Origin of the sequence: Bordetella sputigena (assembly GCF_965137885.1) — a bacterium.
Lineage (GTDB): Bacteria > Pseudomonadota > Gammaproteobacteria > Burkholderiales > Burkholderiaceae_B > Bordetella_C > Bordetella_C sputigena.
The window spans coordinates 211,256-268,926 of record NZ_CBCSCA010000005.1 but is presented as its reverse complement, the minus strand read 5'-3'; the positions used below and the strand labels follow the sequence as shown (position 1 = coordinate 268,926).

26 protein-coding genes and 3 pseudogenes (2 of these 29 running past the window's edge) are annotated in these 57,671 nt (G+C 67.8%); 16 read left to right on the top strand and 13 right to left on the bottom strand.

Annotated features, from left to right (window positions below; all coding sequences use genetic code 11):
- The 6 genes and pseudogenes from ACNA0R_RS12105 to ACNA0R_RS12080 all read left to right on the top strand — a co-directional run.
- On the top strand, positions 1–3,400 hold the 3' portion of the coding sequence (locus ACNA0R_RS12105) for an amino acid adenylation domain-containing protein (RefSeq protein WP_415826403.1). It extends 1,217 nt beyond the left edge of the window; only the last 3,400 of its 4,617 coding nucleotides appear in the window; its start codon lies beyond the left edge, outside the window; the stop codon is at positions 3,398–3,400.
- The gene (locus tag ACNA0R_RS12100; RefSeq protein ID WP_415826249.1) at positions 3,400–11,643 is read left to right on the top strand and encodes an amino acid adenylation domain-containing protein; all 8,244 of its coding nucleotides are present in this window, start codon (positions 3,400–3,402) and stop codon (positions 11,641–11,643) included. Before ACNA0R_RS12105 ends, ACNA0R_RS12100 begins: the two co-directional genes overlap by 1 nt.
- A 4-nt stretch (positions 11,644–11,647) precedes the next feature.
- A pseudogene (locus ACNA0R_RS12095) lies at positions 11,648–13,090 on the top strand (condensation domain-containing protein); the annotation flags it as partial.
- A pseudogene (locus tag ACNA0R_RS12090) lies at positions 13,073–15,097 on the top strand (amino acid adenylation domain-containing protein); the annotation flags it as partial. The pseudogenes ACNA0R_RS12095 and ACNA0R_RS12090, both read left to right, overlap by 18 nt.
- Positions 15,098–15,133: 36 nt before the next feature.
- Positions 15,134–20,836 (top strand): annotated as a pseudogene (locus ACNA0R_RS12085) (amino acid adenylation domain-containing protein); the annotation flags it as partial.
- Positions 20,837–20,842: 6 nt separating this feature from the next.
- Positions 20,843–27,232, top strand: a 6,390-nt coding sequence (locus tag ACNA0R_RS12080; RefSeq protein WP_415826248.1) for an amino acid adenylation domain-containing protein, incomplete at its 5' end; no start/stop codon positions are given.
- Between the two features lie 7 nt (positions 27,233–27,239).
- Here the strand turns inward: ACNA0R_RS12080 and ACNA0R_RS12075 are convergent.
- The 6 genes from ACNA0R_RS12075 to fhuF all read right to left on the bottom strand — a co-directional run bounded on the left by ACNA0R_RS12075 (position 27,240) and on the right by fhuF (position 35,297).
- Entirely contained in the window at positions 27,240–28,283 is a 1,044-nt protein-coding gene (locus tag ACNA0R_RS12075) for an alpha/beta hydrolase (RefSeq protein ID WP_415826247.1), read from the bottom strand.
- An 8-nt stretch (positions 28,284–28,291) separates the two neighbouring features.
- Entirely contained in the window at positions 28,292–30,523 is a 2,232-nt protein-coding gene (locus ACNA0R_RS12070) for a TonB-dependent siderophore receptor (RefSeq protein ID WP_415826246.1), read from the bottom strand.
- A 45-nt stretch (positions 30,524–30,568) separates the two neighbouring features.
- Positions 30,569–32,098 carry a diaminobutyrate--2-oxoglutarate transaminase gene (locus ACNA0R_RS12065; protein ID WP_415826245.1) on the bottom strand — a complete coding sequence of 510 codons (1,530 nt, stop codon included), beginning with the start codon at positions 32,096–32,098 and terminating at the stop codon, positions 30,569–30,571.
- Positions 32,099–32,120: 22 nt separating this feature from the next.
- Positions 32,121–33,449, bottom strand: a complete 1,329-nt coding sequence (locus ACNA0R_RS12060; RefSeq protein WP_415826244.1) for a SidA/IucD/PvdA family monooxygenase — start codon at positions 33,447–33,449, stop codon at positions 32,121–32,123.
- 10 nt (positions 33,450–33,459) lie between these two features.
- Entirely contained in the window at positions 33,460–34,440 is a 981-nt protein-coding gene (locus tag ACNA0R_RS12055) for a GNAT family N-acetyltransferase (RefSeq protein ID WP_415826243.1), read from the bottom strand.
- A gap of 80 nt (positions 34,441–34,520) precedes the next feature.
- Positions 34,521–35,297 carry a siderophore-iron reductase FhuF gene (fhuF, locus tag ACNA0R_RS12050; protein WP_415826242.1) on the bottom strand — a complete coding sequence of 259 codons (777 nt, stop codon included), beginning with the start codon at positions 35,295–35,297 and terminating at the stop codon, positions 34,521–34,523.
- Between the two features lie 177 nt (positions 35,298–35,474).
- Between fhuF and ACNA0R_RS12045 the strand changes: the two genes are divergently transcribed.
- Positions 35,475–37,136: a cyclic peptide export ABC transporter gene (locus ACNA0R_RS12045; protein ID WP_415826241.1), complete on the top strand. Its 1,662-nt coding sequence runs from the start codon at positions 35,475–35,477 to the stop codon at positions 37,134–37,136.
- On the opposite strand, the gene ACNA0R_RS12040 is transcribed toward ACNA0R_RS12045, so the two are convergent.
- The 5 genes from ACNA0R_RS12040 to ACNA0R_RS12020 all read right to left on the bottom strand — a co-directional run bounded on the left by ACNA0R_RS12040 (position 37,082) and on the right by ACNA0R_RS12020 (position 43,042).
- Positions 37,082–37,882, bottom strand: a complete 801-nt coding sequence (locus ACNA0R_RS12040) for a 4'-phosphopantetheinyl transferase family protein (RefSeq protein ID WP_415826240.1) — start codon at positions 37,880–37,882, stop codon at positions 37,082–37,084. The genes ACNA0R_RS12045 and ACNA0R_RS12040 overlap by 55 nt on opposite strands.
- 12 nt (positions 37,883–37,894) lie before the next feature.
- Entirely contained in the window at positions 37,895–39,166 is a 1,272-nt protein-coding gene (gene oxlT, locus ACNA0R_RS12035; RefSeq protein ID WP_415826239.1) for an oxalate/formate MFS antiporter, read from the bottom strand.
- Positions 39,167–39,332: 166 nt separating this feature from the next.
- Positions 39,333–40,502 (bottom strand): DSD1 family PLP-dependent enzyme, encoded by a 1,170-nt coding sequence (locus ACNA0R_RS12030; protein ID WP_415826402.1) that lies wholly within the window; start codon positions 40,500–40,502, stop codon positions 39,333–39,335.
- Positions 40,502–42,049 (bottom strand): M81 family metallopeptidase, encoded by a 1,548-nt coding sequence (locus tag ACNA0R_RS12025; RefSeq protein ID WP_415826238.1) that lies wholly within the window; start codon positions 42,047–42,049, stop codon positions 40,502–40,504. The genes ACNA0R_RS12030 and ACNA0R_RS12025 overlap by 1 nt, the downstream gene beginning before the upstream one ends.
- A gap of 6 nt (positions 42,050–42,055) precedes the next feature.
- Positions 42,056–43,042: a Bug family tripartite tricarboxylate transporter substrate binding protein gene (locus ACNA0R_RS12020; RefSeq protein ID WP_415826237.1), complete on the bottom strand. Its 987-nt coding sequence runs from the start codon at positions 43,040–43,042 to the stop codon at positions 42,056–42,058.
- Between the two features lie 194 nt (positions 43,043–43,236).
- On the opposite strand from ACNA0R_RS12020, the gene ACNA0R_RS12015 reads away from it, so the two are divergent.
- The 5 genes from ACNA0R_RS12015 to ppc all read left to right on the top strand — a co-directional run bounded on the left by ACNA0R_RS12015 (position 43,237) and on the right by ppc (position 50,791).
- The gene (locus tag ACNA0R_RS12015) at positions 43,237–44,148 is read left to right on the top strand and encodes a LysR family transcriptional regulator (protein WP_415826236.1); all 912 of its coding nucleotides are present in this window, start codon (positions 43,237–43,239) and stop codon (positions 44,146–44,148) included.
- A 91-nt stretch (positions 44,149–44,239) separates the two neighbouring features.
- Positions 44,240–46,138 (top strand): PhoX family protein, encoded by a 1,899-nt coding sequence (locus ACNA0R_RS12010; RefSeq protein WP_415826235.1) that lies wholly within the window; start codon positions 44,240–44,242, stop codon positions 46,136–46,138.
- Between the two features lie 163 nt (positions 46,139–46,301).
- A complete protein-coding gene (locus ACNA0R_RS12005; RefSeq protein WP_415826234.1) occupies positions 46,302–47,267 on the top strand; it encodes a Bug family tripartite tricarboxylate transporter substrate binding protein in 966 nt (321 codons plus the stop codon).
- Positions 47,268–47,468: 201 nt separating this feature from the next.
- Positions 47,469–47,849, top strand: a complete 381-nt coding sequence (locus ACNA0R_RS12000; RefSeq protein ID WP_415826233.1) for a VOC family protein — start codon at positions 47,469–47,471, stop codon at positions 47,847–47,849.
- The gene (gene ppc, locus ACNA0R_RS11995; protein ID WP_415826232.1) at positions 47,846–50,791 is read left to right on the top strand and encodes a phosphoenolpyruvate carboxylase; all 2,946 of its coding nucleotides are present in this window, start codon (positions 47,846–47,848) and stop codon (positions 50,789–50,791) included. The genes ACNA0R_RS12000 and ppc overlap by 4 nt, the downstream gene beginning before the upstream one ends.
- On the opposite strand, the gene ACNA0R_RS11990 is transcribed toward ppc, so the two are convergent.
- A complete protein-coding gene (locus ACNA0R_RS11990) occupies positions 50,754–51,557 on the bottom strand; it encodes an IclR family transcriptional regulator (protein WP_415826231.1) in 804 nt (267 codons plus the stop codon). The genes ppc and ACNA0R_RS11990 overlap by 38 nt on opposite strands.
- 427 nt (positions 51,558–51,984) lie before the next feature.
- On the opposite strand from ACNA0R_RS11990, the gene ACNA0R_RS11985 reads away from it, so the two are divergent.
- The 3 genes from ACNA0R_RS11985 to ACNA0R_RS11975 are packed head-to-tail and all read left to right on the top strand — an operon-like array spanning position 51,985 to position 55,358.
- Positions 51,985–52,959 carry a Bug family tripartite tricarboxylate transporter substrate binding protein gene (locus ACNA0R_RS11985; RefSeq protein WP_415826230.1) on the top strand — a complete coding sequence of 325 codons (975 nt, stop codon included), beginning with the start codon at positions 51,985–51,987 and terminating at the stop codon, positions 52,957–52,959.
- A 50-nt stretch (positions 52,960–53,009) separates the two neighbouring features.
- Positions 53,010–54,203, top strand: coding sequence for an alpha/beta hydrolase family protein (locus ACNA0R_RS11980; protein ID WP_415826229.1), 1,194 nt, complete (start codon positions 53,010–53,012; stop codon positions 54,201–54,203).
- A gap of 12 nt (positions 54,204–54,215) precedes the next feature.
- On the top strand, positions 54,216–55,358 hold the full coding sequence (locus ACNA0R_RS11975; RefSeq protein WP_415826228.1) for an alpha/beta hydrolase family protein: 1,143 nt from the start codon (positions 54,216–54,218) through the stop codon (positions 55,356–55,358).
- 27 nt (positions 55,359–55,385) lie between these two features.
- On the opposite strand, the gene ACNA0R_RS11970 is transcribed toward ACNA0R_RS11975, so the two are convergent.
- On the bottom strand, positions 55,386–57,029 hold the full coding sequence (locus ACNA0R_RS11970; RefSeq protein WP_415826227.1) for a methyl-accepting chemotaxis protein: 1,644 nt from the start codon (positions 57,027–57,029) through the stop codon (positions 55,386–55,388).
- Between the two features lie 103 nt (positions 57,030–57,132).
- Between ACNA0R_RS11970 and ACNA0R_RS11965 the strand changes: the two genes are divergently transcribed.
- A protein-coding gene (locus ACNA0R_RS11965) for a 3-deoxy-D-arabino-heptulosonate 7-phosphate synthase (protein WP_415826226.1) crosses the window boundary here: on the top strand, positions 57,133–57,671 show its beginning. Its footprint extends 904 nt past the window's final position; the window shows 539 of its 1,443 coding nt (coding positions 1–539); the start codon lies at positions 57,133–57,135; its stop codon lies beyond the right edge, outside the window.

Below are 57,671 nucleotides of genomic sequence, written 5' to 3'. Positions count from 1 at the left end.
CGCCATCGAGGCCCTGGCGCGGCGCTATATGGCGCAGCTGCGCGAGCTGGCGGCGGCGTGCGGCGCGTCCGCGGCGACGTTGCAGGCAGCCGATTTCCCGTTGGCGGGCCTGGATCAAGCGCAGCTGGACAGCCTGGCGGCGGATCCCGCCGTGGTGGCGGACATCTACCCGACTACCCCGCTGCAGCAAGGCCTGTTGCTGCATACGCTGATGATGCCGGGATCGGGAATCTACCTGATGCAGGACCGTTATCGCTTCGACCGCCGTATCGAGCCCGCGGCGATGGAACGGGCCTGGCGCTACGTGGGGCAGCGGCACGAGGCGCTGCGGGCGGCTTTCGTGTGGCGCGGCGGCCAGGCTCCCATGCAGATCATCCATCACGACATCGGTGCGCCGGTGGATGTCCATGACTGGCGCGGGCAGGACACCGCGGCGGCGGCGGCCGGAATGGAAGCCATGCTGCGCGACGAACTGGCGACGGGCTACGACATGAGCCGCGCGCCGCTATGGCGGGCGCGGCTGTTCCGCATGGCGGATGCGGATCGCATGGTGCTCAGTTATCACCACATCCTGATGGACGCGTGGTGCCGGTCGCTATTGCTGGCGGATTTCTTTCATGCGTACAAGGCATTCCGCGACGGCGGCGAGCCGCGGCCGGGGCGGACGCGGCCCTACCGTGATTTCATCGCCTGGCTCGGCCGCCAGGACATGCGGGCCGCGCGCGATTACTGGCGCGGCGTTCTGGCGGGATACAGCACGGTGACGCCGCTGCCATTGCCGCCGAATGCGGCCAATGCCGCCAATGCGGCCAATTCAGCCGATGCGATCGTGCGCTTGTCCGCCTCCCTGACCATGGCCTTGCAGAAAGCCGCGCAGTCCGCGCGGCTGACCGTCAATACCTATGTGCAAGGCGCCTGGGCCTTGCTGCTGGCGCGCTGCGCCGGCGTGGATGACGTCCTGTATGGCGTTACCGTCGCCGGCAGGCCGGCCGACCTGGACGGCGTGCACGATACGGTCGGGCTGTTCATCAACACCCTGCCGTTGCGGGTGGCGGTTCCGGCCGCGGCCCGCGTCCGTCCCTGGCTGCGCGACATACAGGCCGCCAATGCCGCCATGCGCGAGCATGAGCATTTATCGCTGGCGGAAATCCAGGCGCTGGCGGCCGATCTGCCACGCGGCCTGAACCTGTTCGACACGTTGTTCGTCTTCGAGAATGCGCCGCTGGACAGCGCCATGCTCGCCGAAGCGGCGGACCTGGGCCTGTCGGCCGATGGCGCCCGCACGCATACCAACTATGCGTTTACCGTGGTGGCGAAGCCGGGCACGGAGCTCGGCTTGCAGATCACCTACGACACGGCGCGCTACAGCGCACCCGCCGTGGAGCGCCTGCTGCGGACGCTGGAGCATATCGTGGAGGAGCTTGTGCGCCGGCCCGACGCCATGCTGGGCGACATCGGCCTGCTGCCGAGCCGTGAACAGGCCCGTCTGTTGGCGCAGGGCCGGGGCGCGGCGCCCGCGTATCCGCTGGATGCCGGCTACGCCAGGCTCTTCGAGGAAGCGGCCGCGCGCCACGGGGAACGGATCGCCGTGCGGTCGCACGATGGCGCGCTGACCTACGAGGCATTGAACCAAAGAGCGGAGCGCCACGCGCACGTGCTGGCCGCGCATGGCGTGCGGCGCGATGATGTCGTCGCCATCCTCGCTGAACGTGGCCTGGATATGCTGGCCGGCGTACTGGGAGCCTTCAAGCTCAACGCGGCCTATCTGGCGCTCGATCCCGCGCTGCCGCCACAGCGCATCGCGCAGGTACTGGCGCTGGCGGCGGTGCGCACGCTGGTGGTCTCCGACCGGGCCGCCGCCGCGCTGGGCGACGGGATGGCGCTGCTGCCGCCATCCATACGGGTGCTGCGTGGCTCGGCCTTCGCCGGCGACGCGCCGCGCGATTATCCGCGTGCTCCCTCGCATCCGGACCAGGCAGCCTACGTTATCTTCACTTCGGGATCGACAGGCGAGCCCAAGGGCGTGATGGTGACCTCGCGCGGCATGCTCAACAATCAGTTGAGCAAAATCCCTTATCTGGCGTTGGGGCCGGACGATGTGATCGCGCAGACGGCATCGCAGAGCTTCGATATTTCCGTATGGCAGCTGCTGGCCGGACTGCTGTGCGGCGCCTGCGTGCATATCATCGCGGACGAGGCCGCGCGCGACCCCGCCGCCCTGCTCCAGCAGGTGAGCGCGGCCGGCGTCACCGTGCTGGAATGCGTGCCGACGCTGATACAAGGCATGTTGATGCGCGAGCCGGTGGCGCTGCCGCGCCTGCGCTGGCTGCTGCCCACGGGCGAGGCTACTTCGATGGCGCTGGCCCGGGCGTGGCAGCAGCGTTATCCGGACATCCCTCTGGTGAACGCCTACGGTCCGGCGGAGTGCGCGGACGACGTCGCGCTGTATCGCATGCCGGCGCTGGCCGACGATGTGTCCTCGGGCTCGGTGCTGGCCATAGGCAGCGCCACCGACCATACCCGCTTGTACGTGCTCGACGAGCAGCTGACGCCGCTGCCCGCCGGAGCGGTGGGCGAACTCTGCGTGGCGGGCGTCGGCGTGGCGCGCGGCTATCTGCATCGTCCGGCCATCAGCGCGGAGCGCTTCGTGGCCGATCCGCTGGCCGATGTGCCTGGATCGCGCATGTACCGCACGGGCGATCTGGCGCGTTTCCGCGAAGACGGCGTGCTGGAATACGTCGGGCGCGCGGATCACCAGGTCAAGGTGCACGGCTTTCGTATCGAGCTGGGGGAGATCGATGCGCAGCTGGCGCGGATTCCGTCCGTGCGACAGGCCGTGGTCGTGGCGCGCGATGACGGCCAGGGTGGACGCCGTTTGGTTGCCTACGTCGTGCCGGGCGATTCCGGCCCGGTGGATAACGATGAAGTCCGCGACCGCTGGCTGAGCCAGGTCAGAAGCAATCTGGCGCTGGCCCTGCCGGGCTATATGGTGCCCGGCCTGTGGGTCGTACTGGACCGCCTGCCGCTGAGCCCGAACGGAAAGATCGACCGCAAGGCGCTGCCGGCGCCCGAACTCGGGGACGCGCGCCGATCGTATGTCGCGCCTGCCGACGACGGCGAACGGCGCCTGGCCGAAATCTGGGCGCAGGTGCTGGGCGTCGAGCGGGTAGGGCGGCATGACGGCTTCTTCGAGCTGGGCGGCCATTCATTGATGGTGATGCAGGTGGTCGCGCGCATCCAGCGCGAACTGCATGTGGAGGTGCCGCTGACCGCCTTGTTCGAGACACAGACGCTGGCCGCGTTCGCCGAGCGCGTCGCGCGCGCCGGGGCCGCCGCGGCCGGACAGGACGAGGCGCTGCGACGCATGGATGACTTCCTGGATACGCTGGAGGCGATGTAATGGACCCGAACCTGGCGCGCCGCGTCGCCGCGAAGTTCATGGCCTTGGGGCCGGCGCAGCGGCGCGCGGCCTATCGGCAGATGCGGGAAACGGGCATGGATCCGGCGCAGCTGCCGATACTGCCGCGGGATACGGCACCGGTCATGTCGCATGCCCAGCGGCGCCTGTGGTTTCTGTGGCGCATGGATCCGACGGATGCCACCTATCATCTGCCGGGGGCATTGCGTCTGAAGGGAGACTTGGACGAAGCCGCCGTCCATGCCGCCTTGCAGGCGGTGCGCGGGCGCCATGCCGCCTTGCGCATGCGCTTCGCCGCCGACGCCGATGGGTTGGCGGCGCCGGTGGTGGACGATGACGCCGCGATCGCTATCGATCGCGAGGATCTACGGGCCGTGCCCCAAGCCGACAGGGAAGCGCGGGCGGCGGACGTCGCGCGAGCCTGGCTGCGGCGGCCCTTCGACCTGACGACGGGGCCGCTGTTGCGCGCGGGACTGCTCAGGCTGGACGATGACGAACATCTGTTGGTGATCGTCATGCATCACATCGTGTCCGACGGTTGGTCAGTGCGCCTGGTGATGACGGACTTCGCGGCGGCGTATGCGGCGTCGCTGGAGCAAGGCGCGGCGCGGCTGCCGGCGGCCCCGGCCGTTGCCTATACCGATTACGCGGCCTGGCAGGCTGATCTGCTGGATGCCGGCGAACAGGAGCGGCAGTTGGCGTACTGGCGCGAGGCCTTGGGCGATGAGCACGGGGCCCTGCAACTGCCGCATGACCATGCGCCGCAAGCCGGCGCGCGTGTGGCGACGGCGGTCGATGTCGATCTGGACGGCGCGCTCGCCGCGAGTCTGCGGGCGCTGGCTCGCGAGCGCGGCGACACGATATTCATGCTGCTGCTGGCGGGATTCCAGGCGCTGCTGCATCGCTACACCGGGCGGGACGATATCCGGGTGGGCGTGCCGGCGGCGGGGCGCCACCGCGGGGAAACACAGGACGTGGTGGGGCTGTTCGTCAACACGCAAGTGTTGGCTGCGCGTTTCGACGCCGCGTCGACGTTCGAGGACGCCATCGGCCGGGCGCGCGCCGCGGTGCTGGGGGCTCAGGCGCATCCGGATCTTCCTTTCGATAGTCTGGTGGATGCATTGCGGCCGGAGCGCGGCGTGGACCAGAATCCCTTGTTCCAGGTGCTGTTCAATCATCAGCAGTCACGAGGGACGGCGGACATGGTCTTGCCCGGGCTGGCTTGCGCGACCTACCCCTTGGGGGTGGCCGCGCTGCCGGTGGATTTGCAATGCGATACGGTGGAATACAGCGATGGCCGCATCGCGTTCACGCTGCGGTATGCCGGAGACCGTTATGCCGAAGCAAGCATGCGGCGGCTCGCGGCCCATTATGTCGCGGCGCTGACGGCGCTGTCGCGCACGCCGCGGATGCGGTTGGTCGATGCGCCGCTGTTGTCGGCGGAGGAGCGCGATGGGTTGCGGGCCTGGAGCTGGGCGGCTGGGTGGGGCGATGCGTCGGGATCGTCGGCGTCGTCGGCGCGCCCGTTGTCCGGCGCGTGGGCCGAGGTGGGGCGGGATCAGCCCGTGCATGCGGTCATCGCGGCACAGGCTAGGCGCACGCCGGATGCGGTGGCGGTATGCATGGCGGTGGATGGCGCCGGCAGCGGGAGCGTCGATGGCGTCGATGACAGCGGCATCAGTCAGGTGAGCGGTCGCGGCGCCGGTCTGCTGACGCTGACCTACGCAGAACTGGAGCGGCAGTCGAACCGATTGGCGCATCGCCTGCTGTCGCTGGGCGTGGGCCCGGAGCGACGCGTAGCGATCGCCGCGTACCGTCATCCGTCGCTGGTGGTGAGCCTGCTCGCGGTGCTCAAGACAGGCGCGGCCTACGTGCCGCTGGATCCGGAGTATCCGGATGACCGTCTGGCGTACATGATGCGCGACAGCGCGCCGGCGCTGCTGCTGACGCAATCGTGGCTGTCGGATCGCATGCGGGCCTGGACCGGTGCGGTCCTGGAAGTCGACACGCTGGATCTGGCCGGCGAGCCGGATCATGCGCCGGAGATCCCGGTGCACGCCGAGCAGGCGTGCTATGTGATCTATACATCCGGCTCCACAGGCAAGCCTAAGGGCGCCACCAACCGCCACGCCGGGCTGGGCAATCGCATAGCCTGGATGCAGCAAGCCTATGGCCTGGGTAGTGACGACGTGGTGCTGCAGAAGACTCCTTTCAGCTTCGATGTCTCGGTGTGGGAGTTTTTCTGGCCGCTGATGGCGGGCGCGCGGCTGGCGCTGGCCGGCGTGGGCGAGCATCGCGACGCCGAACGGCTGCTGTCGCGCATCGTCGATCACGGCGTGACCACGATGCACTTCGTGCCCTCGATGCTGCACGCCTTCGTGTCGCACTGCGAGTCGCTGGGAGGCGGCGCTCCGATGCTGGCCTTGGCCCGGCAAGCGCTACGCCGCATCTACTGCAGCGGCGAAGCGCTGCCCGCCGAACTGTGCGTCCGCTTCCATGCCGTGTTCCCGGCCGTGGAGCTGCACAACCTGTACGGCCCGACCGAAGCGGCCATCGACGTCACGTCCTGGGATTGCGCGAACACCAGCGGCACCGGCGTGCCGATCGGCCGCCCGATCGCCGGCCTGCGCACGCACGTGCTGGACGCCAACCTGAACGAAGTACCGCCCGGCGTGGCCGGAGAGCTGTATCTGGGCGGCATAGGCCTGGGCCGCGGTTACCTGAACCGGCCGGCCCTGACCGCGGACCGCTTCATCGCCGACCCCTTCGGCACGGGCCAACGGCTGTACCGCACCGGCGACCTGGCCCGCTGGAATCACGAAGGCCAGCTTGAATACCTGGGCCGCCTGGATCACCAGATCAAGCTGCGCGGCCAGCGCATCGAGCTGGGTGAAATCGAGGCGCAGCTGCTGGCCCAGCCCGGCGTGAAGCAGGCCGTGGTCCTGGCGCAGGTCGAGACGGCAGCCGGCACGCCGACGCAGGCGGGCGCGGCCATGCGCCTGGTCGCCTACCTCACGCCCGCGCAGCTCGACACAACGGCATTGCGGCGCGCATTGGAAGCATCCCTGCCTGCCTACATGATCCCGTCGGCCTTCGTCATGCTCGATGCCTTGCCGGTGACGGCCAACGGCAAGCTGGACCGCAAGGCGCTGCCCCAGGCCGAGTTCGCGTCCACGCAAAACTACGAAGCCCCGCAAGGCCAGGCGGAAGCAACCCTGGCCGCGATCTGGCGGGAAGTCCTGGGCGCCGCCCGGATCGGCCGCCACGACAACTTCTTCGAACTGGGCGGCGATTCGATCTTGAGCCTGCAGATCGTCGCGCGGCTGCGACAGGCGGGCTGGCGCGTCAGTCCGCGCCAGATGTTCGAACGCCAAAGCATCGCCGCCCTGGCGGAAGTGGCCATGTTGGAGGACGGCGCATCCACGGATAGCGGCCACCAGGACGATGCCGCCGCGGATCATGAGCTGCCCTTGCTGCCCATCCAGGCCCAGTTCCTGGCGCAGCCGCTGCCCACGCATAACCATTGGAACCAGGCGGTGCTGCTGCACAGCGATGCCGAGATCGATATCGCCGCGCTTCGTACCGCGCTGGCGGCCGTGCTGGCGCATCACGATGCACCGCGCCTGCGATTCCACCGCGGCGACGATGGACAGTGGATCCAGACGTATGCGGACATGGACGTGATCCATGGGCAAGACATAGTCTGGGACGTGACGGCGCGGGACGTCGCGGAAATCGAAGCGCATTGCGCGCGGGCGCAAGCCAGCCTGGACATTGCGAACGGTCCGCTGCTGCGCGCAGTGCGCCTGCGCGTGGCCGACGGCAGCTGGCGTTTGCTGCTGGTGGTGCATCATCTGGCGATTGACGGGGTGTCATGGCGCATTCTGCTGGAGGATCTGCGTCAGGCCTACGGCCAAGTCGGCGTGCCGCTGCCCGCGCGCACGGCAAGCTACGGCGCCTGGGCGCGCCATCTGCGCGGGCAAGCGCCCGTGCACGCGGCCGAGGCGCAATACTGGCTGGACCAGGCCGCCGGCGACTTCCCCGCGCCGGACCACCCGGACGGCACCGCGCGCGTGTGCGATCAGCGGCATATCGAAGTCAGCCTGACGCGCGTACAGACGCAGTCCCTGCTGCGCCAGGCGCCGGCCGCCTACCGCACGCAGGTCAACGACCTGTTGCTGGCATCCCTGGCCTCGGCCTTGAAGCAATGGCGCGGCCTGCGCACGGTACGCATCGACCTGGAAGGCCATGGCCGCGAGACCGGCTCGGATGATCATCACCCGCACGGCATCGCGGCGAGCGCCGCCGCTCCGGACATTACTCGCACCGTGGGCTGGTTCACCGCCATCTATCCTGTCGTGCTGGATACCGAAGGCGGGCTGGATCAACTGATCCGCCGCACCAAGGAACAACTCCGCGCGACGCCGTGCAAGGGCCTGGGGCATGGCATATTGAGCCTGTGGGGCGATACGTCCATTCGCGAGGCATTGGCCAAGGCACCGCAAGCGCCCATCCTGTTCAACTACCTGGGCCAGTTCGATGCGGACGACGGCTCGTCCACCCGCGCGCGATACTCCGATGGCTTCGTGGCGGAGGACGATTGGCGTATCGCTGCCGAGAGCGCCGGCCCGGGCCAATACGGCCTGGCGCCGCTGTCGCATGCTTTGACCATCAATGGCCGCGTATACGGTCCCGCCGGCCAGGGCCGGCTGTCACTGGACCTGGGCTATAGCGGCGAGCAATGGACCGAAGAGACGATGCGCGACCTGGCCGCTTGCTGGACGAGCACGCTGTCCGCCATGATCGCGCATTGCAGCAGCGGCGCCCAAGGTGTCACGCCATCCGACTTCCCGCTGGCGCGCCTGACGCAGGCCGGCCTTGACGGCCTGCCCATCCCTGGCCCGGTGGGCCTGTGGCAGGACATCTATCCGGTTACGCCCATGCAGGCCGGGATGCTGTTCCATTCGGCCTACGGCAGTGACGCCACCCAGGCCTACGTCAACCAACTGCGCGTCGACGTGCATGGGCTCGATCCGGCGCGCTTTCGCGCCGCCTGGGAATCGGCCGTGGCGCGCCATGACGTGCTGCGTACGGGTTTTGTGGCCAGCGGTGGCGAGCCTTTGCAATGGGTGGCCCGCCAGGTCCGGCTTCCCTTTGAGCAGATTTCGCTGCAAGGCAGTGGGGATGCCGTCGCGGCGAAGCTTGATGCCCTGGCCGCTGAACAGCGTGCAGCCGGCTTCGACATGGCGGTGCCTCCATTGATGCGCTGCACGCTGGTGCGGGTCAATGGCGACTACGATCATTTCATCTGGACGCATCATCATTTGTTGCTGGACGGATGGAGCCTGTCGCAACTGCTGGGCGAGATACTCAGCGAGTACGCGGGCGCGGCGGTGTCGCGTCCGGCGGGGAAATACCGGGATTACCTGAGGTGGCTGGCGCTGCGCGACGTTCAGGCGTCGCAGGCGTACTGGACGCAGCAGCTGCGGATGCTGGAAACGCCTACGCTGTTGGCGGACGCGATGTCCGGCTCCCGGAACGGCGGCGGCCAGTACGGCGTGTGGACGCGGCGCCTGGATGATCACCAGGTCCAGGCGCTGACGGAGTATGCCGGCCGCGAACGCGTGACCATGAATACCCTCGCGCAAGCGGCATGGTCCTTGGTGCTGAGCCTGCACACGGGGCAGGATACGGTGGCCTTTGGCTCGACAACTTCCGGCCGTCCGGACGACCTGCCGGGCGTGCAGCGCGTGCTCGGCTTGTACATCAACACGCTGCCGGTGCTCGTCCAACTGCCAGCGCGATCGGATGTGGGCAGTTGGCTGCGTAGCTTGCAGGAGTTCAACGTCGCCGCCCGCGAACATGAGCATACGCCCTTGTATGAGATACAGCGCCGCGCTGGCCACGGCGGCCAGGCGCTGTTCGATACGCTGGTGGTGTTCGAGAACTATCCGGTGGATCAGGCCCTGAGCCAGCCTTTGCCCGATGGCGCGCGATTCAGCGGCTTGGTCAATACGGAGCAGACCAGCTACCCGCTGACGCTGGTCGTCACGCGGCAGGGCGGCCTGACCTTGAGTTTCAGCTATGACCGCGCGCGTTATGACGATACGGCCATCGAAGCCCTGGGCCTGCGCTTGATTCAGGGTTTGCGACAGCTGGCATCCGGGGCCGCGGATAGGCTCGGCACGTTGACTTTGCTGACGCGTGAGGATGCCGGCATGCTGCGGACATGGCGTGCCGGCGAGTGCCTGCGTGGCGCCTTGGCGAGCTGGCGGGATCAGCCCGTGCATGCGGTCATCGCGGCACAGGCCGCGCGCACGCCGGATGCGGTGGCGGTGTGCATGGCGGTGGATGGCGCCGGCAGCGGGAGCGTCGATGGCGTCGATGGCAGCGGCATCAGTCTGGTGAGCGGTCGCGGCGCCGGTCTGCTGACGTTGACCTACGCGGAACTGGAGCGGCAATCGAACCGATTGGCGCATCGCCTGCTGTCGCTGGGCGTGGGTCCGGAGCGACGCGTGGCGATCGCCGCGCACCGTCATCCGTCGCTGGTGGTGAGCCTGCTGGCGGTGCTCAAGACAGGCGCGGCCTACGTGCCGCTGGATCCGGAGTATCCGGATGACCGTCTGGCGTACATGATGCGCGACAGCGCGCCGGCGCTGCTGCTGACGCAATCGTGGCTGTCGGATCGCATGCGGGCCTGGACCGGTGCGGTCCTGGAAGTCGACACGCTGGATCTGTCCGGCGAGCCGGATCGTGCGCCGGAGATCCCGGTGCACGCCGAGCAGGCGTGCTATGTGATCTATACATCCGGCTCCACAGGTAAACCGAAGGGCGCGACGAATCGCCACGTCGGGCTGGGCAATCGCATTGCCTGGATGCAGCAAGCCTATGGCCTGGGTAGTGACGACGTGGTGCTGCAGAAGACTCCTTTCAGCTTCGACGTCTCGGTGTGGGAGTTTTTCTGGCCGCTGATGGCGGGCGCGCGGCTGGCGCTGGCCGGCGTGGGCGAGCATCGCGACGCCGAACGGCTGCTATCGCGCATCGTCGATCACGGCGTGACCACGATGCACTTCGTGCCCTCGATGCTGCACGCCTTCGTGTCGCACTGCGAGTCGTTGGGAGGCGGCGCGAACCCAGGCGGCGAGGCGCCGATGCTGGCCTTGGCCAGACAGGCGCTACGCCGCATCTACTGCAGCGGCGAAGCGCTACCCGCCGAACTGTGCACACGCTTGCAGGCCGTGTTCCCGGCCGTGGAACTGCACAACCTATACGGCCCGACCGAAGCGGCCATCGACGTCACGTCCTGGGATTGCGCGAACACCAGCGGCACCGGGGTTCCGATCGGCCGCCCGATCGCCGGCCTGCGCACGCACGTACTGGACGCCAACCTGAACGAAGTGCCACCAGGGGTTGCGGGAGAGCTGTATCTGGGCGGCATAGGCCTGGGCCGCGGTTACCTGAACCGGCCGGCCCTGACCGCGGACCGCTTTATCGCCGACCCCTTCGGCACGGGCCAACGGCTGTACCGCACCGGCGATTTGGCCCGCTGGAACCACGAAGGCCAGCTTGAATACCTGGGCCGCCTGGATCACCAGATCAAGCTGCGCGGCCAGCGCATCGAGCTGGGTGAAATCGAGGCGCAGCTGCTGGCCCAGCCCGGCGTGAAGCAGGCCGTGGTCCTGGCGCAAGTCGAGACGGCAGCCGGCACGCCGACGCAGGCGGGCGCGGCCCTGCGCCTGGTCGCCTACGTCACGCCCGCGGAGCTCGACACAACGGCATTGCGGCGCGCATTGGAAGCATCCCTGCCTGCCTACATGATCCCGTCTGCCTTCGTCATGCTCGATGCCTTGCCGGTGACGGCCAACGGCAAGCTGGACCGCAAGGCGCTGCCCCAGGCCGAGTTCGCGTCCACGCAGTGCTACGAAGCCCCGCAAGGCCAGGCGGAAGCAACCCTGGCCGCGATCTGGCGGGAAGTCCTGGGCGCGACCCGCATCGGACGCCACGACAACTTCTTCGAACTGGGCGGCGATTCGATCTCCGTGATGCAGGTCTTCGCGCTGCTCCGCCAGCGGCACGGCGTGGAAGCCGGCGCACGCGTCCTGTTCGACGCGCCCAGCATCGCCGCCCTGGCGCGCTCGCCCCAGCTCAAGGTCCTGCAGGGGCAACCCGCCGCGCGCGGCGACCTGGCGGCAATCGACTCCCTATTGAACGAACTGGAGATGTAGACACATGGCATACGATCCGCGCGAACTCGCCCAGCGCATCGCCAGGCTGGAGACCCAGCCGCGCGCCGAATTGCTGAGGCGCCTGGCGGAGCAGGGCGTCGACGTCGCCATGTTGCCCATCGTGCCGTTTCCCACGGTGGACCGCTATCCCTTGTCGTATGCGCAGCAAGGGCTGTGGCTGACCTGGCGCATGGATCCGCGATCGCCGGCCTACAACATGGCGGGCCTGCTGTCGCTGGAAGGACCGCTGGACCAGCCGGCGCTGTTCCAGGCGCTGACGGATCTGGCCGAACGTCATGCGGTGCTGCGGACCGTGTTCATCGAAGAGCAGGACCAGCCCAGGCAGCTGGTGCTGCCAGCCTTGCCGGCGCCATTCATGACGGAGCTCGCCGCATCGTCGTTCGATGTGTCCACGCTGCGCGCGGATCAGCGCGAGGCACGGGCGCGCGACATCGCCACCGAGCTATCCAACCGTCCCTTCGAGCTGGACGCCGCGCCGGCGTGGCGGATAGGCCTTATCCGCCTGGACGAGCATACCCATTGGCTATCCATCGTCATCCATCACATCCTGGCCGATGGATGGTCGCAGGACGTGTTGTTGAAGGATCTGGCGGCATGCTATGCCGCGCGTAGCACCGGTGCGCTAGCCGAAGCCGCGCCGCTGCCCATCCAGTTCGGCGATTATGCGCTGTGGCAGCGCGAATGGTATGCCGCCAGCCGCTTGCCGGCGCGGCTGGCCTACTGGAAGTCGGTGCTGGAGCCGATCCCCGAGATGCTGCGCCTGCCGCTGGACAGGCCGCGTCCGCGGCATCGCGATGGCGCGGCTTCCACCTGCCATTTTGTCCTGGCCCCGGAGGTTGTCGCCGGATTGCGCCGCCATGCACGCGACGTCGGAGCTTCCGTCTATATGTGCATGCTGGCCTTGCTGAAGCTGACCCTATCGCGCTATTGCGGCCAGGACGATATCGCGGTGGGCTCGCCGGTGGCTGACCGCACGCGGGCCGAAACGCACGGCCTGGTCGGTTACCTGACCAATATGACGGTATTGCGCACGCGCGTGGACACGCGGCATGACTTCCACGCCCTGCTGGCCGCGGTGCGGACCACGGTGCTGGATGCGCAGGCCAACCAGGATTGCCCGTATGACCTGCTGGTGTCCGAGCTGGGCGTGCCGCGCAGCCCGGGCGTCAATCCCTTGTTCCAGGTCAAGTGCACCGAACAGGCATCCTTGTCCGCGATGACGGATGGCCGTCTCGGCGACCTGGTGCTGCGCGGTGTGCCCGCAGCCACCGAACATGCGCATTTCGACTTGAGCCTGGACTATACGGTCGACGGCGGGCGCATCGAATGCTCGCTGATCTATGCCACCGACGTCTGGGATGCCGCCACGATGGAGGGCTTCGCGGAGACGCTGTCGACGTATGCGGCTATGGTGGCGGCGGATGCCGGCCAGCCGCTGCATCTGCTGATGCGGACCGGTTCCGGGGCCGCTATCGCCGGTGAACGAGCCGTTTACGCCGATAGCGATGTACTGGCGCTGTGGGCCCGCCAGGTGGCCATGCATGGCGAACGCATTGCCGTGCGGGCGGAGGACCGGGGCATCAGCTATCGCGATCTGGATGGCGCGGCGCGCCGCCTGGGCGATCGCCTGGCAGCGGCCGGCGCGGGGCCGGAGTCGCGCGTGGGCCTGCACGCCGGGCGCGGCTGCGAATTCGTGGTCGGCCTGCTCGCCATCCTGAAGGCGGGCGCCGCGTGCGTCCCGATGGATCCAGACCTGCCGAAGGAACGGCTGGCGCATCTCGTACGCGACAGCGGCGCATGCGTCGTGTTGAGCGACGCCGGCGGCGCGGACGCGATGGGCTGGCTGGGCGATGTTCCGCGGCTCGGCCTGCAGGCCGGCGCGGCGCCCGATACGGAACACGGCGCAGCTTCCGGCGGGCGGCCCCGGGGGCAATTCAGCGCACAGCCGGACTCGCAGCCGGACGCGCAATCCGGCTCCCCCTCAGGCGCGCAAGGCGCCACGCAACCGGCCGCTCCCGCGCCGGTTCACCCGGCGCAGGCCGCCTACCTGATCTATACCTCCGGCTCCACCGGCGCCCCCAAGGGCGTGGTCGTCAGCCGAGGCGCGCTCAACAACTACGTGCAAGGGGTGCTCGCGCGCCTGGCTTTGCCGGACGACGCGGACAGCATGGCCATGGTGTCCACGGTCGGCGCCGACCTGGGCCATACGGTGCTGTTCGGCGCGCTCTGCGCCGGCCGCACGCTCCACATGATCTCGGCCGCGCGCGCTTTCGATCCCGACGGCTTCGCCGCCTACATGGCGGAACACCGCATCGGCGTGCTGAAGATCGTGCCCGGCCATCTGCAGGCGCTGCTGCAGTCCGCCCGCGCCGCCGACGTTCTGCCCCGTCACGCCCTGGTGCTGGGCGGCGAGGCCACGAGCTGGCCGTTGTACGACCGCATCGCCGGCCTGGCGCCGGCCTGCAGGGTCTTCAACCATTACGGCCCCACCGAGACCACGGTCGGTGCGCTGACGCTGGCCGTGGCGCCCTATGCGGAGCGGTTGGGGGACACCGTGCCCGTGGGCCGGCCCCTGCCCAATATGTCCGTGTGCGTGCTGGACGGCAATCTCGACCCTGTGCCGCCGGGCGCCGAAGGGGAGCTGTATATCTCCGGCCCAGCGGTCGCGCGCGGCTACCGCGACCGGCCGGGACAGACAGCGGAGCGCTTCGTGGCAAGCCTGCGCGATCCCGCGCAGCGCATGTATCGAACAGGAGACCGCGTCAGGATCCTGCGCGACGGCAGCATTGCGTTCCTCGGCCGTGTCGACGATCAGGTGAAGGTGCGCGGATATCGCGTCGAGCCGGCGGAGATCGCCGCGGTATTGAAAGCGATGGAAGAGGTGGACGACGCCGCGGTGGTGCCGCGCGCGGAGCCCGATGGCCGCTTGCAGCTGCATGCCTATGTGACGCCCGCCGGCTTGTCGGCGGAGCCTGCCCCGGACGTGGCGATGCTGCGCGACCGCGTCGCGGCGCGGCTGCCCGACTACATGGTGCCGTCCACCTTTACCGTGATGCCGGCGCTGCCGCGTACCGCCAATGGCAAGCTGGATCGCCGCGCCTTGCCGGAACCCCGGCGCGCCGATGCCGCGTCGGACAACGCGCCGGTCGGCCCCGTGGAGGAAGCGCTGGCGGAGATATGGGCCGAGGTATTGGGCGTGCCGCGTGTCGGGCGCGGGGATAACTTCTTCGAGCTGGGCGGCGATTCCATCCTTAGCCTGAAAGTGATGGCGCGCGCCAGGCGCAAGAACCTGCGTATCGCGCCCAGGTTGATCTTCGATCACCAGACATTGCGGGCCCTGGCGGCGGCGGTCGCCGCCGCCGGCTCGCGCGACGCCGCGACCCCCGGCGCAGGCGCCTCGATCACGCCGTCCGATGATCGTCCCGCGGCCGCCGCCACCGGGCCAGGGCAGCCGCCGCGGCAACCGGCGATGTCCTACGCGCAGCAGAGGCAATGGTTCCTCTGGCGCATGGACCCGAACAGCTCCGCATACCACGTCAGCGGCGCCATGCAACTGCGCGGCATGCTGGACCTGCAAGCGGTTTCCCGCGGCTTCGACACGCTGGTGGCGCGCCATGCCGGCCTGCGGACGCGCTTTGTTCCGACGGCCGACGGCCTGGCCCTGCCGGAAGTCCTTGCCGCCGCGCCGGTCATCATCCGCGAGTGCGATCTGCGGCTCGCGCCGCCGGATAAGCGCGATGCGCAGGCACGTGACGCGGCGCGCGCATGGGTGGCCGAGCCCTTCGACCTGGAGACAGGACCGTTGCTGCGCGTCGGCTTGATCCGGCTGGACGAACAGAGCCACGTCCTGGTGCTCGCGATGCACCACATCGTCTCCGACGGCTGGTCCATGCAGATCCTCGTGGAGGAATTCTCCTCGCTGTATCGCGCCTATGCCCAAGCGCAAACGCCGGCCTTGCGGGAGCTCCCCGGCGACTATGCCGGCTACGCCGCACGGCAACGCGCCTGGCTGGAGCAGGGCGAGGGCCGCCGGCAACTGGCCTACTGGACGGACAGGCTGGGCGGCGAACAGCCGGTGTTGCATCTCCCCGTGGACGCCCCGCGCCGCGGCGATGGCGTCTATCGCGCGGACAGCCATGGCTTCGATGTTCCGCCGCGGCTGGCGCAAGCGCTGCGGCAGGCGGCACGCGCGCAGGAGGCCACGGTCTACGTGCTGTTGCTTTCCGCCTTCCAGGCCTTGTTGCATCGCTATTGCCGCGAGGCGGACATCCGCGTGGGGGTGCCGATCGCCAACCGCCATCGAGAAGGCACGGAAGCGATCATCGGTTTCTTCGTCAATACCCAGGTCATGCGGGCGACGATCACGCCGGCCACCACGCTGGGCCAGCTGATCGCGCAGACGCGCGACGCGGCCCGGCAGGCGCAGGCCCATCAGGACTTGCCTTTCGAACATCTGGTCGAGGCTTTGCAGCCGGACCGCGCCGTCGGCCGGACGCCGCTGTTCCAGGCGATGTTCAATCACCAGCGGCCGGACTACGGGGCGCTGCGCGCGCTGCCGGGGCTGGAGATTGCCGATTTTCCGATCGGCGGACAGGCGGCGCAGTTCGAGCTGACCTGCAATACCGCGGAGCTGCCGGATGGGCGGATCGCGGTGAATCTGGTCTATGCCGGCGAGCTGTTCGAGCCGCGCACTATGGAGCAGCTGGGGCGGCATTATCTGGCTTTGCTGGAGCAGATCACGCAGGATGCGAGGGTCCGCGTGGCGCGGGCGCGTTTGAATTCCGACAGCGAGCTCCAGCGGCTGGCCAGCTGGGGAGACCGGCGTGTCCTGGGTGAAGAATCGCGGGGTACGGGGCAAGCCGGTATTCATCGCCGGTTCGAAGAGGCCGTCCGTCGCCATCCGCGCGCGCCGGCGCTGGCCTGCGGGGATTGCGTGCTCGATTATTCGGAGCTGAACGCGCGTGCCAACCGCTTAGCACACCGCTTGATCGCGGAAGGCGTCGGTCCGGAAGTACGCGTCGGGCTGGCCGCGCAGCGCTCCGCCGGGATGGTGGTGGCGATGCTTGCCATCTTAAAGGCGGGCGGTGCGTATGTGCCGCTGGATCCCGATTATCCGGAAGAGCGCCTGCGTTATACCGCGCGCGACAGCGGCATGACGCATCTGATGCTGCAGACGGAATTGGCGAGCGGCATGGCCTGGCTGAAGGACGCCATGCCGGCCAACGCCCGGGTAGTGGAGTTTGACGCGGCCGGCATGGGCGCCGCTGACCCCGGCGCAACCGGCGCCGTGGCGCCGGACGACGCCTGCGCCCGCAACCCCGACGTCCCCATCGGCGACGCCAACCTTGCCTACGTCATCTACACGTCCGGTTCAACCGGACGCCCCAAAGGCGCGCAACTATGCCACGGCCAAGTGCGCCGCCTGCTATCCGCCACCGACCCATGGTTCGGCTTCGGCCCGCACGACGTCTGGACGCTATTCCACTCCTACGCCTTCGACTTCTCCGTATGGGAAATATTCGGCGCGCTCTGCACCGGCGGCAAGCTGGTCGTCGTTCCCTACGCCGTCAGCCGCTCGCCCGATGAATTCCTGGATCTGCTGCGCGAACAGCGCGTGACCGTCCTCAACCAGACGCCTTCGGCCTTCCAGCAATTGATGCAGGTCCCCGCGTTGTACCGGCAGGCCGATGGCCACGGCCTCGCGCTGCGCGTCGTCATCTTCGGCGGCGAAGCGCTGGAGCCGCGCGCCTTGCTGCCATGGATGTCCGCCTTCGGCGACCGGGCGCCGCGTCTGGTCAATATGTACGGCATCACCGAGACCACCGTCCACGTCACGTATCGGCCCATCACCCTGGCCGACGTGGACACCGGCAGCAGTCCCATCGGCATGGCCATTCCCGACCTCGGCCTGGCCGTACTGGATGAGGAAATGTCGCCCGCGCCCATAGGCGTGCCGGGGGAATTGCACGTCAGCGGCGCCGGCCTGGCGCGCGGTTATCTGAACCGCCCGGGCCTGACGGCCGAGCGCTTCGTCGCCCATCCCGACGGCAAGGGGGAGCGGCTATACCGCACCGGCGACCTGGCGCGCTGGACCCAGGACGGCCAGCTGGAATACCTGGGCCGGCTGGACCAGCAAGTAAAAATCCGCGGTTTTCGCATAGAGCTGGGTGAAATCGAAGCGCAACTGCTTGTCCAGCCTGGCGTGAAGCAGGCCGCGGTGCTGGCGCAGTCAGCTGCGGAAGGCGAGGGCAAGGGGAATGCCCGGCTGGTCGCCTACGTCACGCCGGCAAGCCTGGACACGGCCGCGCTTCGCCAGGCGCTGGAGCGCGTCTTGCCGGCATACATGGTGCCGGCGGCGATCGTTGCGCTGCAAGCATTGCCGATCACCGGCAACGGCAAGCTGGACCGCAAGGCGCTGCCCCAGGCCGAGTTCGCGTCCACGCAAAACTACGAAGCCCCGCAAAGCCAGGCGGAAGAAGCCCTGGCCGCGATCTGGCGCGAAGTCCTGGGCGCCGCCCGGATCGGCCGCCACGACAACTTCTTCGAACTGGGCGGCGATTCGATCTTGAGCCTGCAGATCGTCGCGCGGCTGCGACAGGCGGGCTGGCGCGTCAGTCCGCGCCAGATGTTCGAACGCCAAAGCATCGCCGCCCTGGCGGAAGTGGCCATGTTGGAGGACGGCGCATCCACGCATAGCGCCCACCAGGACGATGCCGCCGCGGATCGTGAGCTGCCCTTGCTGCCCATCCAGGCCCAGTTCCTGGCGCAGCCGCTCCCGACGCATGATCACTGGAACCAGGCGGTGCTGCTGCACAGCGATGCCGAGATCGATATGGCCGCGCTGCGTAGCGCGCTGGCGGCGGTGCTGGCGCATCACGATGCACTGCGCCTGCGATTCCACCGCGGCGATGATGGACAGTGGATCCAGACGTATGCGGACATGGACGCGATCCATGGGCAAGACATAGTCTGGGACCTGACGGCGCGGGACGCCGCGGAAATCGAAGCGCATTGCGCGCGGGCACAGGCCAGCCTGGACATTGCGAACGGCCCGCTGCTGCGCGCGGTGCGCCTGCGCGTGGCCGACGGCAGCTGGCGTTTGCTGCTGGTGGTGCACCATCTGGCGATTGACGGGGTGTCATGGCGCATTCTGCTGGAGGATCTGCGTCAGGCCTACGGCCAAGTCGGCGTGCCGCTGCCCGCGCGCACGGCCGGCTACGGCGCCTGGGCGCGCCATCTGCGCGGGCAAGCGTCCGTGCACGCGGCCGAGGCGCAATACTGGCTGGACCAGGCCGCCGGCGACTTTCCCGCGCCGGACCACCCGGACGGCACCGCGCGCGTGTGCGATCAGCGGCATATCGAAGTCAGCCTGACGCGCGTACAGACGCAGTCCCTGCTGCGCCAGGCGCCCGCCGCCTACCGCACGCAGGTCAACGACCTGTTGCTGGCATCCCTGGCCTCGGCCTTGAAGCAATGGCGCGGCCTGCGCACGGTACGCATCGACCTGGAAGGCCATGGCCGCGAGACCGGCTCGGATGATCATCACCCGCACGGCATCGCGGCGAGCGCCGCCGCTCCGGACATCACTCGCACCGTGGGCTGGTTCACCACCATCTATCCTGTCGTGCTGGATACCGAAGGCGGGCTGGATCAACTGATTCCATGCACCAAAGAACAGCTGCGCGCCATCCCGCGTAGCGGCCTGGGCCACGGCTTGCTGAAACTCTGGGGCGAACCGTCGATCCGGGACGCCTTGGCCAAGGCGCCGCAGGCTCCCATCCTGTTCAACTACCTGGGCCAGTTCGATGCCACCGTAGGCGCCGGCCAGGACTGGCGTATTGCTGCCGAGGACGTTGGATCCGGCCAACTGGACAGCGCCCCGCTAAGCCACGCACTCACGGTCAATGGCCGCGTATACGACGGCCGCCTGACTTTGGCCTTGAGCTTCAGCCGCGCTCAATGGCGCGGCGAGACGATGCGCGCCCTGGCCGATTGCTGGACGAGCGCGCTATCCACCCTGATCGGGCATTGCGCCAGCGGCGCGCGCGGCGTGACGCCCTCCGACTTTCCGCTGGCCCGGCTGACTCAGGCCGAACTCGATGGCCTGCCCATTCCCGCCCCCGTGAGCCAGTGGCAGGACATCTACCCGGTTACGCCCATGCAGGCGGGCATGCTGTTCCATTCGATTTACGAGCGGGACGCCGCCATGGCGGCGACGACCCGGCCTTACCCCAATCAACCGGCCGCCGGCCAGCCCTATATCAACCAGCTGCGCGTCGACGTGCGCGCGCTCGATCCAGTGCGCTTCCGCGCCGCCTGGGAATCGGCCGTCGTACGCCACGACGTGCTGCGCACGGGCTTTATCGCGAGAGCGGGGGCGCCATTGCAATGGGTCGCCCGCCAGGTCCAGCTGCCTTTCGAATTGCAGGCCGTTCGTGGCGATGCCGACGAAGTGGCCGCGCGGCTTGACGCCCTGGCCGCTGAACAGCGTGCAGCCGGCTTCGACCTTGCGGCGCCGCCGTTGATGCGTTGCCTGCTGGTCCGGGTGAACGACGACTACGACCACTTCATCTGGACGCATCACCATTTGCTGCTGGACGGATGGAGCACCTCCCAACTGCTCGGTGAAGTGCTGGGCGAATACGCGGGCAAGGCGGTGACGCGTCCCGGCGGACGCTACAGGGATTATCTGCAATGGCTTTCCACGCGCGACATGCACGCCACGCGGTCCTACTGGATGCAGCAGCTGCATGAACTGGAAGCGCCGACCTTGCTGGCGGAGGCGATCTCCGCGCGGGCCGGGCAGGCGGACGCACAGCGCGAAGACCGGTATGGCAGCTGGACACTGGAACTGGATGAAGAGGACACGCAGGCGCTGGCGGCTTATGCGAGGCGCGAACGTATCACGCTCAATACGCTGGTGCAGGCGGCCTGGTCCCTGGTGCTGAGCCTGCATACGGGGCAGGACGCGGTCGTGTTCGGCGCAACCACGTCCGGCCGTCCCGACGAACTGCCGGGCTTGCAACGCGTACCCGGCTTGTACATCAACACGCTGCCCGTCGTGGCACAGTTGAACGCCACGCAGACCGTGGGAGACTGGTTGCGGCAGCTCCAGGCTCGCAACGTGGCTGCGCGCGAACATGAGCATTCGCCCTTGTATGAGATACAGCGCNGNGCNGGNCAGGGTGGGCGAGCGCTGTTCGATACGCTGGTGGTGTTCGAGAACTATCCCGTGGACGAGGCCTTGGCACAACCCTTGCCCGACGGCCTGCGGTTCAGCGGGCTGACCAATACGGAGCACACCGGTTATCCCTTTACATTGATCGTGTCCCAGCGGGGCAAGCTGTATCTGCGGCTCAGCCATGATGCGCTTGCCTGCGACGCGCAGGATGCCGAGATGCTGGGCCGTCGGCTGCTGCAAGCCTTGTCGCGCTTGGCTTCGGATGGCGAAGCGGTGCTGGGTACCCTGGGGGTGTTAGCGCCACATGAAGGCGACGCTTTGCGGTCATGGGCGGCAGGCGGACCGCTGACCAATGCCTTGGCGGGTTGGCGGGATCAGCCCGTGCATGCGGTCATCGCGGCGCAGGCCGGGCGCACGCCGGATGCGGTGGCGGTGTGCATGGCGGTGGATGGCGCCGGCAGCGCCGGTCTGCTGACGTTGACCTATGCGGAACTGGAGCGGCAGTCGAACCGATTGGCGCATCGCCTGCTGTCGCTGGGCGTGGGCCCGGAGCGACGCGTAGCGATCGCCGCGTACCGTCATCCGTCGCTGGTGGTGAGCCTGCTCGCGGTGCTCAAGACAGGCGCGGCCTACGTGCCGCTGGATCCGGAGTATCCGGATGACCGTCTGGCGTACATGATGCGCGACAGCGCGCCGGCGCTGCTGCTGACGCAATCGTGGCTGTCGGATCGCATGCGGGCCTGGACCGGTGCGGTCCTGGAAGTCGACACGCTGGATCTGGCCGGCGAGCCGGATCATGCGCCGGAGATCCCGGTGCACGCCGAGCAGGCGTGCTATGTGATCTATACATCCGGCTCCACAGGCAAGCCTAAGGGCGCCACCAACCGCCACGTCGGGCTGGGCAATCGCATAGCCTGGATGCAGCAAGCCTATGGCCTGGGTAGTGACGACGTGGTGCTGCAGAAGACTCCTTTCAGCTTCGACGTCTCGGTGTGGGAGTTTTTCTGGCCGCTGATGGCGGGCGCGCGGCTGGCGCTGGCCGGCGTGGGCGAGCATCGCGACGCCGAACGGCTGCTGTCGCGCATCGTCGATCACGGCGTGACCACGATGCACTTCGTGCCCTCGATGCTGCACGCCTTCGTGTCGCACTGCGAGTCGCTGGGCGGCGGCGCTCCGATGCTGGCCTTGGCCCGGCAAGCGCTACGCCGCATCTACTGCAGCGGCGAAGCGCTACCCGCCGAACTGTGCGTCCGCTTCCATGCCTTGTTCTCGGCCGTGGAGCTGCATAACCTATACGGCCCGACCGAAGCGGCCATCGACGTCACGTCCTGGAATTGCGCGAACGCCAGCGGCACCGGCGTGCCGATCGGCCGCCCGATCGCCGGCCTGCGCACGCACGTGCTGGACGCCAACCTGAACGAAGTGCCACCAGGGGTTGCGGGAGAGCTGTATCTGGGCGGCACAGGCCTGGGCCGCGGCTACCTGGACCGGCCGGCCCTGACCGCCGACCGCTTTATCGCCGACCCCTTCGGCAGCGGCCAACGGCTGTACCGCACCGGCGATCTGGCCCGCTGGAATCACGAAGGCCAGCTTGAATACCTGGGCCGCCTGGATCACCAGATCAAGCTGCGCGGCCAGCGCATCGAGCTGGGTGAAATCGAGGCGCAGCTGCTGGCCCAGTCCGGCGTGAAGCAGGCCGTGGTGCTGGCGCAGTCCGCGATGACAGCCGACGGCGCGCCGTCGGACGCGGGCGCCGCCGCCTTGCGCCTGGTCGCCTACGTCACGCCCGCGCAGCTCGACACGGCGGCATTGCGGCGCGCATTGGAAGCATCCCTGCCTGCCTACATGATCCCGTCGGCCTTCGTCATGCTCGACGCCTTGCCGGTGACGGCCAACGGCAAGCTGGACCGCAAGGCGCTGCCCCAGGCCGAGTTCGCGTCCACGCAGCGCTACGAAGCCCCGCAAGGCCAGGCGGAAGCAACCCTGGCCGCGATCTGGCGGGAAGTCCTGGGCGCGACCCGCATCGGCCGCCACGACAACTTCTTCGAACTGGGCGGCGACTCCATACTCAGCATCCAGATCGTCGCGAGAGCCCGGCAGGCCGGCTTGCTGATCACGCCAAGACAGGTATTCGAGCACCAGACCATCGGCGAGCTGGCCCATGCCGCCGTCGCGACGATAGCGGGTGAGGAAGCCGGCCAACCGCCACCACAGTCCTCCACGCCGGGCGCCAATTCGACTATCGGCCGGAAGCTGGCCGATCACCCCGGCGCGCCGGCGCCCGCCACGCTAGGCCTGCGCGACGCCGATATCGAAGACGTCCACCCCCTGTCGCCGACCCAGCAAGGCATGCTCTTCCACACGCTGGAAGCGGCCGGCAAGGGCCTTTACGTCAATCAGCTCAGCGTGCGCGTGCAAGGCGCCGACGCCCACCGCCTGGCCGGCGCATGGGCCGAGATGGTGGCGCGTCATCCAACGCTGCGCACGGCCTTCGTCTGGCAGTCAGGCATGGAACGGCCCTTGCAGATTGTCCATCGCCACGTCGATCCCGACGTACGCATCCTCGATTGGCGCGGCCGTCCGGATCTGGCGGAACAGCTCGCCGCCTGCGCGGCGGCCGAAGCGCGGGCCATCGATCCGGCCCGCCCGCCGCTTTCCCGGCTGGCCTTGATCCGTGTGGATGCGGATAGCCACCAGTTGATCTGGACGCATCACCACCTGCTGCTGGATGGCTGGAGCGCATCCCGCCTGACAGGCGAGTGGCTGCTCGCCTACGGTGGCGAGCCGCTACCGCCCGCCGGTCCGGCCTATGGCCACTACGTGCGCTGGCTGGGCACCCAGGACCGCGATGCCAGCGAACGCTTCTGGAAGCAGGCCTTGCGGTCCCTGGACGGCCCCACTTTACTGGCGCATTGCCCCGGCGCCCGCCAGCAGGCCGAAGCGGAAGGCTACGCGCGCATTTATTCGCGCCTGGATGCGGCGCGCACCACCGCCCTGCGCCAGTTCGCGCAGGCCCAGCGCGTGACGCTGAATACGGTGATCCAGGCCGCCTGGGGGCTGCTGCTGCAGCGCTGCGCCGGCAAGGAAACGGTGGTCTTCGGCGCCACCGTCGCGGGCCGACCCGCCGCCTTGCCGGGCGTGGAAGATATCCTGGGCCTGTTCATCAATACCATTCCCGTTCCGGTGCGCGCCGCGCCATCGCGTACGGTGGGGGATTTCCTGCGCGACCTGCAGGCTGAAAACCTGCGCTTGCGCGAGCATGAACATGCCGGGCTGGCGGACATCCAGCGCTGGGCGGGTTCTTCCGGAAGGCCGCTGTTCGACAGCATCGTCGTGTTCGAGAACTACCCGGTGGATCGCGCGCTCAAGGGTCAGGAACGCTATGGACTGCGCTTCGAGGACAGCCAGGGCGGCGGCCTGACCGGCTACGTCATGGACATCCAGGTCGTCGCCACCGACGAAATAGAACTGGAGTACTGCTATTCCACGGCGCATCTGCCCGACGCGATGGTATTGGACCTGCGGCGCCAGATGGAGCATTTGCTGCGTGAGATCGAACGGGATGCGCATGCGCCGGTGGGCGACCTGGGATGGCTGGACGAACCGGCGCTGGATCAGTTGCGCGCCTGGAGCCGCGACGCCGATCAGCCCGTGGCCGGCGAACGGCGCTACGTCCACCACTTGATCGCGGCGCATGCGCGGCGGCAGCCGGACGCGTTGGCCGTGGTCATGGACGACGACGAGTACAGCTATGCCGCGCTGGATAAGGCGGCCAACCGTCTGGCGCATCGGTTGATCCAGGACGGCATCGGGCCTGAAGTCCGCGTCGGTGTGGCGATGCCGCGCTCGCTCGATACCATCGTGGCTTTCCTGGCGGTGCTCAAGGCGGGCGGGGCCTACGTGCCGATGGATCTGGATCATCCCGAAGACCGCCTGGCGTATATCGCACGCGACAGCGGCATGGCGCTGCTGCTGGCTTCGCCATCGGGGCCCGCGCAGCTGTCGCGCGTCGGCGTGCCGGTGTTGGTGTGCGACACCGCCGCGGTCGCGGGCCAGCCGGCCGGCGCACCGGATGTTCGCCTGTCGCCCGACAACCTGGCTTACATCATCTATACCTCCGGCTCCACGGGCAAGCCCAAGGGCGTGGCGGTCAGCCACGGGCCGCTGGCCATGCATTGCCAGGCCACGGCGCGCATCTACGGCATGACGCCGGCATCGCGCGAACTGCTGTTCATGTCGTTCTCGTTCGATGGCGCGCACGAGCGCTGGCTGACGGCGCTGACGACCGGCGCGCGCCTGGCCGTGCGCGGCCAGGAATTGTGGACGGCGCAGGAATCGCTGGAGGCCTTGCATCGCTACGGTATTACCAACGCGGCCTTTCCGCCGGCCTATCTGGCGCAGATGGCCGAGCATGCGGCCCTGCACGGCAATGCGCCGCCCATGGATCTGTACGTGTTCGGCGGCGAGGCCATGCCGCGCGCCGTCTACGAGCGCGTGCGCACGCATTTGCCGGCGCGCGGCTATATCAACGGCTACGGGCCGACCGAAACCGTCGTGACGCCATTGATCTGGAAGGCGCCGGCCGGCGAGAGCTTCGATTGCCCTTATGCGCCCATCGGGAAGACGGTGGGCGAGCGGCGGCTATATGTGCTGGATGCCGATCTGCGGCCGGTGCCCGTGGGGCACGTCGGGGAGTTGTTCATCGGCGGCTATGGCGTCGCGCGCGGGTACCTGGGCCGCATGGCGCTGACGGCGGAAAGTTTTGTGGCCGATCCCTTCGGGGCGCCCGGCACGCGCATGTATCGCAGCGGCGATATGGCGCGCTGGCTGGCCGACGGCAATGTCGAGTACATCGGCCGGCGCGACAACCAGGTGAAGATCCGTGGTTTCCGTATCGAGCTGGGCGAGGTCGAGTCGCGCATCCTGGCGCTGCCGGGCGTGGAGGAGGCCGCCGTCGTCGTCCGCCAGGGACCCTCGGGGGCGCAGCTCGCGGCGTATATAGGCACGGGACAGGACGGCTCCGGCGCCATCCCGCCGGCCGCGCGGCTGCGCACGCAGCTCGCCGCGCAGCTGCCCGACTATATGGTCCCGGCGTCCATCACCGTGCTGCCCAGGCTCCCGCGCCTGATCAGCGGCAAGCTGGACCGGCAGGCCCTGCCGGCGCCCAGCGCGGCGGCGGAGCGGGACTTCGTGGCGCCGGCCACGAACGCGGCACGCCAGCTCGCCGCCATCTGGGAGGAAGTCCTGGATGCGCCACGCGTGGGACAGACCGACAACTTCTTCGAGCTCGGCGGCGACTCGCTGCTGAGCCTGAAGATGCTGAGTCGCGTACGCGCGCTCGCGCAGCCCGACCTGTCGTTCACGCTGCGGGATCTGATGCGTCGCCCGACCATCGCCGGCCTGCTGGGTCTGGAAGATATGCAGCCGGCCGCACCCGTTCCGTTGAACGCCTGCCAGGACCAGAGCGCGCCGCTGTTTTGCGTGCATGCCGGCATGGGGACGCTCTATGACTACCAGCCCATGGCCAGGAAACTCGACGGCATCCGGCCCGTATATGGCCTGCCTTGCCGCATGCTGCTGGACGGCGCGCACGTCGATCGTTCGCTGGCGCAGATGGCGGATGACTATTGCGCCATGGTGACGGCCGCGCAGCCGCAAGGGCCCGTCCATCTGTTCGGATGGTCGCTGGGCGGGACATTGGCCGCGATGATGGCGCAACGCCTGGAGGCGCAAGGCCGCGCCGTGGCCTTCCTGGGTTTGGTGGATACCTATGTGAGCGGACTGGAGCAGGATCCGCTGCGCGATTGGCGCGAGGACCTGCCGGCCTATGCACAGTTGATGGTGCCCGACATCCCAGCCGACCGCATCGCGGCGGCGACGGCCGCGGTCCGGAATGCGAGCCGCGGCGGTCGCGTGGAAGGCGCCGCAGCGGCGTCCAACGGCGTCCGCGAATTTCCGGCGGCCCCGGATTCCCCCGACGCCCCGGAACTGACGCAGGAAGCCGCGGAGTCCCGCCTGCGGGAGCTGCTGGCCGGCTCGACCGCCGGCCATGCGGCATTGGGCGCGCAGGAACTGGCCCGCATCTTCCTGGTGGCGCGCCGCCTGCAGGCGCTGTCGCTGGAAGCCGGGCCCGTCGGCAAGGTGCGAGTCCGTCCATGGTGCTGGTGGCGCGCGGACCGCGATCCCGTACAACGATGGACGCTGTCGGCACAGCTCGGCCATGCCGCCGGGGCGCGCCATCGCACCTTGGACGCGGACCACTATGCCATCATCCGCGCCGGCGACCTGCTGGCGCAGGTCGCCGAGGCATTGGCGTCGTCATGGGATCGGAGGGAAGCCGCGCACACCGCCGCCGAAACGGCGCTCGCGGAGGACGGTCCCGGCTGAGAAGACCCTATGGCGCAGGCGCGGCCGCCGCGAAAGCGGCGGCCAGCCGCGCCGCGACATCGCGGCGCACCTGCATGGCCTCGGGCACGATATTCCCGAGCCGGGCGAAGTCATGCACCATACCCGGATACACCACGCACTCGGCCCGTACGCCGGCGGCGCGCAGGCGCTCCGCGTAGGCCAGCCCTTCATCCGTCAGCATGTCGCATTCGGCCAGGACAATATGCGCCGGCGACACTCGCGCCAGGTCCGCGCATTCCAGCGGCGCGAAGCGCCAGTCGCGCGGATCGCCGGTCTCGCCCAGATAATGCCGATACATCCAGCGCAGCGTCTCGGCCTCCAGCAGATAGCCGGTGGCATAACGGCGGCGTGATTCGAAGTTCCCGTCGGCGCTGGCGCAGGGATAGAGCAGCACCTGCACCGCCGGCCGCGGCAGGCCGGCATCGCGCGATGCGATCGCCAGGCCCGTGGCCAGCGTGGCACCAGCGCTATCGCCGCATACGGCCACGCGGGACGCGTCGCATCCCAGCGCGCCGGCGTTGTCCAGCGCCCAGCGATAGGCATCCCAGGCGTCTTCCACCGCGGCAGGAAAGCGATGCTCCGGCGCAAGCCGGTAATCCACCGCAAGCACCGCGCAAGGTGTCAGCACCGCCAGATCGCGGCACAAGGAGTCGTGCGATTCCAGGCCGCCTATGCAGTAGCCGCCGCCGTGGAAGAACAGCAGCAGCGGCAAGGCGCCGGAGCGAGCCGGCGCCGTCGATGCCGGACCGCCGGAACCGACCGGCGCCGGGGAGGCCGCGGAACCGCCCGGCATCCCGGGCGCCTGCTTCGCCGCGCCCAGCGGCAGATACAAGCGCATCGCCAGACGCCCGCCATCCCGCCGGGCGATCTCCAGCAAGCGCGTCTCCACCTGCCGCGAGCCCGGCGCATCCAGCATCGGCGTGGCGGCCTCATAGTCCGCCCGCGCCTGCGCCGGCGTGGACGCGTGCATGGGCCGGCCCTGGCCGGCCGCCACCATTTCCAGGAACGCCGCCAGATCGGGCTGCAGCATCGCTCACCCTACCAGCTGTACGACAAAGTCCCGACGAAGGTACGCTCCTGTCCGTAGCGGCAGTTCAGCGTGTTGTTGCGGCATACGATGGTCTCCTTGTTGAACAGGTTGATCACGTTCAGCCCCAGCCGCCACCCGCGGATCTCGTAGTGCAGGCCGGCATCGAACAGTACGGCGTCATCGTTGGTGATGGTGTTGGCGACGTCGGCGTAGGTCTTGCCGATGTATCGCACCCCGGCACCCATGCCCAGTCCGCGCAGCAGGCCCGACGGCAGGGTGTAGTTCAGCCACGCCGACGCCATATGCTCCGGCGTGACGATGGGAATGTTCCCTTCCTCGGCCGGGTTGTTGCTGCTCTTGACCCGTATATCGTTGAAGGTGTACGAAGCCAGCAGATCCAGGTTGCGCGTCAGATTGGCCTTGCCTTCCAGCTCCACGCCGCGCGAACGGATCTTGCCGGTCTGCACGCTGAAATTGACGTCCGTCGGATCGGTGGTCAGTACATTTTTCTGCGTCAGGTCGTATACCGCCACGGCCACATAGCTGTTGCCGCCCGGCGGTTGGTACTTCACGCCAACTTCGTACTGCTCGCCCTTGGTAGGCCGGAACGGCGTGCTGTCCTTGGTCGCGCCCGCCTGCGGCAGGAAGGACGTGCTGTAGCTGACATACGGCGTGATGCCGGTGTCGAACTGATAGCCCAGCCCCGCGCGCCCGGTGAACGCATCGTCGTTCTGCCGGGTCGCGTCGCCGGCCAGGCGGTCCTGGCTATTGCTGCGCGCCCAGTCCTGACGGCCCCCCAGCGTCAGGATCCACTTGTCGATCTTGACCTGATCCTGCATGTACAAGCCGAACTGGCGGCTCACCTGCTTGAGATCGATGATGCTGCCGGCATCGGACGGATAGGGAATGTTCAGCCCATATTGCGGATTGTCGAGATCCAGCGGAGGCGCCGTACCCTGGCGATAGTGCTGCTGCCCGTCCAGGAACTGGTAATCGAAACCCGTCAGCAGCGTATGGGCGGCCGGCCCGGTCTGGAACTTCCATTCCGCCTGGTTATCCACCACGAAGCTGTCCGCGCTTTCCTTCGACGCCAGGGCGTAGCGGCTGATCGTATGGCCATCGGGCAGCAAGCGCAGCGAGTACAGGTCGCGCTGGTCCAGCCAGCCCTTCTGGTAGCGGGCGTTCTGCCGCACCGTCAGCAGCGAATTGAAGCGGTGCGAAAGCTGGTAGCCGATCGAATACTGTTCGCGATCGTATTTGTTGAAGTCATAGTCGCCCACCAGCGTGTGCGTGGGATACACCGGCCGCGATTCGCCGCCGGTGCGGTCGTGCTGCCAGCTTGTCAGCAGGGTGAAGGAGGTATCGGCGTCCGGCTGCCAGGTGAAGGCCGGCGCGATATAGCCCAGATCGTCGGGATAGCGGTGGCCGGATCCGTATTTGTCCTGTGTCCCCGCGTCGCGCCAGATGCCGGTCAGGCGATACAGGTACTTGCCGTCCTTGTCGATGGGGCCGCCCAGGTCGAATTGCGCCTGCTGGCGATCCCAGCTGCCGAACTGGATGCCGATGTCGCCGAAGGGTTCGGCGGTGGGCCGCTTGGTGACGCGATTGACGATACCGCCCGGCGCGACCTGGCCGTACAGCACGGATGACGGGCCGCGGATCACGTCGATGCGCTCCAGCGCGTACGGGTCTATGCGCATGCGGATCTGGTCATACGGCATCTGGCTCAGGCCGTCGCGATAGTCGCCGCTGATCTTGGCGTCGAAGCCGCGCAGCACGATCCAGTCGTTGCGGACGTCGTTGCCGCCGAAGTTGTTGACCTGCACCCCGGGCACGTATTGCACGGCCTGGGCCACGCTCAAGTCGTTGCGGTCGCGCATTTCCTGCTGTGTCACGACCGATATGGACTGCGGGATTTCGTTCAGGGGCGTGGCCGTCTTGGTGCCCGTCAGCGATTGGGTCGCCACATAGCCGCTGGTGGGACCGGTTACGGGATCCTGCGCCGTGCCGGTTACGTTCACCACGGGCAGGGTGGCGGCCGGCGTCCCCGCCGGCGCCTGCCGCGTTTGCGGTGTCGTCTGTGCCGATGGCGCCGCTTGTGCTTGTTGTGCCTGTTGCGTCTGCTGGGCCTGTGCGGCGCCCGTCACGCTCAATCCCAGCATCAGGGATGTGCCGAGCAGCGGCCGTCGCAAAGGAAATGAAAGAGCCCCGGTTAGCAGCGTTTTGTTTTGTTTTTTCATGGTAGTAGTGTGAAAGAATCCCCTTGGGCATGCCGGCCAGGCCGGTCAGACCGCGGGTGCGAGGGCCGGTGGCCCGGCGCCGATATGCGCCGGGACCGGTGTGTCCATCACGTGCGCCGGCGCCGATAGCGCCGCGCGTACGGATAGGGAAAAGACTTCGAACACCCGGTCTATCTGGGTTTCGGAAATGATCAGCGGCGGCAGGAAGCGCACCACGCTGCCGTGCCGGCCGCCCAGCTCGACGATCAGCCCCCGCCGCAGGCATTCGGCCTGCACCGCGCCGGCCAGCGCGGGATGGGCCGGATGAACGGGATGGTCCGCCGCCGGGATGCCCCTCGCCGTCGCGTGCGCGGGCATGCCCCCTGGTACGTCGGCTCGCACCAGCTCCACGCCCACCATCAGGCCGCGCCCGCGCACGTCGCCGATCTCCGGCACGTCGCGCTGCAGCTGGCGCAACAATCCCTGCAGGCGCTGCCCCATGGCGCCGGCGTGCTCGGCCAGCGGTTCTTCGCGCAGCACGCGCATGGTGGCCGACCCCGCCGCCATCGCCAGCTGATTGCCGCGGAAGGTACCGGCGTGCGTGCCGCCGCTCCACAGATCCAGCTCCTTGCGGTACACGACCACCGCCAGCGGCAAGCCGCCGCCTATCGCCTTGGACAGCACGATGACGTCCGGCACGATGTCCGCATGTTCGAAGGCGAAGTTCCTGCCCGTGCGGCCGAAGCCGCTCTGGATCTCATCGGCGATCAAGGGCACGTCGGCCGCCGTCGCCAGCGCGCGCACGCCTTGCAGCCAGGCGGCCGGCGCGGGGATCACGCCGCCTTCTCCCTGCACGGCTTCCAGGATCATGCCCGCCGGCTTGGGCACGCCGCCTTCCGGATCGTTCAGCACCGAGCCGATGTAGTTCAAGCCGGCCCGCACCGCCGCGTCGCCACGCAGCGCGAAAGGGCAGCGGTAATCGTAGGGATAGGGCAGGAACTGCACCCCCGCCAGCGGCGTATTCAAGGAGCGCTTCGGCTGCAGATTGCCCATCAGCTGCAAGGCGCCCTGCGTCATGCCGTGATAGGCGCCCTGGAACGCCAGGACGTCGGCGCGCCCGGTGGCGCTCTTTACCAGCTTCAGGGCCGCTTCCACCGCATCGGTGCCCGCCGGACCGCAGAACTGTACCCGCGCATCGCGCGCGAAGGCCGGCGGCAGCGTATCGAACAGATCGCGCATGAAGCGGTCTTTCACCGGCGTGGTCAGATCCAGTGTCAGCATGGGCATGTCGTCGTGCAGCGCTGCCTGGATGGCTTCCACCACGGCGGGATGGTTGTGGCCCAGCGCCAGCGCGCCGGCGCCCGCCAGGCAGTCGATGAATACGCGGCCTTCGACATCTTCCACATAGATGCCCTTGGCCCGCCGCAGCGCCAGCGGCAGTCTGCGCGGGTAGCTGCGGGCATTGGATTCGCGGCCGGCCTGATAGCGCAGCAGCGCGTTGCCGCCCAGCTGGTACGGCCGCGCCAGCGGATCATGGCGCCGCGCCAATTCGGTTTCCGTGGCATCCGCCTGATGCGAATAAAGGGAATGAGCCATGGTCTGTGCCTCGCGCTATCGGTCAGGAGGTCAACGCGGCACGCGCGGCCCGCGGCTGTTCGACGGGCTGCGCGGCATCCGTCGCGCGCCGCAGGGCGGCGCCGATTTCCCAGGAGCGGACCGCCAGGATGGAAAGCAGGCTGTCGCTGATGCCATGGGTGGCTTCGCTGCCGCCTTGCACGTAGATGGCCGGACGCAGCCTTGCATCGGCGCGCAGACGGTAATGGCGGTCCGGCGCATAACCGTCCAGATAGCCTTCCAGCGGCGCCAGCAGTTCCTGGTGGTGATCGCGTTCATAGCCCGTCGCCAATACCACCGCGTCGTAGTGCAGCGTGTCGCGCTCGCCGTCGTCCAGGTCGCGTATCGTCAGGGCGATGCCGGCGTCTTCCGCATGCGCGGCCGTGACTTCCCGGCGGCGCAACAGACGGTGGCGCGCCTCGCGGCGGACCTTCTGCTGATAGAGCACCTCGTAGATGCGCTCGATCAATTCCACGTCGGGCGCGGAATAGTTGGTGTGCCGGATCTGCGCGAGCAGCGCCGCCCGGTCGGCGTCCTCCCGCGTGTACAGATAGTCCGTATGCTCGACGTTGAACACTTCGTTCACGAAGGGGCTGTCGTCGGACGGCCGTATGGTGTGGCCGCGTACCAGCATGTCGATACGCGGCCGCGACGGGTGCTCATGCAGATGCATGAAGATTTCCGCGGCGCTCTGGCCGGCGCCCACCACCGCGACGCGGTCCAGCCGCGGCAGGCGGGCCAGCGCCGAAAGATAGCCGCTGGTGTGGAACACGCGGCCGTCGGACAGCGATGCCGTAAAGGCCTCGGGTATGCGCGCACGGCCGCCGACGCTGATTACCAGGTTGCGCGCCAGCCGCTCGCGCGTCCGGCCGCCGGCGTCCACGGACCGCACGCGCAACAGCTCGACGATGCCGTGCGCCGGCTCAGGCTGTACGTCCAGCACCTGCTCGCCATAGGCGCAGCAGTGCTCGAAGTGGCTGGCGGCCCAGGACAGGTAGTCGTTGAATTCCTGGCGGCTGGGAAAGAAGGTCTTCAGGTTGATGAAGTCCTGCAGCCGGCCCTTGCTGTGCAGGTAGCTCAGGAAGGAATAGCGGCTGGCGGGGTTGCGCAGCGTCACCAGATCCTTCAGGAAAGAGATCTGCATATGCGCTCCTTCCAGCATCATGTCCGGATGCCAGGCGAAGCGCGGCTGCTTCTCGATGAACAACGGCCCGTTCGCCGGCCCCGCCACCGGCCGCTGCGGCGCGCCGCGGCCGTGGTGTTCTTCCAGCGCGATGGCCAGCGCGATGTTGGAAGGTCCGAAACCGATACCGATCAGATCGTGTACGTGCATGTCGTCCCGTTCAGCTTGCCGGAGCGGCGATGCATTCGCCGGCCGGCCCTCTAGGTATCCAGAAGCGTTCCGCGAAGAACCGTTCGCGCGACAAGGTGCCCAGCATCGCGCGCTTGTGCGGGAAGTCGAAGGCTTTCTCCAACGCATAGCCGCTGCGCGCCAGGTTGCGCAGCATGCGCGCGTTGTCGATGCGCGGTTCAATGACAAGGCGCTGGGTGCGCGCGTCGTCCAGGAACAGGTAATGGGAAATCGACGGCAGCCAGGCCGCGACGTAGCGCGCGCCGCGATACGCCGGCTCTCCGATCAGCACGTGCCAGCCGCGGTCATGGTCGCGCGCATCGCAAAAGGGCGCGATGCGGTCTTCCCTGGCCCAGTACGCTTCGAAGTAGCCGAAGGGCACGTTGTCCAGGCAGGCGATCAAGGCCAGCGTGTGCGGGTCGGCGGCGCCGCGCAGCAGGTATTCGCGATGCTTGTCCAGATCGCCTTCTTCCTGCCAGAAGGCTGCCACGTGCGGGTCGTTCATCCAGCGGTTCAGCCGGGCGGCATCCAGCTCGGCGCTGGCGACGCGCAAGGACAAGGTGGCGTCCAGCCAGGAAATATGCCGCCGGTAGACCACGCCGGATGGCTTGGGCGGGCGCAGCGGATGGCGATAGCCCTGGGTCATCGTGTAGCGCAGCGGGAACGGTTCCGGCCGGTGACCGCCCAGCCATACCGGGGCGTACTGGTAGAAGGCCTCGGCGGCCAGGCGCGGTTCGGGCTCCGGGCCCGCGGCCGTGCCGGCGACAGGCGGAACCTGCAGCAGGCCCTGCAAGCGCAGGCGTTCCAGATACGCGGGCGGCGTACCGCCGCCCAGGTCCAGGGTTACCGCACCGGCCAGCGGATTGCGCGCAAACGCCGCCGCGGCGGCCGCGAGCAGCTCCTCGAAGGACGGAGCGCGCGGCCCCGGCCATGCCAGCCGGGGCGCGTGTGCCTGATCCCGTATCTGCTCCATCGATGCGTTTCCTGCGTAAGGGCGCCGCCCGCGTCGGCACGGGCGTGTACTCTCTGGAGACGAATGAGAAAGGTTGCTGTTTAGTCCCGGGAGGCGCCGGCGCGCCGGCGGTTGCAGGGCGCCAAGGGGCAGAGGTCGCAATAGCCATGGCCGGGCAACCGGTAATACAGGCAGCATCGGCGCAGCAGCGTGACGCTTGCGCCGTCGTCTCGCCTGGCGTGGCGCGTGGGGCGGTACAGGGGATTGGCCTTGCCGTCTTCGAAGCAGGGCGCGTCCAGCAGCGCTTGCCGGTCCAGGGCGATGACGGCGACACCGGGCATGGCCTGGCCCAGCCGCGACAAGGTCATGTCCAGCAGGCGCGCCGCGTTGCCCCAGGCGATGCCGCGCGGCATGCGCGCGTGGATGGCCAGGGCGTCCGCCAGCGGGCGCAGATGCTGGTCCAGCAGCGCGGCGTAACGCTGCAGCGTCGGCGCGCCCGCCATCGGCGTGCCCTCGTGCGGCACCGCGAAGCGCCAGGGCGCGCCATCGCGCGACCAGCGTGGCGATATCTTTTCGGCGCCGACCGGTAATACCCGCCCCAGCACGCTGGCCGCCGCGGCTACCGGCGGGATCAGGCGTTCGACATACGCCAGGTTCCAGACCGAAGCCACGGCGACCCGGTCCGTGCTGCGGAAATGCCTGGCCTGCGCGTCCAGCAACCGGGGCAGGGCATGCGGATCGGCCAGGAAGTCGGCTAGCGTAGGGAGCCCGCGCGCCGTCCCCGATGCATCGTCCACGTCCAGCACCACCCGCCGCGCGTGCCGCCCCAGGCCTGCGCGGTAAAGGGGGGCCAGCGATGGGATCAGGCGTTGCGCCACGGTAGCGCCGGTGCGCGGAGGCGGTCGGTGTAGGGGCTGGCGAGCTGCATATCCACGCAGACGAATGAGGCGGGGAAAAATTTAGTACTCGCGCGCGGCGGATCTGGCGCGAGCTAAATCTCGCGGCCGCTGGATCGTCACCATAGGCATGGACTCTCCATTCAGCCGGTGCCCCGATTGATCAAACAGCTGCTCAAACGTACCCGTGGCCTGTTGACGCTGGCGACGCTGGCCAGCATAGGCGCGGGTGCCGCCAGCGTCCTGCTGGTGGCCCAGATCAATATCGCCCTGACCGCCACATCCGCCGACCGCGCGCAACTGGCATGGCGCTTTGCCTTGACCGCCGTGCTGGTGATGGTTTTCCGCATGGTGGCCGCCTTGCTGTTCGAACGCCTGAGCCAGCGTACGCACGCGGACCTGCGCCGTCATATCGCCGAGCGCGCCGTGCATGCCGACTATGCCGCGCAGGAGCGGGTCGGCGCCGATCGCCTGCAGTCCGCGCTTACCGAGCACAGCGCGAATGTGGCGCAGTATTTCGTCAGCTTGCCGGCCATCCTGACCAATACGGTCATCGTGGCCGGATGCCTGATCTACATGGCCATGCTGTCGTGGCGCGTTTTCCTGGCGGCGCTGCTGGTGGTGGGGCTGGGATCGCTGGGGTACCACCTGGCCCATCTGCGCGCCATCCGTCACCTGGATGCCGCCGCGCGCCACCAGGATGCGCTCTTCGGCCACTTTCGTTCGATCAGCGGCGGCGCGAAGGAACTGCGGCTGAATGCCGGTAAACGCCAGGCCTTTCTTGCCGGCATGCTCAACGCCGCCATCGAAGCCGTTCGCAAGGCACGCACGCGCGGCATGTCGATCTTCGTCATTTCCGCCAGTTGGAGCAGTTTCCTGATCTATGCCTTCATCGGCCTGGTGCTGTTCGTGCTGGCGGCCGGCGAGCCTGGCCAGCAACGGGTCATGACGGGTTTCGCCCTGCTGTTCCTTTATATGGTGGCGCCGCTGGAAGCATTGCTGCTGAATATTCCGCGGGCGAACCTGGCCAAAGTGGCCGCGCGGCGCATCGCCGGGTTGACGGGCGATCTGGCCTCCAACGAGCCGCCCGCGGCGCATGCTCCGGCGCCCATGGCCGCGCGCGTGGAACTGCGCGGCGTGCTGCATCGCTACTACCATGAACAAAGCGATTATTTCTTCGCGCTGGGGCCGATCGACCTGACGCTGAATCCAGGCGAGATCGTTTTCCTGGTCGGCGGCAATGGCAGCGGCAAGACCACGCTGGCCAAGCTATTGACCGGCCTGTACCGGCCGGAAGGCGGCCAGATCCTGTACGACGGCGCGGTGGTGGACGACGCCGGCCGCGACCGCTACCGGCAGGCGTTCACCGCGATCTTTTCCGACTTCCATCTGTTCGACCGCCTGCTGGAAGCGCCTCGCGACACGCTGGACCGCGACGCCAATGGCTGGCTGGCCCGGCTGCATCTGCAGCACAAGGTACAGGTGCGTGACGGCGCCTTCGACACCCGCGCCTTGTCGCAAGGGCAGCGCAAGCGGCTGGCGCTGGTCGCGGCCTATCTGGAAGACCGGCCCTTCCTGGTGTTCGACGAATGGGCTGCCGACCAGGACCCGGTGTTCAAGCGGGTCTTTTATCTGGAGCTGCTGCCCGAACTGCGGGCGCGCGGCAAGACGGTGCTGGTCATCTCGCACGACGACCGCTATTTCGATGTGGCCGACCGCGTGTTGAAGATGGAGAACGGCCGGCTGTCGGAAGGCCCGGCGCCCGCTCAGCCGGTGGCGTCGTCGCCGTCGCCGGATGCCCAGGCCACGGCGCCGGCGTAGTCGGCGGGCAGGGTCAGCAGCCGCAATTCCAGGCGTTCCAGCAACCGTGCGTCCTCCTGGCCGGCTCCCCGGCACCGTATGCGCCGCGCTTCGGCATCCGCGCCGCCGGCATGCACCTCGATGCGTTGCAGTGCCTGCGTGATGCCCTGGCCCGTAGCCTTCAATGCGGCTTCCTTGCAGACCCAATAGCGATAAAAGGCATCACGCTTCGCCGCCCCGGCGAACGGCCGCAAGGCCGCGCGCTCATCGGGCGTGAGCACCATGCTCGACAGGGCATGGACGTCCACCTCCGCGCGCAATTCCACGTCCACGCCTACCGCGCGCCTGTCCGAGATGACGATCAGCGCGAGCGCGCCGGAGTGCGCTACGTTGAACTGCATGGAACCGCCGGGCCAGACGGGCCGTCCCGTCGACGTGTAGGCCAGGCGTATCGACGCGCATGCGTCGTTTCCCGCCAGCAGACGCTTCAGCGCCGCCCGGGTCCGCGCGAAACGAACCTTGTCTTCATGCCGATGAAAGCGGTCCAGGCGCGCAAGTTCCCCGGCGTCCAGCAGCGCGAGCGCGTCCGCGGGCAAGGGCGCCCGCAGCGCCAGCTCCAGGCGCCACAACCGTACGTCCGCCGGCGCCCCGGGGATGGCAAGAGAGGTGAGATAAGCCGGCTCGTCGCCGCGCCAGCCTGCTGATCGTTTGTCGCCGGACATGCCGCTCGCCGCATCGATATCGATGCGGCGATTGTATTGCGGCACATGGATCGCGCCTCAACCCGCCAGGTACTTCCTGCGCGCGGGCTTGAGCACCGCGATCGCCAGCAGGGCCGCGATGATGTCCAGCGCGATGGCGGAATAGAAAACCGGATGCCAGCTGGCGGTTTTCTCGTGCATCAGCGCCGCCAGCGGGCCGCCCAGGATCGAGCCTATGCCCTGCGAGATATACAGCCAGCCATAGTTCGCCGTGGCATGGCGCGTCCCGAAGGTGTCCGTCAGCGTGGACGGAAACAGCGAAAAGATCTCGCCCCAGCCGAAGAACACCACGCCGGACAGCAGCACGAAAAGCAGCGGGTGTTCGCGCGTCGCCAGCCACACCGCCATGGCGATGCCTTCCAGGGCGAAGGCCACGAACATGGTGTTTTCGCGTCCCACGCGATCGGAAACCCAGCCGAAAAAGGGCCGCGTCAGGCCATTGGTAAGGCGGTCCACGGTCAGCGCCAGCGGCAGGGCGGCCATGCCGAACACCATCAGATCGGCCACGCCGAAATCGCGGGCAAAGCTGGCCATCTGCGAGGTCACCATCAGGCCGGACGTCGACATCATGGTCATCATCGCGAACATCAGCCAGAACAGCGGCTGCTTCAGCATCTGGCGCGGCGCCAGATCGCGCGCCGTGCCAGTCGCGCCGGCCGTGCGCGGCTGCACGGCCGCTACCGCCGCATCGCCAGGCGAACGCAGGCCCTGCGCGGCGATCACGCCGATCACCGCGAACAGCGCACCGAAACGCCACAGTGTGTTTTCGAGACCGCTGTCGGCCAGGGAGCCGGCGATCGGAAAGGTCGTCAGGATAGCGCCCATCCCGTAGCCGGCCGCGACCATGCCGGCGGCGAAGCCGCGGCGGTCGGGAAACCAGCGCACCATCAGTCCCACCACGCCGACATAGACGATGCCGGTGCCCAGGCCGCCGACAATGCCATAGGTCAGGTACAGCATGCCGATACTGCCCGCGGACGAGGCCAGGATCCAGCTGCAGCCCGACATCAGGGTGCCCAGCGCGATCAGCCGCCGCGGGCCGAAGCGGTCGATCAGGCTACCCTGGAATGGCGAGAAAAAAGTCTGCAGCACGATCAGCAGCGAGAACGTGACCTGCAGTTCGGAAAGCGGCACGCCCAGCTTGGCGGACAGCGGCTTGGTGAACAGGGTCCAGACGTATTGCGGACTGGAAATGGCCATCATGCAGACCAGTCCAAGCAGCAATTGGGTCCAGCGGTTGCTCAGGATATCTTTGGAACTATCGAGTGCGGCTTCTGCGGATACGCTCATGAGGGGCTCCAGGCCGGTTGGTCTGGAGGTGATCTCACGCAAAGCCTGTGCCAACCGCGCGGCGCGTTTACCGCAGGGGGAACCGTGCCCGGTCGAGCCATCGCACCTCGCATGACAAGACGCTTAATGGTGCGTCATGCCCTCGCATGGTGCGAGCCATGGCACCCTACCAGCCGCGAAACCGCGGCCACCGCGCGGCCACCCGGCCGGAATCATCGCGGATGACGTGATAGAGGTCGTGTTGCGCCCCTGTCGCGCAGGCATGGTTCGGCAGCACGCGGACCATGGTCCCCAGCGGCAGATCGGGCAGCCTCGCGCCGCTGCCCGGTCGCAAGGCCAGGATGCCTTGTTCCTGATTGGTCTCGCGCATTACCAGGTCCGGAAACGGCCTGCCATCGATATCGCAGACCACGCCGTAATACTGGTCGACCTTCTGCTTCGCGGTACCGCGGTCGCGCGACATCGCCATCCAGCCCGCGTCGACCAGGATCCAGCCCTTGTCTTCCTGGTGTCCGATCACGGTGGTCAGGACGCTCATGGCGATGTCGTCCTGGCTGCACACACCCAGCCCCGCCATGAAGAGATCGAAGAAAACGAACACGCCGGCGCGCAGCTCGGTCACGCCGCTCAGGTCGCGGCTGAACAGCGCGGTGGGCGTGGATCCCACGCTGACCACGGGGCAGGGCAGGCCGGCCTCGCGCAATGCCTGCGCGCATGCCACGGCGCCACGGCGCTCCTGTTCCGCCATGGCTTCGATGGCCTGCGTGCTCGCGCAGTTGTAGGATTCGCCGGCATGCGTCATCACGCCGCGCAGTTCCGCGCCCTGTTCGTGCAGCGCGCGGCCGATCGCCAGCAGGCGATCGGCCTGGTCCGGCGCCACGCCGGCGCGATGGCCATCGGTATCGAGTTCGATCAGGCAGGGAATGCGCATGCCGCTGTCGCGCGATTTCCGCGCCACGGCCTGTGCGCCTTCGACGCTGTCGACGACGATGGTCAGGTCCACGCCCTGACGCCGCAGCGCCACGACGCGGTCGAGCTTGTTGGGCGCGATTCCCACCGCATACAGGATGTCGCGCACGCCGGCCTGGGCGAATTGTTCCGCTTCCTGCAGCGTGGATACGGTGGCCGGACCTTCCGGCGTATCCATGACGCGGCGCGCGACATCGATGGATTTGGGCGTCTTCAGATGCGGGCGCAACTGCACGCCCAACGCCTGAGCACGATCGCGCATGCGCCGGATGTTGGCCGTCATGCGGCGCTCGTCCAGCACCAGGCTGGGGGTTTCCTGGTCCCGCAGCAGGCCGGCGGCGCCCGTGTCGGTGTGCGTCAGGGTCATCATGTCTCCATGGCGGGACGCATCCGCACCGCGGGCGTCCATTCGGTATCAGGGTCGAGCGGAACGACCGGCCGCGGCAGGCGGCGGAAGTCGAAGCGCGAGAGTATCGGCGAGGTCAGTCCGGGCGCGTCCACGCTGTAGATCCGTTCGGGCGGGAAGAACTCGTCGAAGGCGGCGCGGAAGTGCCCGCGCGATTTGACCACAACGGTACGCGCGGCGCCGATGTCCAGGCCGAACATCTCGAAGAAGGTGGGCTCGTGGCATTGATGGCGGTGGGTGATGACGACGATCTGGATGCCGCCCACGGCGATGAGCGCCGATGGTCCCAGATCGAAGCTGCATCCGGCCAACTGCCCGCGCCGTCCCACGCCCTTGCCGTCATGCAGCGCGACCACGGTGGCGTCCGCCTCGAAGGGATCGGAATACTGGGTGGTTTCGCTGCGATTGAAGCGCGCACGCAGGGGCTTGCCGATGCCCGTCGCATGGGCATCGGCGGCCAGCTCGGGGTCCGTGATGACGCCGGCAATCACGCCGCGCGCATCCGCCCTTATCAAGGCCTGCAACAGGTACGGCGTGTTGCCGCGCGCGCCGCCGCCCGGGTTGTCGGCCACGTCGGCCAGCAGCACCGTGGCGAAGGAAGCATCGTTGCCTGCGGCCACGGCCAGCCCGACCGCGTCATCCAGGGACGTCAACCGCGGAAAGAAGGCGGCGCGATCGCGCCATGCCGGCGTCGCCAGGTCCAGCGCGATCTGGCGGGCCAGACCGGCGTCGCCGCGCGTCGTCACGAGCACGGTCAGGCCGTTCTTGGGCGTATCGCCATAGGCGAAGCCGCCGACCGCCGAAATATTGACGATGCGATCGTCGTTCAGCGCTTCGGCTTTCTGGATCATATCGGCGTAAGGCCCCGTGCCCGGCGCCGTCAGCAGTTGCGTGGGCGGCGCACAGACGGGCATGCGCACGTGGGCGACTGCCACGCGCATGCCGGCCATCAATTGGCGCAGCACGTCGGCGGCGTCGGCGCCGCGTTCGGCCATATCGACATGCGGATTGCGGCGATACGAGATCAGCGTGTCGACCTGGTCGACCATGCGGTCGGAGACATTCGCGTGCAGGTCCACTGTCGCGACGATGGGAATGCCGGGTCCGACGATACGCCGGACGGTTGCGAAAACCAGGCCATCCGGGTCGTCTTCTTCCGTCGTGATGGCCGCGCCGTGCTCACAGATATAGACGCCATCCAGTGGCAGCGCGGCGCGCAGGCGGCTTTCGAATTGCGCCAGCGTGTCGGCGAAAAAGCCGTGTTCCACCGGACCGCCCGATTCGGCGTTGGCGAACAGGACAGGCACCGGCGTCCAGGCGCCCGCGGCGTCCATGCGCCGCACGAACGCGGGGATTTCCGGCGTCATGCGCGGCGCCGCGCTGCGCGCGTCGCGTATCAGCTCGTCGCCGGCCAGATAGGCCCGCGATACGAAGTCCTCGCGCGTGGACACCGGCGCGTAGCGGTTCGATTCGATGGCGAAGCCCAGCAGGGCGATGCGTGGCGACATGGGGGCTCAATCCTGTTTTTCGATATGGGCTGCCGTGATCAGCTCGCCCCATTTGCGCTGCTCGGCGGCGATGAAGCGCGCGAAGTCGGTCGGCGTGCCGGGCGTACCGGGCGAGGCGCTGGCATTGGCCAGATCCTGTTTCAGCGCGTCGCTGACCAGTACCTTGCGCAGCGATTGCGACAGGCGATCGATGATGGGCTGCGGCGTGCCGGCGGGAAACACCAACCCGCCCCAGGAGACGTTTTCGTAGCCCTTCAGGCCCAGTTCATCCAGCGTCGGCATGTCCGGAAACAGGGGCACGCGCTGCTTGCTTGTGATGGCCAGGGCGCGCAGCTTGCCGCTCTTCACCAGCGGATAGGCCACCGATGCATTCGTGAAAGTGTAGTCCAGGCGTCCGCCCGCCAGGTCGGACAGCGATGCCGGGTCGCCGTTGTAAGGGATGAACATCACGTCCACGCCCGCCATCTGCTTGAACAGTTCACCGGCCATCTGGCCGCTGCTGCCGATGCCGGCCGCGCCGTACGACAGCTTGCCGGGTTCGCGTTTCGCCTGCGCGATCAGGTCGTTCACGCTGTGTATGGGCGAATCGCCGCGCACCACCAGCAGGTTGTAGACGGCGAACATCTGTCCTACCGGCGCGAAGTCCCTGGCGGCGTCATAGGGCAGCTTGTTGAACAGCGCGGGGTTCACCGCCAGCGTATTGATGTTGCCGTAACCCAGCGTGTAGCCATCGGGCGCCGCGCGCTTGACCTGGCTCATGCCGATATTGCCCGCGGCGCCGGGACGGTTCTCGATCACGAAGTTCGCGCCGATGTCCTCGGCCACGTGCTTGAGCACGATGCGGCTGAGCACGTCGGCCGAGCCGCCGGCCGCCGACGCGACGATCACGGTGACGGGCCGCTTGGGCCAATCGGTATCGGCGGCATGGGCCGGGACGGCCAGCGCGGCGCTGGCGAGCAGCGCGGACAGGGCATGGGCAAGCGTACGTCGCATACAACCTCCGGTCGTGAAAGAGGCGGCAGGGATAGTGGCCGCGGCGATCGCCTGGCCTGGCGACGCCCGTCGGCGCCTGGCCGCCTGGGGCAATGAGGTAAAGCACGAGTGCCGCGAGTATGACCAGCGGGCTAAAGTCTGGGGTTAAGCGGCGCCGCAATCCCGCCTTAAGCCGCAACTTAATGGAGGAAGGGGTGCTCTCCAGCGAGGATCTGCGGTTCTTCCTGACGGTGGCGGGCGCGCGCTCGCTGGCGGAGGCGGCGCGCACGCTGAATGTGACGCCGCCCGCCGTCACCCAGCGGCTTGCCGCCCTGGAAAAACGCCTGGGCATACGCCTGATCGAACGGACGGGACGCCGGATCGCCCTGACCGACGAAGGCGACCTGTTGTCGGCGCGCGGCCGCCGCATCTGCGAAGAACTCGGCCTGCTGACGGAGGCGCTCGGCAGTCGCCGGCGCGTCATCGCCGGGCATTTGCGCGTGCTGGCGCCGCTGGGCTTCGGCCATCGCTACGTCGCGCCGGCGGTCGCGCGGGTGCGGCGCGATCATCCTGAAGTCACGGCCACGCTGACGCTGTCGGATCGACCCGGCCGCGTCGCCGAAGGCAGCTGGGACGTCATGGTCCATATCGGCGAACTGCGCGATTCCACGCTGGTCATGCAGCGCATTGCCTGCAACCGGCGCATCCTCTGCGCCGCGCCGTCCTACCTGCGGCGCCGTGGCGGTCCCGCTCGTCCCGAGGATCTGCGGACGCACGAATGCATCGCCCTGCGGGAGAACGACGAGGACGTCACCCTGTGGCGTTTCGCCGGACCGCGCGGGCAAACGGCCAGCGTGCGCGTCGATCCGGTGCTGGCCAGCACGGAAGGCGCCGTGGTGCATGACTGGGCGGTGGCCGGCATGGGCATTATGGTCCGTTCCGAATGGGATGTGGCCGCCGACCTGCGCGCCGGCCGCCTGGTGGCCCTGCTGCCCGAATGGCGCCTCCCGGATGCCGACGTCATTGCGTTGCTGTCTTCCCGGGAAGCGCGCTCCGCGCGCACCTCGTATTTCCTGGAATGCCTGCGGGCCGAGGTGCAGGCGCACCCGTGGAATCAACCGGGCTGACAAAAAGCTGTCAAAGTCGGCGGGCAATATGGGGTTATCGGTGCGTGTGGCAATCACCGCGCCTGTTCATGACAAATAAGGAGAAGCCCACATGTCGCGTTCCACCGACGCAGCCAAGGCGCGCAGCCTGCCCCTGGCCTCGGATCCGGTGTCCAGTCTGCCCGCGCACGCCGCGCGCCGCGCGGGCCGGGCGCTGGACGAGGTGCTGGCCTCGAATCCGGCCCGGCGTGTCTGGCTGAAGACGGGCCTGGGCGCGGCGGCGCTCTCGGTATTCGGCGTGCCGGCGCTGGCCGCCGGCCTGGGCGCCGGCAATCCCGACGGCAATCCCGACAGCAAAGGGCCCTCTGCCGGCCAGCCGGCCACCGACGGCAAGGCCGGGGCCGGCGGCCTGGATCCTGCCAAGGACTACGCCATCCGCTTCCAGCCGGTGCCGCGTTCCACCGCCGACCAGGTCGTCGTGCCGCCCGGCTATGAAGTCCAGGTCCTGTTTTCCACCGGCGACGCGGTGGAAGCGGGCTCCACGTCCTGGACCGAAGGCGTTTTCGCTTCGTGGGAGGAGGCGGGCAAGCGCGCCGGCGGCGACCACGATGGCATGCATTACTTCGCCTTGCCCGGCGTCGATCCGTGCAAGGGCGGCCTGTTGGCGATCAACCACGAGCAGGTCGACATGCGCGTGTTCTTCGCGAAGGATAGCTTCGCCAATGCCACCTTCGACGAGAAGCAGGCCACGCCCGACCAGAAACGCGTCGCCTTGTCCGCGGTGGGCGTCTCCGTCATCGAAGTCGAGCTGGTCGACAAGGCATGGCGGGTCAAGCGCGATTCCCCCTACAACCGCCGCTATACCGGCAACAGCGCCTACGCCGTCGGCGGTCCGGCGCGCGAGCGCGTCGGCGCCACGGTCACCGGCACCCTGAACAACTGCTCCAGCGGCGCGACGCCCTGGGGCACCTACCTGACCTGTGAAGAGGTCACGTTCAATTATTTCGACTCCAGCCAGGCCAGACAGGGCTACGGCTGGGTCGTCGAACTGGACCCGCAGGGCAAGATACTGCGGCAAGGCGTGAAGCGCACGGCCATGGGCCGCTTCAATCACGAAAACGTCGCCTGGCTGGCCGACGACGCCCGGCGCGTGGCCTTCTACATGGGCGACGACAGCACGCCTGGCTGCATCTACAAGTTCGTGCCCGACCGTCCCTTCGATGCCATGGACCGTGCCGCCAACCTGGGGCTGCTGGACGAAGGTACCCTGTACGTCGCGCGGTTCAATGCCGCGGGCCAGGGCAAGTGGATACCCCTGCGGCACGGCGCCGCCGGACTCACCGCCGCCGACGGCTACGCTTCCCAGGCCGATGTGCTGGTCGAGTGCCAGCGCGCGGCGGTGTCGGCCGGCGGCACGGTGATGGACCGGCCGGAATGGATCACCGTCGGGCCGCGCAAGGACATCTACGTGACCCTGACCAACTACACCGGACGGGGCGGCAAGGCGCCGGTGAACGACGCCAATCCGCGCGCGGAGAACCACCATGGCCACATCATCCGCTGGAACGAAACCGGCGACTCCCCACTGGCGACCACATTCACCTGGGATATCTTCCTTCTGGCGGGCGATCCGCAGCAAGCGGCCGCGCAGGGCAAGCCGAATCTCGCGGGCAACATCAACGGCGACGACTTCAGCAGCCCGGACGGCCTGCGCCAGGACGCGGCGGGGCGCCTGTGGGTACAGACCGATATGAATCTGGGCGCGGTCGCCACGCCCCAGGTGTTCGGCAACAACGGCATGTACTGCATCGATCCCGCCACCGGTGAATCGAAGCGGTTCCTGGTGGGACCGGTGGGCTGCGAGCTTACCGGCATCGCCTATACGCCGGATCTGACTACGTTCTTCGTGAACATCCAGCATCCGACCCAGGCCTGGCCGGAAGCCGGCCGCACGCCGCGTTCGTCGACGCTGGTGATACGGCGCACGGACGGCGCTCCCGTGGGCGCATAGCTTCTTTCCGCAAGAGCAGCGGGGCGACGCCGCGGCATGGTTGTGTACACGCGGGTATACAATCCTGCCTCGTGCTCGCGGGACACCGCGGTCCCCAACAAGCGCGGCGCCCAAGCCGCCATGGACCGCCATCAGTCCAAAAGCTGCAATTCAGGAGAGCAACATGAGATTCGGCAAATCCCTGATCGGGAAATTGCTGGCGGGCGCTTTTTTTTGCGCGAGCACCCTGGCGGCCCACGCCGCCGGCTGGCCCGAAAGACCCATTACCCTGGTGATTCCCTTCCCGCCGGGCGGCACCACCGATATGGTCGGCCGTCCGCTGGCCGAAGCTATTGCCAAGAAGCTGGGCAAGCCCGTCATCGTCGATAACCGCGCGGGCGCGGGCGGCACCATAGGCGCGGCCTACGTGGCCCGTTCGGCGCCGGACGGCTACACCATCTTCCTGTCGACCATCGCCCACACCATCGCGCCCTCGACCTACGACAAGCTGACCTACGACTTCGAAAAGGATTTCGCGCCGATCACCATCGTGGCATCGTCGCCCAACCTGCTCATCGTCAACAACAAGCTGCCCGTCAAGACGGTCCCCGAACTGATCGACTACGCCAAGAAGAATCCCGGCAAGCTGAACTTCGGTTCGGCCGGCATCGGCAGCACGGAGCACCTGGCCGGCGAACTGTTCAAGAAGATGGCCGGCATCGATATCGCGCACGTTCCGTACAAGGGCGGCGCGCCCATGATGGCCGACCTGATTTCCGGCCAGATCCAGATGGCCATCGAAACCAGCGGCTCGGCGATCTCGCAGATCCGCGCCGGCACGGTGCGCGCCCTGGGCGTGAGCAGCGAAAAGCCCAGCGCCTACTTCCCGGGCATCCCGGCCATCGACGAGGCCGGCCTGCCGGGCTACACCTTCTCGACCTGGTATGGCCTGGTGGTGCCGGCCAAGGTGCCCAAGGACATACAGGCCAAGCTGTACGCGGCCGTCCTGGATGCCTTCAAGGACCCGCAGATGGCCAAGGCGCTGGAAACCATAGGCGCGGAGCCTGGCGGCCAGAAGCCGGAAGAATTCGGCAAATTCATCGCCGACCAGACCAGCAAGTGGCATGACATCCTGAAGGGCGGCAAGTAAAGCGCCGTCTTGCCGCCACGGTACGGGGACACCGCCCCGTACCCCCTGGCATGCATCATGGCCGCCGGCACGTCCGGCGGCCCTTCATCCGGGCGCGTTTATCGCCATCACCGTTGGCGAAGGCGGCCTGCCGCAACGTGAATTCCCAAGCCGGGCGGAATCTCCTACATTCGTGGAATCAGAACGAGAGGAGGCCCGCAATTGATCGACCACCTGGATCACCTGGTCCTGACGACCACCGACGAGGCCGCCTGCGTGCGGTTCTATGTCGATGTCCTGGGCATGCGCCTGGAAACCTTTGGCGAAGGCCGCAAGGCCTTCGTCTTCGGCAGCCAGAAAATCAATCTGCACGTCAAGGGCCGGGAATACGAGCCCAAGGCCCATCTGCCGGTGCCGGGCGCCCTGGACCTGTGCTTCATCGCCCGCGTGCCGCTGGATGAGGTCATCGTCCGGCTGCGTGATCACCAGATACAAATCGAAGAAGGGCCGGTCATGCGCACCGGCGCGGTATCGCGTATCCGCTCCGTCTACGTGCGCGATCCGGATCTGAATCTGATCGAAATCTCGGAGCTGGCGGCATGAGCGCGGCCAACATCGATAGCAAGGCAGGCGCCCACCCGGCGGGCGAGCATGCGGGGCCCACGCCGCCTGGTAACGACTTCGTCCCGGCCGGCGCCGGGCAGGACGAGACAGCGGCCGGCGCCCCCGCCGACCAGCCGCTGACCGAAGACATCCGCCTTCTGGGCCGCCTTCTGGGCGAGGTCATCCGCGAACAGGAAGGCGATGAAGCCTACGAGCTGGTGGAGCAGGTCCGCCAGCTGGCCGTCGCCTACCGCCGCGACGACGACGAGCAGGCCGACCAGACCCTGAAGCACTTGCTGCAATCCCAGCCCGGCATCATGCTGGTCTGCGTGGTCCGCGCCTTCACGTACTTCAGCCTGTTGGCCAACCTGGCGGAGGACCGCCACTACATCCGCCGCCGCCTGGCCCGCGAACGCCTGGGCGACGTGCAGGAAGGCAGCGTGGAGGCCATGATGGCGCGGCTGCGCGCCGCCGGCGTCGGCGCCGACCGCATCGCACAGACCCTGCGGGAAAGCCATGTATCGCCCGTGCTGACCGCGCATCCCACCGAAGTGCAGCGCAAGAGCATCCTGGACGCGCAGCGCGCGATCGCGCAGCTGCTGGCTGAACGCGATGACATCCGCGCGCGGGCACCGGGCCCCCGCGGTCGTGGCGCGGACGGGCAGGACCGGGCAGCGCAAGCGCCACGCCCCGGCGATGCGATGCTCGCGCGCGAGCTCGACATCAACGCCGCGCAATTGCGCGGCCGCATCGTGCAGCTATGGAGCACGCGCCTGTTGCGCATGTCGCGCCTGACCGTCGCCGACGAAATCGAAAACGCGCTCAGTTACTACCAGTCCACTTTCCTGCGGGAAATCCCGCGCCTGTACGCCAGCCTGGAACGCGAGATGCCGGGGCAGCGCGTGGCCAGTTTCCTGCGCATGGGCCAGTGGATAGGCGGTGACCGTGACGGCAATCCCAACGTATCGGCCGACACGCTGGCCTACGCGCTGAAGCGCCAGGCGGAAATCGCCCTGCGCCACTACCTGGCCGAGACGCATCAGCTGGGCGGTGAATTATCCATGTCCAGCTATCTGGTCGACGTGGCGCCGGAACTGCTGGCCCTGGCGGAGCGCTCGCCCGACCAGAGCGCGCATCGCCGCGACGAACCCTATCGCAAGGCGCTGTCCGGCGTTTATGCCCGGCTGGCCGCGACACTGCGGAGCCTGACCGGCGCGGAAGCCGCGCCGCATCCGGTGGCGCCGCAGCCGCCTTATGCGCGTGCCGAGGATTTCCTGGATGACCTGGCGATCATCGAACGCTCCCTGCACAGCCACCACGCCGCTGTTCTGGGAGAGCAGCGGCTGCGCCCGCTGATGCGGGCGGCGAGCGTGTTCGGCTTTCATCTCGCCACCGTCGACCTGCGCCAGAGTTCCGACAAGCACGAGGCCGTCGTCGCCGAGTTGCTGTCGACCGCGCGCGCGCATGCGGATTACGCCGGATTGAACGAGCAGGACAGGGTGGAACTGCTGCTGCGGCAGTTGGACGATCCTCGTCCGCTGCGCGTACCGGGCGCCGAATACTCCGAGCTGGCCCGCGGCGAACTGGCCATCTTCGAAACCGCGCGGCTCATGCGCGAACGTTATGGCCGCCACGCGATCCGCCACTACATCATCAGCCATACCGAAACCGTCAGCGACCTGCTGGAAGTGCTGCTGCTGCAGAAGGAGTCCGGGCTGCTGCGGGGGCTGCTGAGCGAGGACGCGCGCGCCGAGCTGATCGTCGTGCCGCTGTTCGAAACCATCGAAGACCTGCGCAACGCCACCGCCATCATGCGCGGCTTCTATGCGCTGCCGGGGGTGTTCGAGCTGGTGCGCCGCAGCGGCGCCGAGCAGGACATCATGCTGGGCTATTCCGACAGCAACAAGGACGGCGGGATCTTCACCAGCAATTGGGAGCTGTATCGCGCCGAGATCGCGCTGGCCGCGCTGTTCGACGAGTTCGCCGCGCGCGCACCGATCAAGCTGCGCATGTTCCATGGCCGCGGCGGTACCGTGGGGCGGGGCGGCGGTCCCAGCTATCAGGCCATCCTGGCGCAGCCGCCCGGCACCGTGCGGGGACAGTTGCGCCTGACCGAACAGGGCGAAGTCATCGCCTCCAAGTACACCAATCCGGACATTGGCCGGCGCAATCTGGAAACCCTGGTCGCCGCCACGCTGGAATCCACGCTATTGCAGACGCAGCAACAGGCGCCGGAGGCCTTCCTGGCCGCGGCGGCCGCGCTGTCGTCCGCCAGCATGCGGGCGTACCGGGCGCTGGTCTACGACACGCCAGGCTTCCGAGAATATTTCTTCGGCTCCACGCCCATCCGCGAAATCGCCGAGCTGAACATCGGGTCGCGTCCGGCATCACGCAGCGGCGGCCAGCGCATCGAGGACCTGCGGGCCATACCCTGGGGCTTCAGCTGGGGCCAATGCCGGCTGACCCTGCCGGGCTGGTACGGCTTCGGCTCGGCGGTACGGGACTTCGTGGAGCAAGCCGGCGCCGGGGGCGAGGACGCCTGGTCCCTGCTACGCGGCATGTATCGCGGCTGGCCGTTTTTCCGCACGCTGCTGTCCAACCTGGACATGGTGCTGGCCAAATCGGATCTGGCGCTGGCCGCGCGCTATGCCGAACTGGTGGACGATACCGCGCTGCGCGACCGCATTTTTCCGGCGATCGAAAGCGAGTGGCAGCGTACCGCGCAGGCGCTGTCGCGCATCACGGGCGAGGGCGGCCGGCTGGCGAGCAATCCGGTACTCGCGCGTTCCATCAGCCACCGCTTTCCCTACCTGGATCCGCTGCATCACGTACAGGTGGAGCTGATGCAGCGTTATCGCGAGGGCCGCGGCGACGCCGTCGTCAAGACCGGCATCCATATCTCCATCAACGGGATCGCGGCGGGTCTGCGCAATAGCGGTTGAGGCGCGCCATATCGGCCTGCACGCCGTGGATGCAGGCCGATAGATACTTGCCCAGCACTGCGCGGCGCGCCGGATCCATGCGTTGCGAAATCGTTGTAATGAACACCGCCGCGGCCGGCATGCCGCCAGGCTGCTTGATGTCCATGCCGATGGCGCTGACGCCGGCCGCCGCCACGCCATCGTCCAGCGCGTAGCCGGCTTCGCGGGTGCGGTGGATCGATGCGCGCAGCGACGCCGCGCTGAAATTCGGATAGCGCGTGAGCTTGTCCTGGATGGCGTCCAGGGCGATATCGACTTCCGCGTCGCTCATGGCTGAGAGAATGGCGAGCCCGCCTACGCCTATGCCCAATGGATGGCGGTCGCCCACGCCGGAAGTCAGCGTCTGGATCGGAAAGTTGCCTGCGATGCGGTCCAGGCATACGGTTTCGAAACCGCTGCGCACCACCAGGAAAGCCATGTCGCCCGTCTGCTCGGCCAGGCGCCGCAGATGCGGGTGGCTGGTCTCGCGCAGATTGTTTTCCGGCAGGGCGCACAGTCCCAATTCGTAGATCAGCGGCCACAGCCGGTAGCCGCGCTGGCCCGGCACGCGCACCAGCATGCGTTCGCTGACCAGCCTTTGCAGCAGGCGATGCGCGGTGGATTTTTCCATGTCGGCACGTTGCGCGAGGTCGATCAGGCGCAGGTGCTGCGACGGGCTGCTGGCTATCAGTCGCAGCAGATCGACGGCACGGCCCACGGTGCTCGCTGGCGTAGCTCGGTTCTGCATGGCTCGTATAAATCGCCGGTGGCGCTCATTCAAGACGTCATACAAATTCCAGATACTGGGAAGGCCGCGCGCCGCGCTGTCCGCGACGTTTTGGGCGATCGCCTTTTTTCAAAGTATCACGCGGCATGCGCGGCACAAACAGTTTTTTTGACGCAATGCCTGGCGCGCCGCGGCACGGAAAGACGGCACGCGCGTTAGCGGTGCGTGCAGGGCGTCGCGGTGCGTTTTTGGTGCGACGCCACGCACCAAATCAGTGAGGTCGCCCCGCTTGCCATCGCGTCGCGGCGCCTCGGCCGCGCGCGGTTTTACTAAATGGGAAAAACCGCGCAAAACGTTGACGGGCTCATTGGCCGGTTCCAATATCGCCGGGACAACGCGCACGGTTCATACAAGCGCCGGCGCGGCGTGTTCCGTAGGGGGTCGTCGCATGAACAAGCTCTTCGCCTGGGCCGGGACCCTCGTGTCCCTGACGCTCGCCATCGTTGCACCCGCATCCCACGCCGCCGGATATCCGGATCATCCGATACGCATCATCGTGCCCTATCCGCCCGGCGATCTCGCCGACGTCATCACCCGCCTGCTCGGCAACGGGATGGCGCAGGAGCTGGGCCAGTCCATCGTGGTGGAGAACCATCCCGGCGCATCCGGCCTGATCGGCCTGCAGGCCGCCTCGCGCGCCGAGCCCGACGGCTACACGCTGGTCATGGGACAGATGGGCGCCGTCGTCGTGGCGCCGCTCACGAACGATTGGCCCATCGACGTACGCAAGAGCCTGACGCCGGTGGCGCTGGCCTACACCAACTACATGATGCTGGTGGCCAAGCCCGATTTTCCGGCCAGGACATTGCCGGAGCTGATCGCCTACTCGAAGGAACATCCCGGCCGCGTCCGCGTCGGCACCAATGGCGAAGGCGGCTTTCCCCATCTTTCGATGGAGCTGCTGAAGGAAAAAACCGGCTTCGACTTCACGAATATCCCGTACAAGGGCAGCACGCAGATCATGTCCGACCTGATGTCCGGGCGCGTCGAGCTGACCGTCTTCGGCTATTCGGGCCTGTATCCCTACGTCCAGGACGGACGCCTGATCGCGCTGGGCGTCACCGGCCGCGATCGGGCGCCCAACGCGCCCAACATTCCCACCTTTGGCGAAAGTGTCCCCGGCTATGAAGCGCTGGGCTGGTTCGGCCTGTTCGCGCCCGCGGGCACGCCGGCGGACGTCGTGGGCAGGATCAACAAGGCCTTGAACAAGGCCGTCAGCGACCCGCAGGTACAGGTCCAGGCGCAGCGTCTTGGACTGGATCCCGCCACGGGTACGCCCGCACAGTTCGCCAGGATCTGGCAGGACGATTACGCCAAGTGGGGTGGCACCATCAGCCATCTGGGCCTGGACAAGAAGAAGTGAACCATCGTGGCAGCCACCGCTGAAACCGCGGCACCGAGGAGATGCGCAGCATGACCGCACAGCAAGGTCCTTCCCCCAAATACGAACCGTTCGGCTGGCACCATTGGCCGGACGACTTCTGGATGTCCTACCAGTTCCGGCGCGGGCTGGGCGAGACGCAGGAGGGCGGCGGCGCCGTCAGCGAAGTTTTCCAGGCCGCCAGCCACATCACCGCCGGCGATTTCGAAACCTGGTACACCGCATGGCGCCACATCGCCGACCGCAATGCCCGGCGCGGGGACGAGGCCCTGGCGGCCGGCCACGTCCGCACGGCGATGAACTGCTGGCTGCGCGCCGCGAACTACTATCGCGAGGCGGAGTTCTGGCTCAAGCCGGATGACCCGCGTCGCCTGGACGCGTTCACGCAAGCCGAGCGGGCCTCGGCCAATGCCTTCACACGCATGGATCCGCCGGCGGAGATCGTCGAGATCCCTTACGAAAACGGCAAGACGCTGCCGGCGTATTTCGTGCGTTCCGCCAATGGCGGTCCTCGCCAGCCGGTGCTGATCTCCGTGGGTGGTCTGGACTCCTACAAGGATGAGCTGTGGTTCATGACCGGCCGTGGCGCGGTGCAGCGCGGCATGTCGGTGCTGATGGTGGATGGTCCGGGACAGGGCGGCGCGCTGCGCCGGCATGGCCTGGTCACCCGGCACGACTATGAAGTCCCGATCGGCCGCTGCATCGATTGGCTGTCCGCACGGCCGGACGTCGATACCAGCCGCATCGCCGTCAGCGGTTCCAGCCTGGGCGGCTACTACTCGGCGCGCGCCGCGTCCATGGATTCCCGCCTGGCGGCCTGCATATCGCACGGCGCCATCTGGGACATCCACGAACGCTGGAAGGCGCGCGACGATAACCACGGCCTGGCCGGCCATATCAAATGGGTGTTCGGCGCCCGCAGCATGGCGCAGGCCACCGAAATCGCGCGGCCCTTCACCCTGGAGGGTGTGCTGGAAAACATGAAATGCCCTTATCTGATCATCCACGGCGGCCATGATGTGCTGGGCGTGGAAACGGTCAAAAAGGTCCACGACTACGCCACCGCGCACGGCGTCGAGGCCACGTTGAAGCTGACCAGCGCCGAGGAAACCGGCGCCGAGCACTGCCAGCACGACAATCCCACGCTGGGGCAGGAACTCATGCTCGACTGGCTGGCGGACGTGTTCGGCATCGACCAGAACACGCTGTCGTTCTTCCCTGGGTAGCCGGAGAAAGCCATGAGTCACTGGTTCGAGTACTTCCCCAGCAACCACATGTGGTCGCAGGGCATGATGTTCGGCATCGAGATGGCCGGCTGGGGCGCGGCCTCGATCAGCGAGATCGACCAGATCGGCCAGAAGCTGAAAGGCCACGAAGGCGATAACGAGCTGTGGTGGAAGGAATGGGTGGACATGGCTCGCCGGATCGAAGGCTTCGGCGATCAGGAGGAAGCCAAGGGCCACAGGCTGACGTCAGGCGCCTACTACCTGCGCGCGGCCATCTACTATTTCTGCGGCGAGCGCTTCATCGCCCCGTCGGAGCGCAAATGGCAGACCTATCGCGACTGCCTGCGTTGTTTCGCCAAGGGCCTGGAGCGGCGTTTCCCGCAAATCACGCGCGCCGAGGTCCCCTATGGAGACACCACGCTGCCCGCCTGGTGGCTGCGCGCCGACGCCGACGGCCCGGCGCCGACGGTGGTGATGTTCGACGGCCTGGACAACGCCAAGGAAATGAGCGTGCTATTCGGCGGCATCGAGATCGCCAAGCGCGGCATCCACGTGCTGGCCATCGATGGGCCGGGGCAGGGCGAAGCCTTGCGGCTGCGGGGCATCCCCAGCCGCTACGACTATGAAGTTCCCGCCGGCGCGGCCTACGACTGGGCCGCCGCGCGTCCCGAGGTCGATCCCCGGCGGGTCGCGGTGATGGGCTTCTCCATGGGCGGCTACTACGCCCCGCGCGCGGCCGCCAGGGATCACCGCTTCGCGGCCTGCGTGGCCTGGGGCGGCCACTTCGATTACCACGAGTCCTGGACGCGGCGCCGCCGCATCATGGAAGCGGGCGGCACCAAGCTGTCCGCGCCCGGCTTCCAACTGCCCTGGGTGTTGGGCAAGCCGGACATGGATGCCTGCATGAAAAAGCTGGAAGACTATCGCTTGAAGGACGTCGCGCCGGACCTGGTGTGCCCATTCTTCTGCCTGCACGGCGAGAACGACACCATCGTGCCGGTGGAATTTGCCCAACGCCTGTACGACGCCGTCGGCGCAAAGAACAAAACCTTGCGCGTGTTGACCGCTTACGAAGGCGGCAGCGAACACTGCCAGGAGGACAACCGCCAGGTCGGCGCGAATATCGTCGCGGATTGGCTGGCGGATAATCTGTAGACCGTGCGCGTGATCCGGCCGTGTCCGCTATGCCTGGGATAGGGACAGTCCGGTATGCCTGGCCGCCTCCCGGCTTTTGTCCATCGGATCGGCGCGTTGCGCGGTGCCGCCTTCCGTGCGGAATAGTCGCATCGTTTCGTCGGTATCGCGCGCCAGTCCTTCCAGCGACTTGGCGGCCGCGGCGACCTGGTCGACCAGGGCGGCGTTCTGCCGCGTGATGCCGTCCAGCTCGCCGATCGCGGCATTGGCTTGCGATATGCCGGCCAACTGCTCATTGGCGGCGCCGCTGATGCCCTCGACCAGCTTGTTCACCTCTTCGACCCCGGTCAGCACTTCGCTCATGGTCTTGCGCGCGGCCGCCGTTCGCTCGTTGCCTTCCAGGACCTTCAGCGTGGAGTCCTCGATCAGATGCCTGATCTCCTTCGCCGCATGGCCGCTGCGCTGCGCCAGCGCGCGGACTTCTCCGGCGACCACGGCAAAGCCGCGGCCTTGTTCGCCGGCCCGCGCCGCTTCCACGGACGCGTTCAATGCCAGGATATTGGTCTGGAACGCAATGCCGTCGATGATGCGCGTGATCTCGTTGATGCGGTCCGAGGACTCCGCGATCGACCGCATGGTCGCGCTGACCTGGTCGACGGCCTCCGTGCCTTGCTGGGCGATCAGCCGCGTGCCGGCCGATAGCCGGCTGACGTCGTTCGACGCCGCGGCAGCAAGGCTGACGGTGGTAGTGATCTCTTCCATCGATGCGGCGGTCTGCTGCACATTGCTGGCCTGTGCCTCCGTACGCTCCGATAAATGCATATTGCCGCGCGTCAGTTCGACCGCGCTGGCCACGATGTCCCGGCTCTGGTCGCGGGCGTCCCGGACGATGGAGCCGACATTGATGCGCAACTGCGCCAGTGCGGCCTGCAGCTCGCCGATTTCGTCGTCGCGCGTTTGGGTGGCCGACACCGTAAGGTCGCCCGCCGCCAGCCGGTTCGCCGCGAGCACCACGCCTTTCACCGGAGCGACCAGGCCGGTTCGCAGGAATCGCCACATCATCGCCAGCAAGGCCAGCCGCAACAGCCATGCGGCGGCAAGCGCGGCGGCCGAGCCCGACGGCAGGTAGCGTTCGATAGCCATGAATGCCGCGAGTAGCGTCACGATCGCCGCCATCATTTTTCCGGCGAGGCCCAGGCGGGCCATTTCCCGTAATCGGCCTGTCAAGGTGCGCATGACAAGGCGGCCATTGGACAGGGAATGAAGCCGGCGTCCAGCCTGTGCCTCCTGTCGCATCGCTTCATAGAGATTTTCGGCGTCCGCGATCTGTTCCGCGGTGGCCTCCGTGCGCACCGACATATAGCCGATGGGCGCGTCGTTCTCCATCAAGGGCGTGGCGTTGGCCATCACCCAGTAGTAATCGCCGTTCTTGCGGCGATTCTTCACGGCGGCCGACCATGGCCGTCCCGACGCGATCGTCGCCCACATATCGCGGAAAGCCTCTTCGGGCATGTCGGGATGGCGGATGATGTTGTGAGGCTGGCCCAGCAACTCTTCCTTGGTATATCCGCTGACCTCGGCGAACATGGCGTTGCAGTAGACGATTCTTCCCTTGGTGTCCGTCTTCGAAACCAGGGTGTGCCCCGTGGGAAACGGGAACTCGTTCTTGGTGACCGGCAGGTTCAGGCGCATGTTGTCCGTCGATGGCGCAGACGTGGCGCGAGAGCACCCGGCTGGCTTGGTTATAGAATTGGCTGCCGATTCTATTCGCGTCCGGACGATATTGAGTTGATCTATGTCAAGGAACCTTCTGGATCAGATTTTGCGCGAGGTTCCGCGTCGCTATCGGCTGCCGCCGCTACCCGCCGAGCTGCCGGGGCCCGGCACGTTGGATTCCGGCACCGAGCTCGCGATGATCGTGGAGCGCATACGCACGGCGCCGGCGGCGGGGCCCGCGCGGGCCGCGACGGCCGCAGCCATGCTGAAAGCGGCATTCATTGACGCTCTGGCCCGGCTTATCCGCGACGCGATGCGCGAGGATGCGGGAGACCCGGTCTTCCAGGCCATGGTGCTGCGCCATCGGACACCGCGCGTGCGTGAGTACGCTTCGCTGTCCGCTCATGCGGACCGCGATCGCCGCGAGGTGCTTGCCCTGGTGAACGGCGTCGCGCATCCGGCAAAGCAGGCACGGCGGCCGCGCGGACCGTTAACGGATGCTTTGGCGGAATTGCACGCATTGGCGGCTGCTTCGTCCTGGCGCGATCTGCATCAGGCCGTGCGGCGCCTCGTGAACACATCCGACATCGCCGGCGATGTCTCCATCGGACATGTATT

Excerpts from the sequence above, each read along its gene's own strand:
- ACNA0R_RS12100 (WP_415826249.1), top strand. The coding sequence starts at position 3,400 with ATGGACCCGAACCTGGCGCGCCGCGTCGCCGCGAAGTTCATGGCCTTG.
- ACNA0R_RS12075 (WP_415826247.1), bottom strand. The coding sequence starts at position 28,283 with ATGCTGCAGCCCGATCTGGCGGCGTTCCTGGAAATGGTGGCGGCCGGC.
- ACNA0R_RS12070 (WP_415826246.1), bottom strand. The coding sequence starts at position 30,523 with ATGAAAAAACAAAACAAAACGCTGCTAACCGGGGCTCTTTCATTTCCT.
- ACNA0R_RS12065 (WP_415826245.1), bottom strand. The coding sequence starts at position 32,098 with ATGGCTCATTCCCTTTATTCGCATCAGGCGGATGCCACGGAAACCGAA.
- ACNA0R_RS12060 (WP_415826244.1), bottom strand. The coding sequence starts at position 33,449 with ATGCACGTACACGATCTGATCGGTATCGGTTTCGGACCTTCCAACATC.
- ACNA0R_RS12055 (WP_415826243.1), bottom strand. The coding sequence starts at position 34,440 with ATGGAGCAGATACGGGATCAGGCACACGCGCCCCGGCTGGCATGGCCG.
- oxlT (WP_415826239.1), bottom strand. The coding sequence starts at position 39,166 with ATGAGCGTATCCGCAGAAGCCGCACTCGATAGTTCCAAAGATATCCTG.
- ACNA0R_RS12030 (WP_415826402.1), bottom strand. The coding sequence starts at position 40,502 with ATGACCCTGACGCACACCGACACGGGCGCCGCCGGCCTGCTGCGGGAC.
- ACNA0R_RS12025 (WP_415826238.1), bottom strand. The coding sequence starts at position 42,049 with ATGTCGCCACGCATCGCCCTGCTGGGCTTCGCCATCGAATCGAACCGC.
- ACNA0R_RS12020 (WP_415826237.1), bottom strand. The coding sequence starts at position 43,042 with ATGCGACGTACGCTTGCCCATGCCCTGTCCGCGCTGCTCGCCAGCGCC.
- ACNA0R_RS12010 (WP_415826235.1), top strand. The coding sequence starts at position 44,240 with ATGTCGCGTTCCACCGACGCAGCCAAGGCGCGCAGCCTGCCCCTGGCC.
- ACNA0R_RS12005 (WP_415826234.1), top strand. The coding sequence starts at position 46,302 with ATGAGATTCGGCAAATCCCTGATCGGGAAATTGCTGGCGGGCGCTTTT.
- ppc (WP_415826232.1), top strand. The coding sequence starts at position 47,846 with ATGAGCGCGGCCAACATCGATAGCAAGGCAGGCGCCCACCCGGCGGGC.
- ACNA0R_RS11990 (WP_415826231.1), bottom strand. The coding sequence starts at position 51,557 with ATGCAGAACCGAGCTACGCCAGCGAGCACCGTGGGCCGTGCCGTCGAT.
- ACNA0R_RS11985 (WP_415826230.1), top strand. The coding sequence starts at position 51,985 with ATGAACAAGCTCTTCGCCTGGGCCGGGACCCTCGTGTCCCTGACGCTC.
- ACNA0R_RS11980 (WP_415826229.1), top strand. The coding sequence starts at position 53,010 with ATGACCGCACAGCAAGGTCCTTCCCCCAAATACGAACCGTTCGGCTGG.
- ACNA0R_RS11975 (WP_415826228.1), top strand. The coding sequence starts at position 54,216 with ATGAGTCACTGGTTCGAGTACTTCCCCAGCAACCACATGTGGTCGCAG.
- ACNA0R_RS11970 (WP_415826227.1), bottom strand. The coding sequence starts at position 57,029 with ATGCGCCTGAACCTGCCGGTCACCAAGAACGAGTTCCCGTTTCCCACG.